Source organism: Pseudoalteromonas sp. S2721 (assembly GCF_005887425.1).
In the GTDB taxonomy this organism is placed as follows: domain Bacteria; phylum Pseudomonadota; class Gammaproteobacteria; order Enterobacterales; family Alteromonadaceae; genus Pseudoalteromonas; species Pseudoalteromonas simplex.
Genome location: NZ_PNCZ01000042.1, coordinates 1 through 57,671 on the forward strand (window position 1 = coordinate 1; position 57,671 = coordinate 57,671).

Consider the following 57,671-nt stretch of genomic DNA (forward strand, 5'->3'; position numbering starts at 1 on the left):
CACTGCTTTTGCTGCTTTTTTGTCTGCGCCGCATTTACCTTCGCCGCACTTGCCTTCTTTTTCTGCTTTTTTATCTCCGCCACATTTACCTTCACCGCATTTACCTTCTGCGGCATCTAGTTGATAGCCTGCTTGCATTTGCTGAAATTCAAATGGGTTTGCACTCGCATCAGTTGCTACAAAACTTGACGCACCTACTACAACCGCACCTAATGTTAATGCAATTGAATTTTTCTTAACTGTGTTCATTCGATGACTCTCTTTTTTATAAAGGGTTATTAAACAAGACCCGAGAACTAAAAATTACTTTCAAAATTTTTATAATTATTTTCTGAAAGTGCCAAGATTGCAAATTACGATTTATAAAACAATCCAGAAAAGCTAGAATACGCGTCCTAATTTTTGATGAGTTAACAGGTATCATGCGACTAGTTTTAGCACCGATGGAAGGCGTTGTGGATTTTAAAATGCGACAACTCTTAACTGATTTAGGTGGATTTGATTTATGCGTAACAGAGTTTGTTCGTGTCGTTGAAGACACACTGCCCGAACGCGTGTTTCATCGCTATTGTCCTGAGCTAAAAACAGGTGGCTATACCCGTGCAGGTACGCCAGTGCGTATTCAGTTGCTAGGTCAAGTTGCTCATGCTTTGGCAGCAAATGCCGTCAAAGCAATACGCTTAGGCTCCCATGGCATTGACTTAAATTTTGGTTGCCCAGCTAAAACAGTGAACAAAAGTAAAGGTGGTGCGGTACTGTTAAAAGACCCTGATCACATGTACGAAATTATTAAAGCCGTACGTGATGCTGTTGATCCTTGCCATGAAGTTAGTGCCAAAATTAGGCTTGGTTTTGATGATGATAGTAATAGCCAAGAAATTGTTGATGCTGTTGTTAGCGCGGGTGCTTCAAGTCTTGCTATTCATGCCAGAACTAAAAGAGATGGTTACAACCCTCCGGCATACTGGGAAAAAATCCCCCCGTTAATCAAAGATAAAAATATTTCGGTCGTTGCTAATGGCGAAATTTGGCAAGTTGAAGATGCCATGCTTTGTCAAAAGCGCAGTCATTGCCAAGATTTAATGCTTGGTCGTGGTGCATTAGCGATGCCTGATTTAGCAAAACAAATAAAATCTCATGCAGAAAACGAGCATTACACTCCGATGTTATGGGAGCATGTGATATACCACATTATTCATTCATCTATGCACCAAGACGAGAGCAAATGTGAAAAGTATTTTGCTTCTCGTACTAAGCAATGGCTCGGCTATTTAAAACGCCAATATCCTCAAGCTAACGCACTTTTTGATGAGATCCGCCGCCTAAAAGCCAAAGACGAAGTTGCAGATGTACTAAGAAAGTACGCGAAAGCGCCGAGTATTGATACAAATCATAATTAGCAAATCGATTTTGTTTGATAATACCAGTATTGCCCACTTGGAAGAAAAGCGATGAACAATACTGAAATTCAAACAAAGTTATCTGCGGAACTTGCGCAGGTTCGACAACGTTTACTGGATATGCTGGCTAATTCTGATCAAGCCTATCATCAGCAACTGCTATCGCAACTCAAGGATCATCCCCCTTCAGACTGGTTAGAGCTGACAGCAAATAATCTCGGTTCTGAGTATCAAATATTGATTGCTCGAATAGAAAAGTTAGAAGCAGCACTATGCCAAATCGATATTGGGCAGTATGGCTATTGCTGTGATTGTGAAGAAAAAATTGATGACGAACGTTTACTTGCAGATCCTGCAAGCCAACGCTGTCGGCGATGCGCTCCATAGAGCGCAGCGCTGTACTAATTTATAAAAATAAAGCTCATCGCAGGATAAAGCACGATATCCTCAATTAACCAATCAGCTTGTTGCTGATTTACCCCTAGACGCTTCATCAAACTAACACGTGCTTGCTGTTCACTCCATGTGTGATAATGAATTCCTAAGTCGGTTTCCATCATAACTTGCCAGAAGTATTGCTCATCTTGTGTTAATTTACGCTTACTTTTGAGCGGGTCGAGATAATCAAGCTGCCAATCAAGACCTGTGTGCTGATGACTTTCTACAAAATAGTTCATTACTAATGGTTTAGCGTGAGAGTCTGATACAAGTAATACAAAATCTGCATTCTGCGATTGCTTTAACGAAGCCTGGATTTCACTTAACCAAGTTAAAGGCGGCTTAGTCTCACCACTAAAGTAATTAAGTTTACTTTGATACCAATCTTTACCATTTGCCAAACCGACTAAACCAAGTTTTGTACGCGGTTTATATTGAGTTAAATATTGATTAAGTTTGTTTAGTGCTGCTTGTACACTGTCATCGCTATTATCAAGGTGCGATTTGACCATATTATGTAAAAGCGTTAATTCGATTTTATTTAATTTCAGATTGCTTTGCTCAGCTGCAATTAACTGCGTTTCAACTAACTCTAGCCAGTTAGCTAATTCATTTACTGAATAGTCATCTACTAAACGAGCTTGGCTAATAACATCACGTTGTACAGGCCACACAAAGTAACGTTCGGGATAACGCTCAGCAATGATTAAATAGTTCAATTGCGCCTGTTGTGACACATCTAACGTCGTCGTTTTTAGTCCTTGATAAGCCTGGTGACGTGCTTGCAAATAACTTTCTGAGAAAGGCCAGCTAGCAGCTTCACTTTGCTGTTCTTGAGTCGATAATAAATTATTAATAGTTTGCAGCGCTTGCTGCCCTTCACTAAATGTTTTGAAACCTGATGTTTGCTCAGAGCAAGCTATCAGCATCACACTTGCGACAACTAATAATACGATCTGTCTTAGCATTTTAAAATTCCATAAAAAAAGCCCCAGAGGGGCTTTTTAATTTAAAACAACATCAATTAGATTTTTACACCGTTACGAGCGGCTTTATCTTTGATGAAGGTCGACCAGCTCTTCGCAAACTTGCGAGTGCGCGGATCGTCCATTGCTTTAGTGATAGCGTTATAAGCTTGCTTATACTTCTCTTGGTAGTAATAAGCTTCAGCTAAATCAGAGTAAATAGTTCCTTTTTTGTCAGAACCTAACTCTATTGCCTTGTTCAAACGAACAACGGCTGCACTATAATTTTGCGATTGTAAAAGTAATGAACCCGCTTTGCGGTAAAGCTCAGCATCATCATCAAATTTAGCCGCTTCTTCATAGTATTTAGCTGCTTTTTCAATATCTTTAGAACGGTGGTAGTTAGATGCCACTGCACTGATATTTTGCTTGTTACGCTTAACTTTTTCTTCGTTGATTGCCTTTTCAAGCACAACTGCTGCTTTGTAAGGGATATCATTTAACGAATAAAAGTTAGAAAGTACTTTGTATTCAACTTCGTTTTCAAAATAGCCATTTTTATAGGCAACTTCCATGGTCGCTAGACCTTTCTTGAAGTCTTCGGTTTGAAGGTAGTATTTACCTAAACCAACCCAGGCTTTTTTGTCTTCAGGCCAAACACGAACAATTTCTTCAGCAACACCTACCATATTTTTGTACTGTTTAAGTTCAAAATAGGCAGCTAGCTTTAATTGGTAAGCAGCCTTTGCAGGTTCTTTTGCCAATTCAATTGCTTTGTTTGCAGCAGGAAGTACGTCTTTGAAAAGTTTTAACTCGTAGTTTGCTTGCGCAATACGTGTATAAACCTTGTCGTCTTCCTCACCTGTGAAGTCCATCCAAGCTGCATAAGCTTCTTTCGCTTTTGCATATTGCTCAGTACCCGCGTACATATCACCTAGAAGTTTTAAGCCTTGCTCTTGGTCAGCAAAATTTAAAACGTCAGGCTGAACTGCCGCTGCGATATGCTTGATAGCCAATTGATACTGCTCTTTTTGAGCGTACATTTGACCTAAGTAACGATCGACTGTTGCCTTATCAAATTCATCCGAAGGATCGATTTCTTTAAGTAACGCAATCGCTTCATCAAGCTTCTCTTCATTGTACAAATCAAACGCTTTAATAACTTTTTTACCAACGCGCTCGCCCATTACTTTAGTTTTTGCTTTTTTACGCGCTTCAATCTTCGCGTAATCTGGCGCTGCTAAAGCAGGTGCAGTGAAAGCTACACCTGATAGAGACATAAGAAGCGCAAGTGCAGTTACTTTAGATAAATTTCTCATTACTCGCCTCCTTAGTTACCTTGGTTAAGTTTAAAGTCTAGTTGTACTTGAAGACCAAATTGCTTCTGTGGTTTGCCGTCAATGATTTTCGGACGGTACTTCCACTTACGTAGCGCACGTTTAGCTTCGCGGTCGAAGATACGTTTAGGATCGGCGTCGATCACTTCAACATCTTCTACACCACCCACTTCATTGATAGTGAATGAAAGTTGTACCCAACCTTCTTTACCATCACGCGCTGCTTGCGTAGGGTATTTTGGTTCAATACGAACGATAGGTGTCGCGTCACCATCACGTCCAAATGCACCTGGACCACTTAGGCCACCAGCTGTGCTACCCACATCGATGCTTGGCATATTAAATGACAAACCACCAGTGTTAGGGTTGCTGTTTTCCGGCTGAGGCGGCTGCGGTTTAGGCGGCTGCTTTGGCGGTGGCGGAGGCGGAGGCGGAACACGCTTCCTCTCCTGCACCTTAGATTCAGGCGGATTCGTCATAATTTCGACTACGATCTGTTCTTTTTGTTCAGTCGCACGGTCAGCTCCACCGGAGATGAGGTACGCCATGAAGTAGAACAAGCCGAAAGTAACTGCCCCACCTGCAATCAGTGAAAACAGAAAACGAATCATTACTGATCTCCAGCTATTGAAATTTTAAGGTTATCACCCGTCGCTTTGATCTGGTCCATAACTTTAACTACTACGCCGTGTTTTGCTTCTTTATCAGCTTGCAAAATTACAACTTCAGTAGGTTGTTCTGCTAATAAACTTTCAAGTTTAGCTGATACACGCTCAACGTCTACTTGTTGTTTATCAATCCAGATCGCACCGTCAGCGCGGATAGCAACAAAAATGTTTGCATTTTTTTGCTTCGTAGCTGCAGCTGCTTTAGGTTTATTGACTTCGATACCAGCCTCTTTAACGAACGATGTAGTTACGATAAAGAAAATAAGCATGATAAATACGATGTCAAGCATTGGCGTCATGTCAACCGCTGCTTCTTCTTCTTCACGAAAACGTTGTTTACGTGCCATATTTAATTCTCTCTCTAGTGATGAGGCATGCTATCTACAAGTTTAGCTTTCGCCATTCTCGCTCTCGCTTCAAGACGTGAGCTAAAGAATACTCCAGATAGTGCCGCAACCATTCCAGCCATTGTTGGGATTGTTGCCATTGAAATACCTGATGCCATTAAACGTGCGTTACCAGTACCTTGAGTAGCCATGGTTTCGAAAACCGCGATCATACCCGTTACAGTACCTAATAAGCCGATTAAAGGACAAACAGCTACTAATGTCTTAATCAACAACATACGCTGATCTAATTTTTCAGACGCTTCAGAAATCCATGCTTCACGGATTCTGTGTGCGTACCAAGACGTAGTGTCTTGGCGGGCATCCCACTGAGCTACAATGTTCTTCGTCATACGAGGAAACTCAGCTAGTAGGAACCAATAGCGCTCAATCATTAAAACCCACATAAGAAAGAGTGCTATCGCGACCACGTATAATACCTGGCCGCCTGTGCCAACAAAATCCCTGATAGATTCCCAGATCTCCATCAGGACTAGCATTAGGCTTTCTCCTTCTCCGCGTGAGCAGCGATGATACCAGCGCTTTGCTCATCAAGGACATGTAGAACCGACTTACTACGACCCGCAACAATTGAGTGAAGTAGGATAAGTGGTAGAGCTGCAATTAGACCTAACGCTGTAGTTACAAGTGCTAGAGAGATATTACCAGCCATGATCTTCGGATCACCTGTACCGAACAATGTGATTGTTTGGAACGTAAGGATCATACCGATTACCGTACCTAGTAGACCTAGTAATGGAGCGATTGCTGCCAAGATCTTGATGATGTTGATACCAGCTTCGATGCGAGGCGTTTCACGTAGGATTGCTTCGTCAAGTTTAAGCTCAAGGTTTTCAACGTCTTGATTCTTGTTGTCAGCGTAAACCTTAAGAATACGACCCAGTGGGTTGTTTGTATTCGGAGTAGAAAGGTTCTTAAGCTGGCTCTTAATCTTAGTGCTAGTAAGCGCAAGATCAATGAAACGAACGATGAAGATAAGTAGACCAACAACTAATAATAGTGTGATGATGTAACCTACTTCAGCACCTTGCTCGTAGTATTCCATTAGTGATTTCTTCTGCGTGTTGATACGTAAGATCGCGCCACGAGTCGGGTCGATGTATACGCCAGCGTAGTTATCTGCAGAAGTACCTTCTAAATCGCTGATACCCGCTAGGATGTAGCTATCAGGTTGCTTACCTAGAGGTTGAATCGCTTTAGTTTCTGGAGAGTAGATTAAATAACCGTCGTCAGTTACTAAGTTGAAGTTACCGATACGCGTTACTTTCTTCACAGAAGATGAACCGTCAAGACCTGCAACTTCAGTTTCGAAAGTTGAAACTTTAGCAGACTCAGTCATTTCAGTTTGAAGAGAAATCCAAAGCTCTTCTAGTTCACGAACAGTTGGAAGTTCTTTCGCAGCAGCTAGTGAGCGAAGTACTTCAGCACGTCCTGGTTTTTCAGCAGAAACAAGTGATGCTTCGATTGAACCGATTGCATCAGCAGCTGCACGACGTACAACACCGAACATCTCACCTAAAGTACCTTGAGCATTTAAAAGAGCTTGCTCTTTTTCTGCTAAAGTATTTTCGTTTTGAGCATATTCTTTAGCTAAACGGTCACCACGTGCTTTTTCAGCAGCTAGGTCGCTTTTAGCTTTGTTAAGTAACGCTTGCTTGTCAGCACGAGCTGAAAGGAACTCTTGTTCACGTTGCTTATTTAATTTGCCTTCAGAGATACGTTCTTGCTTAACTTGCTCAAGAATTTTGTCTAAAGCATCAGTGTTTGCGTGTGCATTAAGCGCGGTACCTGCAGAAACAGATAGTACTGCTGCAACAGCAAAACCTTTAAATAGTTTCTTCATTATTGATTACTCCGCGCCAAAAATTGGTAGTTTAACAAGTTCTAATGTCGCTTGTTTACGCGCCATACGGATAACTTCTTTAACAGGTTTTAGGTATTCTTCACCTAATTCTTTCCACTGTTTAGTGTTGTTATCCCACACCCACGCGTGCTTAAGGTCAAAAGACTGAGCTACGTAAGTGATACGACCTAAACGACCGAAGTCAACGTTGATGCTCTTACCATCGATCTCAAGAGTACCTTGAGAAGCAGTTACAGCTGAGCTGTATGCAGTTTCAACAGTGTAAGCTTCAAGAACTTGGCGGAATTTTTCAGATGTAGTAACTGAAGCTGACGCCATGATGTCACGAAGTCTTTCAACACGTGCTAGACGGTTTTCAAGATTGAACGGAACGTCCGCTTTGATGAATTGCTCAAGCGTATCGATCATGCGATACATCAAAGGCACAACGTTTTGTTTCGTGTTATCGATAGTTGCGATTTGACGGTCAAACGATTCGATTGAAGCGTTTTGGTCAGCGACCAAACGTGCTACGTGATCGTTGTAAACCTTCATTAGCTCAGTTTCGTCAACAACGCTACGGTACTCAGCGATTAGCTCTTGAGTTTGACCATATACATTGTCAATTTTAGTTTGAGACTTAACAGCAGCCTTTTGAATTTGTTGACCTGCATCTTGCACATCTTTCAAAGGATCTGCAATCACATTGCTGCTTGCAAATGCAAAAGCGCCAACCAACGCTGATGCTACAAGACTCTTTCTGATTTTAACAGACATAGTTCCCAACCAATTAAGTAATGTTACTTTTATAATTTAATTACCCTCCGAAGAGGACAACCCTGATATCTTTTAATAGATATCAACCCTCCAATAATGCTAAATGCATCTGAGTCTGTCAACTTGATGTTCGGCTTTCATCGGAAAAATTTGGTGACTCGTCGTTGATATGAAAATAACCAAAACAACGAATTAACAAAAATATAACAGCCACACATCTGTAAGGCTTCTATAGCCCTTTAGTAACAATCATCACATTCATATTCCGTTCAAACTTAAACATAAATGTAACATTTATTGAAATCAAAAAGCGGTAAAGAAAAATGAAAAAAAAATTCAGTTTTTTCATCTAAAAAATCTAATTAGAAGAATTTTTATGCATTTACAGGCAGGGAATGTTTAATAAGCAAGCAAACTGCTTACTAAACATTAAACGGGATTTAATCTTGACTTATAACTGCCGCCATTAGAACACGGCGCGGTCTTTTACTAGCTTAGCTAATGAGATAACTGAATCAACCTCAAGCTTTTCAAATATTTTTGTTTTGTAAGTACTGACGGTCTTGTTACTGATGAAAAGTTTTTCACCAATGTCTTTATTCGATAGCCCTTGCAATAGGTAATTCATTACGGCGAGTTCACGCTCAGTGAGTAACTCGTCAATGTCTTTTTCAGAAGCAATTAAATGCTCTTGCGGAAAAAAGGTGTAACCACGCAAGATCATTTCAACTGCAGAAGAAATATCTTCAAGGCTTTCAGCTTTGTTAACGAAGCCTTGCGCTCCCAACTTTGCTGCAGTGCGTATAATATGCTTATCTTGCTTAGCTGATAAGAATAACACTTTGCCAGTAAACCCTGCACTAACAGCCCGCTTGTATAAGCTAAAACCATCTGAGTCTTCTAACTCAATATCTAATATAGCTAACGCTACATTATTAGCTTTTAAAAATTGTAGTGCTTCTTTTTGACTTCCAACAGCTTGAACTTCGTTAACTAAGGTCGATTTGGATAAAACCATTTTAATTGCTGTTGCCACCATCGGGTGATCGTCTACCAAAAGTATATTATTTCCTATGCTCATCAATTAGCAAACCTTCATTATATCTATCAAACGAGTATTTTATTGCTCATTTAAATTACCGCTGTCTTATATATCACTAAGTTTAGCGGGAAATTCAGATGTTGGTAAAAAAATCTACAATCTCTGAAAATGAGTACTAAATTTTCTCGTTAGATCAAATTCTTCACTTACACAACGATCAATGTCATGTTTAATTAACTAAGTCTAAGAGCATATAGTACTTTAGATATCGAGAGTAGCTTTAAAGGAATAGTTGAGAAAGTTCTAGAAGAATTACCTATTAAAAAAGGCTAACACAATACTTTAGGTTTAAATAGGTTTAGGTACAACTGTATGATATTTTGGGAGTAAATGAATTTTGGTGAAACAGAAACTGTTTCACCAAAATGCTTAGGTTCACATAATAAATTATGCTACTTCTACGTTCTCAGCTTCAGGGCCTTTTTGACCTTGTTTGATGCCGAAAGATACTTGCTGGCCTTCGCTTAGAGTGCGGAAGCCTGTACCTGTGATAGCGCTGAAGTGTACGAATACATCAGGGCCATTTTCTTGTTCAATGAAACCGAAACCTTTAGCTTCGTTGAAGAACTTAACTTTACCAGTAACCGTGTTTGACATACCAAATTTTCCTGTAAGTCAATTATTAAAATTCAGCCATAATGGCTCTATCCTCCCTGAGTGAATGCCCAATAAACTTGGGGTAAAGTACAGGAAGAACCAATAACCAAACCGGTAACCGTACAGCCGCACATTATCCGTAAATTCAATACGCAAAAACTCAAAGCAATTTAAGACTAACACATTAAATAGCTTTTAGCTCTATTAATCGAAAATAATTTTAAGGTCAACCGCTCAAACAAAAATATATGACAGTACTATTTATAAACAATTAATTATAAATGAAAAAAGCCCATCAAATAGATGAGCTTTTTATTCTCGATTTAGACCTTGCTAAAACTTACTTAACTTGCCAGTCCATTTGTGCTTCTGCTTTGATTGGCACCACTTCTGAATCGCCTAGTTTATAGCTAGCTGGTACTGTCCAGCTCTCTTTTACTAGTGTAATGGTATCTTGGTTTCGAGGCATACCGTAAAAGTCAGGACCGAAGTGACTCGCGAAACCTTCAAGCTTGTCTAAAGCACCCGCTTCTTCAAACGCTTCAGCATAAAGCTCAATAGCTGCATGTGCAGTATATGCACCAGCACAACCACAGGCCGCTTCTTTTTTGTCTTTGTAATGTGGTGCAGAGTCAGTACCTAAGAAGAACTTTTTGCTGCCGCTTGTTGCAGCACCAATTAACGCTTGTTGGTGAATGTTACGCTTTAGAATAGGTAAGCAGTAATAATGCGGGCGAATACCACCTGCTAGCATATGATTACGGTTATAAAGAAGGTGATGAGCAGTAATGGTTGCAGCAACATTCTCTGGTGCATTATTAACAAACTCTACCGCATCTTTTGTCGTGATGTGCTCAAGCACAATTTTAAGACTCGGAAAGTCATTTACTACATCCGCTAAAATTGTATCTAAGAAGACCTTCTCACGGTCAAAAATATCAATTGATGAATCGGTTACTTCACCATGTACTAACAGTAACATCCCTACTTCTTGCATTGCCTCAAGTACAGGGTAAATATTCTTAACTGATGTCACACCAGAATCTGAGTTGGTCGTCGCGCCAGCTGGGTACAGTTTAGCAGCAACAATTTTACCTGTTGCCTTAGCTTTTTTAATTTCTTCTGGCGTAGTTTTATCTGTTAGGTAAAGCACCATTAATGGTTCGAAGTTACCTTGTGGGCCCGCAGCTTTAATTCGCTCATAGTAAGATAATGCAGTGTCTGTACAAGTTGCCGGTGGAACAAGGTTAGGCATGATGATTGCTCGCCCCATGTAACGGCTTGCATCACGAACGGTATCAACGAGTTGCTCACCATCACGTAAATGAATGTGCCAATCATCTGGGCGTGTAATTGTTAGAGTTTGCATCGAATTTAAATCTGACATTGCTTGTTTCCACGGCTAAAGTTAGGGGGATAGCATAAACATTGAGCAAATAACCTCGCTTATTTACCCAAGTTCATTTTCAGGTGCCTAGTTTACACCAGTATACGTTTTTTTTGAAAATAACTTTGTGGATAGTTTGATAGTAGGTTAACGTAATAAATTAATACAACATTTTGGTTACCTTTTATTCTATGCCTAAGAGTTTAGACACGGCTTTTGCACTTGAAGTCAAAACAGACCAATTACATATTATTAATCAGTTCTCATCTTCTCTAATGCAGTTAGATACAGTTGAAGAGTTACTCGAATATGTTACATCAGAGGTAGTGAGCCGCCTGGGCTTTATAGAGTGTGTCATTTACCTAGCAGACGATAAAACACGTACCCTAAAAGAAATGGCGTCTATTGGCACGGCAAGTAGCCATGATACTTACCATATCGACCGAACAGAAATTAGCTTTGATCAAGGTATTACGGGTTATGTCGCAAGAACTGGTAAACCGTTAATGATTGGCGATGTCAGTCAAGACCCGCGTTATATTGCCGATTCTCGCCCTGCTCTTTCTGAGCTTTGCGTACCATTAGTTTACAAAGAAAAAGTACTGGGTGTCATTGACTGTGAGCACCCGCAAAAACATTACTACAATGATACGCATTTAGAGATTTTATCAACTGTCGCCCACTTACTCAGTGCCAAGATAAATCAAGTTCGCACCGTAGAAGACTTACAGCAAACTGTGATGCAGTTAAACGATGCACAAAAGCTAGAACGCTCGATGCTGCAAATCGCTAACTTAACCTATCAATCAAGCGAGCTAGATAGCTTCTTTGAATCTTTACACGGCATTATTACCTCTTTACTGAGGGCTGATAACTTCTTTATTGGCCTGTATGACAAGCAACTCGATGTGCTTGATTTAGTTTATATTATCGAAGAAGGCGTGCGTTCTAACGCCCATAAGAAAATATCGAAAGAACAACTAAAAGACACCGCATCTTATTATTTATTAAACATCGACCAATCTTTACTTTTTACGAAAGAAGAATTTCAACAACACATTGATGCGGGTCATTTTAAAATGGTTGGTCGTCAGGCCGAGTCTTGGCTAGGGGTGCCATTTAAAGTAAATGAGCGTATTAGTGGTGTTATCGCCGTACAAAGTTACAGTAAAAGCTATCACTATGACGAACATGACCGTGCCTTACTCACGTATGTGAGCCGCCAAATTAGCATGGCGATAGACCGCCAATTATCAAGACAAGAGCTTGAGCACCGAGCTCTTCACGACGAATTAACCGGCCTTGCTAACCGCTCGTTATTAATAGAGCGTATTAAACATGCGATCCTTCGTTTGGCAAGAGCAGATAAGCGCCACCAACATGCCCTGCTCTATCTAGACTTTGACCGTTTTAAAAGTATCAATGATTCATTAGGTCATGAGGTTGGTGACCACTTTTTGGTAAAAATCTGTGAGTTAATCTTAGGTACCATCCGCAATACCGATACCTTTGCCCGCTTAGGGGGCGATGAGTTTGCCATTTTTATGGAGAACATCACCGATAAACAACAAATTAAAGATGCCCTTGAACGAATTCAACAGGTTCTCGCTGAGCCTCTTGATATTGATGGCCACTTACTTCAGGCATCCACAAGTATTGGTGTTGCGTTTTGTGAAAGTAGTCGCGATCAAGCTTATAAGCTACTACAGCATGCTGATGCTGCAATGTACGAGGCGAAGTCATCAGGCCGCGGTAAAGTTAAGTTTTTTAACAATACCATGCGTAAAAAGCTTAAAAACCATGCGGATATAGAAAATGATTTACAGCATGGTATTGAACATGACGACTTTGAACTTTACTACCAGCCAATTTTTGCTATTCAAGATGCACAGGTTGTCGGCTTTGAGGCGCTTGTGCGCTGGCATCACCCAAGTAAAGGCTTTGTTTCGCCAAATGATTTTATACCCGTTGCAGAAGACACAGGCCAAATTATTAACTTAGATTTACACTTGCTTGAACTCGCGGCAAAGCAAATCGCACTGTGGGCAAGTAAAGGTAAAGCGTTTGGCCGAATTACCGTGAATGTGTCATCACGTCATTTTGCAAGTCTCGACTTCGTCGCGCAAATCCATGCTTTGTACTCTAAATACAAACTCCCTTTAGGCTCGCTGTGCTTAGAAATCACTGAATCTGGGCTAATTGGTAATTTAGAGCTAGCAACAAAAATCATTAAGGGCCTTGAGCCTCTTGAAGTTAAACTGTGCTTAGATGATTTTGGTACTGGCTACTCAGCGCTTGGTTATTTACACCAATTACCTATCCATATTTTAAAAATCGATAAAAGCTTTATCGATCATTTAAATAAAGCACACAACCCCTTGGTGGATGCCATATTATCGTTAGCACAGTCGTTAAAACTCGATGTTGTTGCGGAAGGGATTGAAACAGAAAAACAATTGGCAATCTTAAAACAAACGCAATGTAAGTTTGGTCAAGGCTTCTTAAAAGCGAAACCAATGCCAGCCAGCGAAGCAGAAAAAGTCATCACTCACGGATTGGTATAAGCTAGTATAAAAAAGCCTTGCAAATGCAAGGCTTTATTTATTTCAACTTGGCAAGAAGTTACAGCTCTCCGGGGGCGAAATTATCAACGGCTATCGCTTGTTTACGTAGCTCATTGGCTTGATTCATACGCTCTGCAACGGTTTCGTTTATCAAGTTTTTCTCTGCCGCTGCGGCAATTGCACCCTCAAGTTCAAGGTTTTTGGCAATAGTGCCTTCTTTTTGCCATTTACGAAGCTGCTTAAAGTCTTCATGGGTGTCAATCATGGCTAAAAAGGCATTTTCCATGACACCCGTGCCTGCATTTTCATCAACATAACAAAGATGGGTTAATCTGTCTCTAAAGACCCCTGGTTTGCTCATGTGCTCACACATTGTTTGTGCTAACTCATCGCTTGGACGGTGGTAATGATTACCCAGAGGGAACACAATACGTTTTAGTAAAAAATTAACCACTGGGTTAGAGAAGTTTTTAAAGAAGCCATCGAATGCTTGACCAATGCAGAATAACGAATGCTCAACGGCATATTGCACAAATGGTAGGTCAGCTTGCTGGCGTCCTTCATCTTCGTAGCGTTTCAATACACATGAAGCAAGGTATAAATGGCTAAGCACATCACCTAGACGCGCCGAAATCATCTCTTTGCGCTTTAACTCACCACCTAATACTAGCATCGCAACGTCAGTACAAAATGCTAAACCACGACTCATGCGACTTAACTGTTTATAGTAACCAGTGGTTGCGCCACAGACAGGGGCTTTAGCGAAGTAACTTCGCGTTAAACCGTGAACAAATGCCATACCTGCATTACTGCCTGCAAATAAAATATGTTGCAGTAGTAATGAGTCAAACTCTTTTAAAGCAACATCTTGGTCTTCCATTGCTGCTGTTTCCATTTCTTTTAAAACAAACGGATGACAACGGGTAGCGCCTTGACCAAATATCATCAAGTTACGAGTCAGAATATTTGCACCTTCAACGGTAATCGATACCGGGATCCCCATATAGCCATGGGCTAAATAGTTATTCGGCCCGACTTGAATACCTTTACCTGAATGAATGTCCATCGCGTCGTTCATAACTGTACGGCCCATTTCAGTCATATGGTACTTAGCTATAGCGGTAACCACAGATGGACTTAGTTTTAAATCAATCGCCCCTGCGGTCATTAGCCTCGCTGATTCTAAGGTGTAAGTTAAACCACCAATGCGAGCGAGTGCTTCTTGAACACCTTCAAATTGGCCAATCGACACACCAAATTGTTGGCGAACGGTTGCATAGGCTGATGTCATTCTTGAAGCCAAGTGACCTGTTGCCGTACTAAGTGCCGGTAACGAAATACCGCGGCCCGCACTTAAACATTCAACTAACATGCGCCAACCTCTACCTGCGCCCTTTTCGCCACCGATGATCCAATCAAGCGGAATAAACACATCTTTACCGTACGTTGTGCCATTCATAAATGCCATGTTTAACGGGTAATGACGCTCACCTGTTTGCACACCTTCGTGATCTGTCGGAATAAGTGCACACGTGATACCAAGCTCTTTTTTATCACCCAATAAACCTTCAGGATCGTACATTTTAAATGCAAGACCCAGTACTGTGGCGATTGGCGCAAGGGTGATATAACGTTTTGACCAGTTAAGTTTTAAGCCAATCACTTCTTCACCGTTATGCATGCCCTTACAAACCACCCCAGTATCAGGAATACTGCCTGCATCAGACCCAGCCTCAGGGCCCGTTAATGCAAAACAAGGCACATCATCGCCCTTAGCTAGGCTTGGCAACCAACGCTCTTGTTGCTCTTTGGTACCGTAATGAAGAAGCAATTCGCCAGGACCTAAGCTATTGGGGACCATAACGGTGACCGCAGCGGTTAAGCTCTTAGTGGCAATTTTCGATACAATGGTTGAATTAGCAATGGCTGAAAACTCTCGGCCACCAAATTCTTCAGGAATGATTAGTGCAAAAAATCCTTCTTTTTTTAGGTAGTCCCACACTTCTTTTGGTAGGTCTTTATCTTTTTGCACGATTTGATAATCATCAAGCATGGCTAGCAAAGTTTCGACTTGCTCACCCATAAATGCGCGCTCTTTTTCGCTGAGTTCAGGTTTAGGAAAACGATGCAGCTTTTGCCAATCAGGGTTACCACTGAATAACTCACCGTCCCACCAAACATCACCCGCTTCCATAGCTTCACGTTCTGTTTGCGATAACGGCGGCAAAACTTTTTTAAATAGTCTAAACGTAGGTCGTGTGACAAGATTGATGCGAATGTCTTTCACAGCAAAAATTACAATCACAGCAACTAGTAACAGAATGATTACGGTCGTCATTGTGCAATCCTTTTATTTTATTTAACTGGTTCAAGTATGACTGATCGTGCCATAAATACAACGTAAGCAGCGCTTACTTAGCTTGTTTTCAACTAGGCAGTTTGTTGTTTACTAAGACACTGCTATTATGCATGGGCAATAAATAACAATAAACTTCTAGGGAACGTTATGAAAAAGACTCCATTTAAGCTCAGCATCAGCGCGCTTATGGTCGCCAGTGCACTAGCACTTACAGGCTGTAATGATGACACTGCGAGCACTAAAACAACGACTGCTGAAGTCAAAACAAGCCAAGTAACCGCACAAGATGCCGCTAAATTTATCGCCGATACTGAAAAAGAATTAAGCGCGCTTTATTTAGAAGCAAGCCGTGCTGAGTGGATTTATGCCAACTTCATCACCCATGATACTGCTGAACTATCTGCTGAAGTAAATCGCAAAATGACAGAAGCTGTGGTTCGTCTTGCTAATGAAGCCGCAAAGTTCGATAGTTTAGAGCTTGATTACGATGCACGTCGTAAACTCGATAAACTTAAACTCGCACTTACCTTACCTGCTCCACAAGATGCTGAAAAAACAGCTAAGCTCTCACAATTAGTGGCTGAGCTAGGGGGTATTTATGGTAAAGGTAAATACTGTAAAGAAGATGGTAGCTGTTTAAGCCTTGGCGAGATGACTGCTAAAATGGCAACGAGCCGTGATTACAATGAATTGCTTGATTTATGGCAAGGCTGGCGACAAGTTTCAAAACCTATGCGCCCACTTTATGAGCAACAAGTTGCACTCACCAATGAAGGTGCAAAAGAGCTAGGTTATGCAGATACAGGTGCTATGTGGCGTAGTAAATACGACATGCCAGCCGATGATTTTGCAAAAGAACTCGACCGTATTTGGGGCCAAGTTAAACCGCTTTATGATTCATTACATTGTCATGTTCGTGCCAAGCTAGGTGAAAAATATGGCGAAGATAAAGTACCACAAGACCAGCCTATCCCTGCACACCTACTAGGTAATATGTGGGCACAAACGTGGGGTAACATTTACGATGTTGTTGCACCAGAAAATGCCGATCCTGGTTATGACGTAACAGAACTATTAGCTGAGCACGATTACGACGAACTTAAAATGGTACGTGGCGCTGAGAAGTTCTTCACCTCAATGGGTTTTGCGCCATTGCCAGATACCTTCTATGAGCGCTCGCTGTTCACTAAACCGCAAGACCGTGACGTACAATGTCATGCATCTGCATGGAATATTGATAGCAAAGATGATCTACGTATTAAAATGTGTATTCAACGCACAGGTGAAGAATTCTCTGTTATTCACCATGAACTAGGGCATAACTTCTACCAACGCGCCTACAACACACAGCCTATTTATTATCAAGAAAGTGCGAACGATGGTTTCCACGAAGCGATTGGTGACACCATTGCACTTTCTGTAACGCCGGGTTATTTAAAAGAAATTGGTTTATTAGACGACGTGCCTGATGAATCTAAAGATATCGGCCTGTTAATGAAAATGGCATTAGACAAAGTAGCATTTATCCCATTTGGTTTATTAGTAGACCAATGGCGCTGGAAAGTTTTCTCAGGTGAAGTAACGCCAGAGAACTACAACAAAGCGTGGTGGGAATTACGTGAAAAATACCAAGGTGTACAAGCGCCTATCGCACGTAGCGAAGCAGACTTCGATCCAGGTGCTAAGTATCACGTACCAGGCAACACGCCTTACACACGTTATTTCTTAGCGCACATTTTACAATTCGACTTCCACAGAAGTTTATGTGAAATTGCCGGTAACGAAGAAGCGATTCACCGTTGTTCTGTATACAACTCTGCTGAGGCTGGTGAAAAACTAAATGCTATGTTAGAAATGGGCTCAAGCCGCCCATGGCAAGAAGCACTTGCGACAATCACTGGTAAAGAAGAAATGGATGCAACAGCAATCTTAGATTACTTTGCACCGTTACAAAAATACCTTGATGAGCAAAATGAAGGCCGCCAGTGCGGTTGGTAATGATAAAAACGAAAAAGCCCGCATAATGCGGGCTTTTTTATATCATCAAATTAATGATTAAAACTGTAAGCTTAGGTTTGCAAAGTATGCATCGTAGTCTGAGTCATCCCAGTTGTTTGCATAACCAGCTTTTAAGCCAACGTTTTTATTAAAGAAGTGCTGAGCACCAAAGCTGTAGTCATCTTCTTTATTAAACGTTACAAATACTGATGTTGCTTTAGAGAAGTAGTAGTTAGAACCTAGTTCCCAAGAGCTACCACTATCATCAGTATCAGCAATTGTACCTTCAATCGTTAGGTAATTACCTTGTTGAAGATCCATAAAGTATTTAGCGCTAACCGCACGATAATCAAACTCGTCGTCTGCAGTGAACGTGAAACCTAAGTAATCAGTGCTGTTAATTTGATGATTGTACTTAAGGTCGAACATTACATAGTTATCACCATCTTCAACGTCAGTGAAAGTCGCTTTTAGAAGAAGGTTAGGGTTAAAGAAGTAACCCGCAGACACATTGAATAAATCAGTGTCTGAACCGTAATCGTAATTGCTGTAACCCGCACCGATTACAAAATCTTGTACGAAGTACTCACCGCCGATGTTAGTCACATCACCAAAGTCATCATCTGCGTACGAACCAAACACGTTAGTTGTTCTGTTGATGTATTCAAACTGGTCGTATGGACCCATCGTTTTCTTTGGTGCGAAGTAATAAGTTGAATCAACACTTACAGTGTCGTTGCCATCGGTGTCCTTGTATCCTAAATGGCTAATTGATTGGTAACTATCCGCAGCAGTCGCGGCAGTTGACAGAAGCATACTCGAAATAATAACTGCTAACTTTTTCATAAACAGATTTCCCTATTAACATTGTTTCATTGCTGTTGAAAACTAGCCTGATGGCTAAGTTGGGCACATGCTAACGTCAGAAAACTGAATGGAAACTTAACTAAGCGTTTGTTTTTACTTGATTAATTGTAATAAAGTGTCGGTAAATGTAAAGAAAAAGTTGGCCAAAACTTTCATCTTTTAGCCAACTTTTAATAAAAAAACAAGATTTGTCAGTACTTTATAAAGCAAATTGACTTATAATTCTATAAACCTCATTAATGTTATCTCCTGCTTTAAAGTCTTTACTGATTGGCGTTGGATCTGAACCAACCCAAATTTTCAGTTCAGCATCTAGGTCAAAATGCCCGGCACTTTCTTTACTAAACTTAGTAATTTTTGAGTAAGCAATACTCAGCATTTCAACTTTAGAACCGGTAACACCTTGTTTATCTATGATAATTAATCTTTTATTAGTAAAGATGAACATATCACGAATAACTTTATAGGCTTTTTGAACTGTTTCACCATTAATCAATGTATTAGCAAGCAGCTCTTCTAAGTCGTCGTTATCGACTTCACTTGCATTACCCATTAATCCACTTAATAGACCCATAACTAGCTCTCCTTATGAAAAATTTGATTTTCGAGTGTGTGACCATTTACCAGTTGACGATACTGCCAACCTTGCTGATAACAAAATTGTAGAAGATTGATGTCAAAAGGCTCTGCGGTTTTCTCAAACTCGATCACATATTCTTTTGCTTGGCTCATATAAACATGATGTACATCGGCAAGGCCAGCAAGCTTTGCTTCTACATCATCATAGTGTTGATTTAACTGCAGCGTAATAAAGTGTTTATTATCTTGCGTGCTAGAACGGGCTTGATGCTCACTTAACACCCCTTTATCGAGGTGTAAAACTTGTGAGCATAAACGCTCAAGCTCAGTTAAGTCATGGGAGCTTAAAATAAATGTTGCTTCGTTACTTAAAGAACTTACCAGCTCCCTTACCTCACGAGCATGAATTGGATCAAGGCCTGCAGTTGCTTCATCAAGCATCACTATTTCAGGTGAGCCAATTAATGCCTGTGCAATCGTCACTCGCTTACGCATACCATGAGAAAGATCATCTGGTCGCTGCTTAGCCACTTCTGACAAACCAACGAGCTCTAAAACACGAGCCGTTTCTTTTTTACGAACCGCACCACTGAGCCCTTGTAATTGGCCATAAAAGTTAAGTTGATGCGCAATACTAAAACGAGGATCAAGCTGGGCATCTTGCGGTAACGCGGTTAGCTTACCAAATAACGCCGCACTACCTGGGGTATACCCCATTACCGATAGCTTTCCTGAGCTAGGTAAAATATAGCCACATAACAAACTGAATAACGTTGTTTTACCTGCACCATTAGGACCAACTAGCGCTACCGGCGCCCCTTTGTTTATCTCAAAGCTAACGTTATCGAGCGCTCGCTTAGCCCCGTAGTTTTTTGACAAGCCTTGTGCTTGAATTAAAACGGTCATAATGAGCTCCTTGCAAAAATTCGTTCACCAGCAACCAGTAGCACTGCCGTTTGTAAAAGTGGTAAACCAAGAGCCAGTGTCACACCTGCACGTTGACCTGCCATTAAATCAAGTTGATAGCCCGGAAATATGTAATTTAAAACCTCAAATGCAGGCCATTGCCATGTTAGTAAGCCAATCACAATATTACCGCCAGCAAAAAACAAAATAGCCAAAACAAACGCAAGACGCGATGAACGGGCAAATGTATTTAAAAAGCTCATCAAGGCAATAAATGGCATAACTGCAACAAGCAAATAATATAACAACATAAAGCTTCGCGATAAGCCAGAAAGCAGTATACTTGGCTCACGATAGCCAAGCATTGCAACCGTTGCCATCAAGGTAACAAACAACAATGCAGCTAAAATGAGTAGCTGCCCCAAAAAGCGGCCAATAATAATTTCTGAACGAGTCGCTCTTAGCGATAAAAAGCGTAACGTACCTCGCTGTCTGTCGCCCACTGTTTGGTCACTACATAAAAACAAACAAAAGCTTGGGAAACTAAATAAGGCAACCAGCCAATAAACGGCAAGTTCAGATTCAGGCCAATCAAGTAATTTACTGATGCCAATGGCGCCAAATGCTTGCCTTGCAAAGTCGGCAAAATCAGGTGAGCTAATCAAGGTCACAGATTGGGCAATGGGATAGCGTAAAATAAGTAGCCAACAAATGGCAAAAGCGGCAACCGCCAACAAACCACGTTTGGTCAGAAATAGTCGTACCAGCTCAAATTGGGCAATTTGTGCAAGGCGTTTAGGATGTAACTGCGTCACTCATAATCCTTAATGAATTTTATTATTAGAATTACACTAAGTTGAAACAGCTTGAATTACCAGAAAAAAAAGACCCGACAAGCGGGTCTTATGTAACAAAGTATAAACTTTTAACCTAGAGGTGGCTTTCGTACACTGCAAGCGCTTGGTCAAGATCGGCTAGTAAATCAGCCACATCTTCAAGACCAATGTGTAGCCTTATTACCGGGCCTTGTGACCAACCTGTTTCAGAGCGAAGCCCTTTCATGCTCAGGTTTGCCGTGACCAAGCTCTCATAGCCGCCCCAAGAAAAGCCCATTTTAAAATGGTGCAGGCTATCTAAGAACGCATCAATTGCTTGTTGATTACCCTGCTTCATTACAAATGAAAATAAGCCGTTACTGCCATCAAAATCTCGTTTAAAGAACTCATGACCCGGGCACGTTGCAAAAGCGGGATGGCGAATATGATCAACCAATGGGTGTGTTTCAAGCCATTTAGCCACTTCGATGGCGGCTTGTTCATGCTGTTTTAAACGCACAGCCATAGTACGCAGACCACGTAGCGCTAAATAAGCATCATCCGCAGAGGTGCATTGCCCTAGTAGGTATGAATTTTCTCGAAGGGTTGGCCAATACTTTTTATTAGCGACCGCCACACCCATCATCACATCAGAGTGACCAACAATGTATTTTGTCGCTGCTTGAATACTAATATCTACGCCATGCTCAAGCGGTCTAAAATGCAGACCATTACCCCAGGTGTTATCTAGCATAGTCATTACACCGCGCTCATTAGCCTTAGCAACCATGGCTGGCACATCTTGTACTTCCATAGTGATTGAGCCTGGTGATTCTAAAAACAATACGCGAGTGTTATCTTTGATAAGCTCATTAATTCCTGCGCCAATTCCCGGTGGGTAATAGGTTGTTTCAATACCTAATCCAGCCAGTATTTTGTCGCAAAAATCACGGGTTGGCTCGTAAGCGGTATCCACCATTAAAATATGATCGCCTGTTTTTACAAACGATAGCAGCGCATTGCTTATTGCAGCCGCACCTGATGGATAGAGCGCACAGCCTTCGCCGCCTTCAAGTTCAGCAATCGCTTCTTGCAGAGCAAAATGTGTCGTCGTACCGCGACGGCCATAAAATAACGTTTTGTCGCCTCGTTTCTTCGCCGCTGCTTTTAAATCAGCCACTGAATCGAATACCACTGTTGATGCACGTTGCACCACAGGGTTCACAACCCCTTGTGTATATGCTTTTTTACGCCCTGCAGAGACGATTTGGGTATGTTTATTTGTCTTTGTCATAATTTGTCCAAGCTGTGCTTTACAGGTTGCGCCAGTGCTCAACCAAAAATCGAGAAATAGAATCTTGTCTGGTTAGTTTAAGATGGCTACCCTGCTCATGCCATTGGCCAAATTCATTAAGTTCAGCACGGCTAAACCATCTTGCATCGTCTAACTCGTCTTTATCTACCTGAATATCTTCTGAAACCGCTGTGGCCATAAAGCCAAACATGATTGATGATGGAAATGGCCAAGGCTGTGAAGCGATATATTGAATATCTGTCACCGCAACACCGGCTTCTTCCATGACTTCGCGGGCAACGGCCTGCTCTAGTGTTTCACCTGGGTCAACAAAACCAGCAAGAGTTGAAAAAACACCGTCAGGCCAGCTTGCTTGACGGCCTAGTAAGCAGCGCTCAACTCCATCTGAAAAGGTTTTAGTCACGATCATAATCACCGCAGGATCAGTTCGCGGAAAAGTTTGATGCTGGCAAGTTTGGTTCTCACATAAACGTGAATGCCCTGCTTCAACCATGTTATTTTCATGACCACAACGACCACAAAAACGGTGCGTTGCGTGCCAAAAACACAAGCCCCTTGCCAGTGCGGCAATCGAGCCTTGTTTTAGCTCAACTTGTGGGCCTAACTTGCGAATATCAACAAATTCAGCGCCATTAAGCATAGGCTCAATGAGTGAGTCTGGAACATGGCTGACATCTAAAGCAAAATGCGCCACATCATCGTCGTCTAAACCCAATAAAATGCCTTTTGATAAATCGAGATGATCCACTTGAGATAAGCGTAAATAACACACTTCAGGACTGTCTTTAACAAATAAACTTTGATTGTTATTGACCAATAACCAGCGACTCTGAGAATTCATTTGAGCCTTTAACCACTTTGGATCTTTACGGCGATTTGATGCACGATCCAATGGCATTTGAGAGTAATTCAGCATGGCGTTCCTTGAAAATAGTTTACTCGCTAAAACTACCATAAGCGGATAATAAACCCAATTTATTACAGGCATAAAAAAAGCCCAAACTGGGCTTTTTTATTCTCTCTCACAATTTTACAAGGTCGCTAGATGCGCTTGTAGTTTTTGGTTCTCAGCTTCAATATGCTGATAGAACTCTAAATCTTCTAATTTACTCGCGGCAGCTTTATCAATGATGATCACCGCATCTTTATGAAGTTGCAGTGCTGAAGCTGGGCATTTAGCCATTAACGGGCCTTCTACCATGGCATGAACGGCATCCGCTTTACTTGCACCCGTTGCTAAAAGCACAACTTTTTTGGCTTCTAAAATAGTGCCAATGCCCATAGTGATTGATAAATGCGGTTGATATTCGCCTTCTGCAAAAAATCGTGCATTGTCTTCAATCGTCGCTTTCGTCAGTGTTTTTACACGGGTGCGTGATGTCAAACCTGATGAAGGTTCGTTAAAACCGATGTGACCATTACGGCCAATACCAAGTAGTTGTACGTCAACACCACCAGCCGCTGTGATTTTTTGCTCATATTCAGTACAAGCAATAAGCGGATTTACTGCATCACCCGGCGGTACATGGGTGTTTTGTTTGTCGATATCAACATGGTTAAACAGCTGCTCATTCATAAAGTAACGGTAACTTTGAGGATGCTCGCCAGTTAAACCTAAGTATTCGTCTAAGTTAAATGTTGTCGCTTGGCTAAACGAAATATCGCCAGCTTTATTTTTTTCGATCAGTTGTTGGTACAAAGCAACAGGTGTTGAACCTGTGGCAAGACCGAGTACCGAGGCTGGTTTTTTTAGTAATTGTTTAGCAAAGATGTTGGCACCATACGCTGCAACTTGGGCTGCATCATCAAGAATCACTATTTGCATATCGATTAGCTCTAATTATAAGTTGGAAAAAAATGGGACCTAAAACCCAACCCCACGTGCAATCGAGCTGGGTTTTAGATCAAACCACTGCCAGGATACGATGCAGTAGCTACAACCATTATGACAACGCTGTCATTATCACTTCTAGTTTTATCTTTGTAAAGTAAAAGTGAATAAAAAATTACTCTTTTTGTTAGTGTTTAATAATTATCAAACACTAACAAAGATCTTACGGCGATACATCCAATGCAACACCAGCATTTGTACTGCTAATAATGCAATTACCGCCATCAGGGGTTGCCATGCCGCTGGCACAGCTCGAACCACCCCACCAAATACGCTTTGGCTTACATAACCCCAATTCACTAGACTTGACGCTAAATAAATAATAATCGAGTTTGCACCTATGATCACAAATGGATACGCAGCGCGTTGCCCCGGTAAAATATCAACCAGTGCATAAAATGCGGCGAGCAATATGGCACTCCAGCCAACGGTCACAAGCACAAATGAGCTGGTCCAAAGTTCTTTATTTACTGGGAACTGTAAATCCCATAACCAGCCTAAGCATACACTTACCACACCTGCGGCGAACAATAAGGCGGTCATTTTCCACTCGCCAATTTGCTGAGCACGAGCCACTAATTGACCGGCAAACACGCCCATTAATGCATTAACTATCGCTGGGATATTCGACAACACACCTTCAGGGTCTACTACACGGTTTTGATAACTAATCCCCGGCAGTAAGTGTGCATCAAACCATGCATTCCAACTCCCTGCTGCTGAAAGGTCACCAGCACTGCCACCCGGCACTGGAACAAAACAAAGTAGTAACCAATAACCCACTAAAATAGCCGCAGCGGTAATAATTTGTGTTCGTAAACCAGTATGCCAAACCAACATTGCACAGAAGAACCACGCAATAGCGATGCGGCCAAGCACACTGGCATAGCGAATTTCATCTAACGCCATCGGCATCCCTGTGCCCCAGCCGTGGTTATACAAAATACCTAATAAACACAATAGTAAAAGACGTTTACCCGCCTTACGGTAATACACTTTGCGCTCATCAAACGGTAAATGGTCAATGCGTTTCGGGGCTAACCCCATCGCAACACCCGATAAGAATATAAACAATGGGAAAATCAGATCGTAAAATGTGAAGCCATGCCAAACGCTGTGCACGGTGTGTGCTTCAAAAACTTTCCAGCCAGTCCAGCCAGTTAAAACGAAGAGCGCTGCGAAGAGTGACTGTCCGCCTAATATCCAAAACATATCCATGCCGCGCAGTGCATCCAGCGATGCCAAACGTTTTCTTGTTGGTTGTGTTGTTGTCATTGTATTACCTTAAATAGAAAAAGCCCCGCGATACAACGGCGGGGTTTTTACCAGGGAAGCTTGTTATAGCGCTTTTCCAGCAATAAAGGTGGCTTGTACATTTTGCTGTGCGTCTAACACTACAAAGTCAGCGTCAAACCCGCTCAGTAAGCGACCTTTTTTATGTAAACCTAAATATTGTGCAGGATAAAGTGATGCCATACGTAAGCTCTCAGCAAGGCTAACATCCAATGTGTTCACTGTGTTGCGCACCGCACTTGCCATATCAAGTACGCTGCCTGCTAACTCACCGGTCGTTGAATTTAATCTATCGCCAGTACGAATAACTTTACGGCCATCAAAGAAATCAAACTCCATATCATCAGTCCCCACAGGTGGCATTGCATCTGTGACTAACATAATTTTTCCGCGCTGTTTGCTGCGAATTGCTAATTTAGCTGATGATGGGTGTACATGATGACCATCAACAATTAAGCCGCACCAGCTTTTATCATCCCAAAGTGCAGCACCCACAACACCAGGCTCTCGCGATGTAAATGCTGACATAGCATTAAATAAGTGGGTAAAACCATCTGCCCCTGCAGCAAGTGCTGCATTTGTGGTCGCAAAGTCTGCATTGGTGTGGCCAATTGATACTTTTACACCACACTCAACCAAGCGCGCGATATCATCAGCACTGACATTCTCAGGTGCTAAGGTAACCATTTTAATGCCTAAGTCTTGGCGGGCATAAATTGCAAATTCTTGCTCTGTAATAGGGCGAATAAATTGCTCGCTGTGGGTGCCTTTTTTCGGCAATGAAAGGTGCGGTCCTTCGAAGTGCACACCCATTACGCCCGGAACACCTTCAGCAATTGCTTGTGCAGTTGCATCGGCCGCTTTTGCCATGACTTCGACTTGGTCAGTGATCAGCGTTGGCATAATCGCTGTTGAACCAAACTGACCGTGTGCTTTGGCTATTCTATCTAAGCAATCTGGCGTTTGTTCAGCGTTAAAAAACGCCCCGCCACCGCCATTCACTTGCACATCAATAAAACCGGGGGCCACTAACCCCGTTAATGCAACGGCATTAGCATCTGCTTCAACATGCTTAAACACACCATTATCGACGCTAAAATATACATCAGATAAAAATTCGTCACCGGTAAACAATGAACTTGCATGATAAATCGTCATTACAAACTTACCTCTTGGTTTTGTTCAAGCACAGATTGCTGAGCAAAATACACAGCGCCCATTTCCGGTGGTTGAATAGGAGATTCAACGCGTTTCGCAATATCTTCTGCAAGCCATTTATTTAATGGCTCAGCTAAACCGCCAATCATAGATAAACGTGGCGGGTTATTCTCTAATAAACGCTGAGCTAATTTACTGACGTAATCAGCACCCTCTTTAACAATCGAAACCGCAACTTTGTCATTGTTATTGGCTGCTTCAAATACATAGCGGGCTAATTTAGCAAAACTACTCGAAGGCTGACCAGACATTTTTTCAACAATCGCCATCGCATTGTCAGCTGCAAAATGCTCGGTGATCACGTTAGTCAGATTTGTTGCTTCGCCTAGGCCATCAAGGTCTAGTAATGTCGCTTTTATTGCTTCAAGACCCATCCAGGCGCCACTGCCTTTATCTCCCAGAGCAAAACCATGACCGCCAAAGTTAGTTGTGCGACCATTTACACATGAGAAACCACATGAGCCAGTACCTGTGATGATCACCGCACCATCACTCCCTTCATGGGCGCCGATACAGGCTGTATGTAAGTCGGTGGTGAGGAACATTTGTTTGAATGGATGCTCCCATTCCATAATCTTGTCGTACAAACTTGGTAGGTTTACGCCTGCTAAACCTAAGCCGGCATAAAGCTGATGAACGGTTTCAAGCGGTAAACCCGCATCACGAAGTGCTAATTGTGTTGAGACCATAATTGATTCGAGAGTACGTTCCAAACCATGTAATGGATTTGCAGGACCACCTAGGCCAGTTCCTAATACACCTTGTTTAACAGAGTAGATAGTTGCTCGACATTTCGTTCCGCCACCATCGATACCAATAAACAATTGGTCCTCATTCACACTCTTCGCCATCATTTAACGACCCCTAGCCTTCGTTTAGTTTTTGTCTAAATCGCATTATTTTTCTTATCAGAATGCGAAATCATCTCAACCTTTGTTGATTTAATGTTACACAACAAATGACAGCGTTGTCATTATATTTTTTATAAAAATTCGTATAACTTTCATATTTATTTTTAATTTATTGAATTAAAACGCTTTATTTAACAGACAAGAAAATTAGAAACCACATCAACAATGTCCTATAACACCTTTATTTATGCTTTTTTGCATAATTTAGTGCGTTGTGCGTGACTATTCCTTTATTTATCATCAAGTGTAGCTAATGTTAGCTTAGCTGAAATAATACTTTAGTTAAACATTTTATTTTTATAGGAATATTTTTTCACCTTGATAGTAGCAGTGAATCGTCAATACAATGAAATTCAGCAGCAGATTGCTTTAAGATATCAGCGGTGAGGTACTCTGCCCCATAGACATCACACGGTAGCTGATACTTATTCGCTAAGTGACCTAGTAATAATGCAAAATCACCATCACCCGAAAGTAATACCATTTTATCGAGCTGCTTAGCATGCTCTAGCATATCAATGGTTATGCCAACATCCCAATCCCCTTTCGCACTACCATCTTTGCGTTGAATAAAAGGTTTCAGTTTTACCTCAAAACCAATTGCGCGCAGAATATTTTGAAACTGCGATTGCTTTTCATCGCCACGATATATTGCATACGCAATGGCGCAATCAATTTGATAGCGTTCGCTCATTTGTGCCCAAAAGGCATTGTAGTCAAAGTTTTTCTTGTAGCTTTCTCTACAGGTGTAATAAATGTTTTGTACATCTACAAAAATACCGGCTCTTGGCTTATCAGCTGCTGACATAGTTTTCTGTTCTTTAGTGATTTGTGTTCACTGTAGCATATCTAGGTTGATATTTACGAAAAAGTAACCTAAATTGGTTACATAAAACAAAGTAACCAAATTTGGTTACTTATCGCGATGTAACTAAATTAAGTTACTTAATCTAAGGGATCATAATGATTGCGGTGATCAGCGGTGATTTAATTAAATCACAAAAAATTCCACAGCAAGAATACGACGCCATGCTTTATCAGCTTGATCAAAGCTTGCGCTTTGTTGCCAAGCATTTTAATGCAAGCTTTACCATTTACCGTGGCGATGCATTACAAGTACAGCTAACAGAGCCAGAACTGGTGTGTCATGCAGCCATCTTGTTGTATTTGCAAATGAAAGCAGCCAATTACGAGCTGCGACAAAGCTTGGCCATTGGCTCACTCGATAACCCCCGCGCCGATATTAAAACAGCCACAGGCAGTGCTTATACCTTATCAGGCCGTGGTTTAGATAACATGAGCCAGCAACGCTTAGTGTTAAATATTGAAAATAACACCCTTGAAGAAGGCTTTGCGCTTAATATTGCGCTTATTGAAGTCCTGCTTGAAAAAATGAGTCAAAAGCAGGCTAATGCCCTGTTTTATTACTTAACCGCCGAGAACAACAGCCATGCAGAGCTTGCCAAAGAGCTTAATACGAGCCGAGAGAATGTCACTAAGTTACTCAACCTGGCGCATTATCAACTTATCGAGCGCTTTATAAATTACAGCCAAACCACACTCAAAGGATTGTTATGACCAGTTTTGCTCTATTACTCACCGCATTAGTATTGGGCCACTTACTTGCAGACTTTTATTGGCAGCCAATGAGCTGGGTACACGACAGAAACAACCGTCACTTTCGTGCCAGTAAACTCTATTTGCACGTATTAACACACGGCGTGACCTCTTTAGCTGTGCTCACACTATGGGAATACACTTACGGCTGGCAAGAGTTCTCTCGTGTATTGTTAGCAACGGTTGCAATTATGCTAAGCCACTATGTCATTGACTTGGCAAAGTCATATTCAAATAAAGGCGTAGTGCCGTTTTTACTCGACCAGTTGGCGCATCTTGTTGTGATTGTAATGCTAAGCGTTTGGCTTAGTGATAAGAATGAATTTTATAGCTTAGCGTGGCAAAAGCTGATTGCCCTCGATACTTTGTTTGTTATTGCAGCTTATTTATTGGTGCTTAACCCAAGCTCTGTGTTTATTCGCATGATGCTAGAGAAAATCAATATTCAGATAAACAATGAAGGCAGCATTCCTGCCGCGGGGCATTTTATTGGCTTGCTCGAGCGAGTGTTAATGTTGAGCTTTATCTTGTTAGGTGAATACGGCGGCGTGGGCTTTCTACTGGCGGCCAAATCTATCTTTCGATTCGGTGATTTAAAAGAAAGTAGCGAAAAACAACTTACTGAGTATGTCATGCTGGGCACTTTGTTAAGTGTCACCGTGACACTCTTTATTGGTGTCGCCACCTTATATTGCATTAAACTCATTTAAAACAAAAAACGCGCAATTGCGCGTTTTTTGTTTTTACTGCTATTAACTATCCGCAGCGGGCTTACGTCTTGGGCGAGATGGCCCCGATACACGCTGACGATTACCCGCAGGTTTATTACCTGTTGGTTTAGTGTTATTTGATTTATTCCCGTTGTTAGCGCCTTTTTGGTTTTGGCCTTGCTCTTTACCCTTACCCTGCCACTTACCTTGTGAAGGACGCTTTTGCGATTTAGGTTTTAGCTTTTGTGCAGGTTTTGCTGCACCTTGACCATCTTGAGCTGGTGCTTTTGGCTTTTTCGGTTTCTTTGGCTTTTTCGGCTTGATAGGACGCGTATCTAGCGGCTTTTCAGCAACCGGTTTGCTTGGCTCAAAACCTGCTTCGGTTGCACGCGGAATAAGCTCACCAATAAAGCGCTCAATACCATATAAATCGTCGGCATCATCTACTGTTACAAACGAAATAGCATGACCCGATGCACCCGCTCGGCCTGTACGGCCAATACGGTGTACGTAATCTTCATAAATATTCGGTAGATCGTAGTTAACAACGTGAGGTAGCTCAACAATATCAAGACCACGGGCAACGATATCGGTTGCAACTAGTACGCGCACTTCACCCGATTTAAAGCCTTCGAGTGCTTTAACACGAGCGCCTTGTGATTTATTCCCGTGAATGGCAGCGCCGACAATATCATCGCGTTCAAGCTGCTTAACTAAACGGTTCGCACCATGCTTAGTACGACAAAATACCAATACTTGCTGCCAATCGTTAGTACGGATCAGGTGGCTAAGCAATGCTGTTTTACGTGATTTATCTAGCGCATAAACAGATTGAGTAACCGTTTTAGCCGTGGTGTTTTTTGCCGCAACTGAAATCTCAACGGGGTCATTAATGAGCCCTTTTGCAAGTTCACGAATTTCATCAGAGAACGTCGCTGAGAACATCAGGTTTTGACGTTTAGCAGGCAATTTAGCAATGATACGTTTGATGTCATGAATAAAGCCCATATCAAGCATACGGTCTGCTTCATCAAGGATCAGCACTTCTAAATCATCAAACTTAACAGCATTTTGATTGTGTAGATCTAATAAACGACCAGGTGTGGCCACTAAAATATCAACACCTTTACGAAGGCGCATCATTTGTGGGTTAATTTTAACGCCACCATAAACAACAAATGAGCTAACATTTGAATGCTTAGCATATTGCTCAACATTTTCGCTTACTTGTAGAGCCAACTCGCGAGTTGGAGCCAATACTAATGCGCGTACTTTATTGCCACCCGCTTTAGGGCCCTTTGACAAACGCTCGATTAACGGCAGTGTAAAACCTGCTGTTTTACCTGTACCAGTTTGCGCTGCGGCCATAACATCACGGCCTTCAATGATCGCAGGGATAGCTTGTGATTGAATAGGCGTAGGTGCTTCATAGCCCTTTTCTAAAACTGCATTTACTAAAGCTGGTGATAAACCTAACCCATCAAAACTCATACTATCTCTCTTTAAAAAATTCAGCCGATTCGGCGAAGTGCGCGCATTATACCTAGGATAGTCAATAATGCATGGAATTATTTGCAAACTAACATTTAATGCTGAACTTAGCAGACAAATTTCAGGCATAAAAAAAGCGGCTCTAATGCCGCTTTGTTCTCATACTCAATCTTTACTTAACACCAAGTTCGCGTAAACGCTCTTGTAAGTAGCTGTCTGCTGTGTAGCGCTCAGAAAGCACAACATCAGGACGCGGGTGTAAGAATAATGGTAACGAAATACGTGATTTCGTTGACGCTTTGCCCGTTGGGTTGATCACACGGTGAATCGTTGATGGGAAGTAACCACCTGACGCTTCTTGTAGCATATCACCAATATTGATGATCAGGTTACCAAAATCACATGGTACGTCTAACCAACCGCCATCTGTTTTTTGTACTTGTAAACCTGGCTCATTTGCCGCAGGTAATACAGTTAGTAGATTGATGTCGCCATGCGCTGCTGCACGGATTGCACCTGGCTCTTCATCACCTGTCATTGGTGGGTAATGAAGAATACGCAGAAGTGTTTGCTCAGAGTTAGCAATCATATCTTTAAGGTCGATAGAGAACTTAGCGCGCACCTCTTCTGGTGCTTCAGCTTGAACCCAGCTTAATAATGTTGCTGCAAACTCATTCGCTAAACGGTAGTACTCACGGATTTCTTCTTCTAGCTGTGCTGGAACACGGCCTTTTGGATAAACGTGGTAGTACTCTTTAATATCTTTAACGGTAAAGCCTTTTGCAACTTCTGACACTGATGGTGGGAAGTAACCATCTTGTGTTTCTTTTGAAAATAAAAACTCGTGCTTTTGCTCAGAATTAAAGAATTCTTGCCAATTTTTGTAAATAGACTCAACTAATGACTGAGGGATTGGGTGATTTTTTAGTACACCGAAACCTGTGTTTCTTAGTGACTCAACAAATTGAGCGGCCGCATCGCTCGCTTTATAATCAACGGTAGGTAAATGTTGCATTTGTCTTTTCCAGTGAATAAGGTTCAAGAAGTCTGTGCTAAGCATAGCATTTCTTCATTATAGCGCTTCGCGAGGATAGAGAAACACAGGTAAAAACATAAGGACTTATGTCCGCTCCACCTTGCTTAGCTCCTTAACTTTGATACAGATCAAGCAACAAATCATTTGCTATTTATTAGCAAGTAAAAATGCGTTGAGCTCTTTACTCATTCGTTCTACAAGCGCTTTTGGGCCACCATCATACATATCGTTATGGTGCGAATCTTTAAGCTTAATTTGCGTCACTGGGTACATAGCAAGTTCTTGCTGCGTTAGCAATACGTTGTCATCTGCTGGAAAATCGCTACCGCGTAGTGTCAGTACAGCAATATTTTTGTTTCTTGGGGTCAGCATACGGCGATGATCAAGGGTGATCAGCTTAGCTACCTTAGCAGGATAAATAGAGGCATATAACGCTGCAATATCACCGCCATTTGAGTGTCCAAATAAAGTGAGCTGATTAAAGTCATACGCAGGGTATCGCTTTGCAAGTTCTACGGCTAAAAACTCAAGGGTTTGTACACCGCGGTGCCAGTTTTCCATGCGTGTGGTCATGTAGGGTGGCTCAGGGTTTAAACTCGGATCGCCTTTTAACTCATGAGCCACTTCAACCGTTAAATAACCATGCTGATGAAAGGCCTGCTGGGCAAATTGATACTCTGTATGCGCCATACCATAGCCTGCCCCAATAAACGCCACGGGGCATTTCTTTTTTATCGTGCATTTGCTATCGGCTGCTGTAATGGTCACCGGAATATGGCGTGCCCGCTCAGTATCAAACAGTGTCTCTGTTTGATTTGCAAAGGCTGTTTGCCCGCAAAGCGTTAAAGCGAGCAATAGCGCCGGCTTTTTAATATTTAACATGCTAATTTGAATTCTAAACTACGTTTAACCATAGGCCACTCACCATCAATAATTGAAAACACCACGGTGTCGCGTACGCATCCATCAGCCATTATTTGGTGATTACGAAGCACCCCATCTTGTTTCGCCCCTAAGCGAGCAATGGCATTGCGCGAAGCCTGATTATGCCAATGGGTACGAAACTCAACAGCAATCACATTAAGTATTTCAAATGCATAACTCAGTAGCAGTTTTTTACAATCAGTATTAACCCCAGTACGCTGAAAACGCTTGGCATACCAGGTATAGCCAATTTCTAAACGGCGGTTTTTACTGTCGATATTACAAAAGCGAGTTGAGCCTATCACCTCATCGGTGTGTTTATCGATGACAGCAAATGGTATTGCGCGACCAAGTGACTGTTGTTCAAACGCCATATTTAAATAATCGTCAACACGTTCTTCATTGGGCACTGAGGTAAACCAAAGCTCCCAAAGCTTTCCATCTGAAGCGGCGTTTACTAAAGCATCACGGTGCTCAAGCGTTAACGGCACTAATTTAACAAATTGACCTTCTAAGGTGATGGGGCTTAAATCCATAACTTTCCTTAACCTTAATTAGTAATAATATTTAATCCACCAGCTCTATATCGAGCCCTGCTAATAAATCCAAAGCGGCATAACGTTCAAATTTGGCCTTACTGATATTGTTAGCTGTTATATCAATGGCGAAATGACTGGCACCAATAAAATTAGCTTTACTGAGGTTGGTTTGTTGAAACAAACTGTCACGAAAGTCCGTATCAGTAAAATCAGCAGATGTTAAATCTGCATGTCTAAAATCAACATCTTTGGCAAAACAGCTACGCATTTTTAAAGCTTTTAAACTAAGTTCAAAAAAGCTGCTGTGGCTAAGTTCACAGCCAACAAAACTCACTGGAGCACGGCTGGCGAGTAGCGGCCAATCAACATCAGTAAAACGAACACTGGTTAATTTACACTGTTTAAAGCTTACTTCTTCAAGCGAGGTGTATCTAAGCCCAAGCGTAGCTAAATTACAATTTTTAAACTCACACTCTATAAACCGGCAGTTTTCAAACTGACTATTGCTAAAGTCACAGTCGATAAATTCACATTGCTCAAATTCGCAATGCGAAAATGTTTGCCCTGCAAGGTTTGCTTCAAAGGTATGCTCAAAATAAAGGGAATGGCTTGCAATCACGCGGTGGTCTCAATATCTTGTTTAAGCGCAAGTACAGCAATAAAAATAAGACCAAACAATGGAATTAGCCCTAGTAACCCACCAATAACGGCCACCACGATTGGTGTTGAGGTTTTACGCTTACCTAAGAAATAGCTGATAGCGGCAAACAGTGGGAACAGAACAAGTACAAAATAACCTAAAAAAGTTGCACTGATATTCATACTCTTTCCTTGAAGAACATACCAAATATTCATTTAAGCACAAAAAAACCCTAAGGCATACACCTTAGGGTTTTCGTTGATCAGCTTATAAATTATTCAGCGTCTTTCGCTACAACATCAATTGCAAGCTCAGTTAATGCATCGGCATTTGCTTTGCTTGGTGCATCTGTTAATAAACATGATGCTTGCGTTGTTTTAGGGAAAGCAATAACGTCACGAATATTATCAGTACCGCATAGCAGCATAACTAAGCGGTCAAGGCCAAACGCAAGACCCGCATGCGGTGGCGTACCATATTTAAGTGCGTCAAGTAAGAAGCCAAACTTGTCTTGCTGCTCTTGCGCTTCGATACCTAAAATTCTGAATGCTGTTTCTTGCATTTCTGCATTGTGAATACGTACCGAACCACCACCAACTTCGTAGCCGTTTAATACCATGTCGTATGCATCTGATAGTGCACCAGCTGGGTTTGCTTCAAGCTCTTCAGGAGAAATACCTTTTGGTGCAGTGAATGGGTGGTGAACCGCATGCAATGTACCTTCGTCGTCTTCTTCGAACATTGGGAAGTCAACAACCCATAATGGTTTCCAGCTATCTAGATCAGTAATACCTAAATCAACACCAATCTTAAGACGTAACGCACCCATTGCTTCGTTTACAACGTTGCGCTTGTCAGCACCAAATAAAATGATGTCGCCAGATTGTGCGTTAGTACGCTCAAGTAACTGGTTGATCACCTCTTCGTTTAAGAACTTAGCGATTGGTGACTGTACACCTTCAACGCCCGCTGCACGGTCGTTCACTTTCATCCATGCTAGACCTTTCGCGCCATAGATACCGATGAATTTAGTGTAATCGTCGATTTGTTTACGAGAAAGCTCAGCACCGCCTGGTACAGTTAATACAGCAACACGGCCTTTTTCGTCATTAGCAGGACCAGAGAATACTTTAAACTCAACGTCTTTTACTAAATCAGCAACGTCTACAAGTTGCATTGGGTTACGTAGGTCTGGTTTATCAGAACCATATAAACTCATTGCTTCGCTGTATGGCATTACTGGGAAGTCGCCTAAGTCAACGTCTAATAATGATTGCCACATTTCGCGGATCATTTTCTCAGTCATTGCACGCACTTCATCAGAGCTCAAGAATGACGTCTCTAAATCGATTTGTGTGAATTCTGGCTGACGGTCAGCACGTAAGTCTTCGTCACGGAAACATTTAACAATTTGATAGTAACGGTCAAAGCCCGACATCATTAATAATTGTTTAAATAACTGTGGTGACTGAGGTAAAGCGTAGAAGCTACCCTTGTGAACACGGCTAGGTACTAAGTAGTCACGGGCACCTTCTGGCGTTGCTTTTGTTAGTACCGGTGTTTCGATATCTAAGAAACCGTTGTCATCTAAGAAACGACGCACAAAGCTGCTCGCTTTTGCACGAAGTTTGATACGGTCGCTCATTTCAAGACGACGTAAATCTAGGTAACGGTATTTTAAGCGGCGCTCTTCAGAGTTTTGCTGATTAAAATCAAGTGGTAATGGCTCTGAACGGTTGATGATAGTTAAGCTTGTGCCTAAAATTTCAACTTCACCTGTTGCCATGTCTTTATTTACTTGGCTATCAGGGCGTGCGCGAACAACACCTTTTAACTGCACACAAAACTCTTGACGTAGTTTATTCGCAGTATCCATTAATCCTTCTACTTCAGGATCAAAAACAACTTGTACTAAACCTTCTCTGTCACGTAAATCGACGAAGATAAGACCACCAAGGTCACGGCGTTTGTTGATCCAACCACATAGTTCAACTTCTTGATCTACGTGAGATTTATTTAGCTGTCCGCAATATATAGAGCGCATAGTATTCCTGTCAGTTAAAGACTTATAGCCGCCTGCTCTTAAGAGTTCGCTATTTTGAGAGCAAAAGCCACTATACAAAGTAATCATTTAAGGCAGAGCATTATACCCAAACCATCGCAAAATGCGAGTGCCAGCAGTGCCTGTCGGGGGCTAAATATACACCCCGACTTCTGAGCAAACATTTCTTTTGATACACTAGCTAAAGTTTAAATTTATTGGTTGATTTAATGCTGTATTTAGGTTGTCCGCAGTGGTCTAGCACCGCATGGAAAGGAAATTTACTCTCTAGTCACTGTAAAAGCGCCGACATGCTCAGTGAGTATGCGCAATGCTTTAACTCAGTCGAGGGCAACACCAGTTTTTATGCTGACCCAAGTCACGAGTCATTATTACGCTGGCATGATGCGGTACCCGAAGACTTTAAATTTACGTTTAAGTTTCATCGGCGTTTTAGTCACGAATTACAACTGACGAATATAACTAGTGAGCTTAATGCGTGGCTAAACTTATTTGAGCCAATTTTTGCTAAAACGGGGCAAATCATGTTGCAGCTACCCCGCGCCTTTGGACCAGATGCTCTCCCCCTTCTTGCTAATTTTATTGCACAACTACCCAAGCAACTTAGTTACGGTGTAGAAGTCCGTCACCCCGGCTTTTTTAATAAAGATGATGCAGAAATTCGCTTAAATCAGCTGTTAATTGAAAATAATATAGATCGCATCAGCATGGATACCCGCGCTTTGTTTGCAGTACCCGCCGATACCGATGCACTCATTGATGCGCAAAAGAAAAAACCTTATCTACCTGTGCATGCCATTGCGACAGGAAATCAGCCTATGCTGCGCTTTGTGATTGCCAGTCTTGAACATGAATACAAGTCGTATTACCAGCCATGGCTGAAAAAAGTAAAACAATGGCTTGATGAAGGAAAATCACCCTATTTGTTTTTTCATACCGCAGATAATCGCCAGTCACCACTTTTAGCAAGACAGTTTTGCCAAGATTTAGGTTACAATCACCCCGTGCTTGCACCTTTTATAGGTGAACGCGAAGCAAGCCAAAGCAGTTTATTTTAGCGCCCGATTTATCAGAGAAAACATGAAAGATTACAGCCGTTATTTTCAAGGTTACCCGCCTCAAATCATTGAGCAAGTGTTACAGCTATTTAATGGCGACAGGGCCGCAAAATACCTTAAAGGCAAATACCCTGATGCACATAGCATTACCAGCGATAAAGCTTTATACAATTACGCCACTGAACTAAAAAAGCGCTACCTTAAAAATGCCCTGCCTTTTGGTCGTGCCGCATTCAAAAAACAAGGCGATATGGTCACAAATGCCTTAGGCACCCATACTTTTCGTATGCAAGGTAAAACCCGAAAACACGATCTTGCCATTAATAGCGACCTGCTTCGCGCACCTGAACCACTTCTCAAAGCACTCGTCGTACATGAGCTGGCTCACTTTAAAGAAAAAGACCACAACAAAGCCTTCTATCAACTTTGCTGCCACATGGAGCCGCAATATCATCAACTAGAACTAGATTTAAGAATATTCAGTGTGTTGGTAGGTGAAGGGAAAAATCCGTATTAAAACTATCAGCTAAAAACTGATGGCTGAAAGCTGACAGCTAGACTTCTGAAACCTCAAACCTTCTTTGCCCTATCAGCTGCCCAGACTCGGTAACCACTTTAACGACCCATTTCCCTGCAGCATTAGCAGGGAAATTCGTTTTATGGCTCCACGCTCGATAACCCTCTTTACGACCACCAGAAATATCCAAGGCTATGCGGTCAACTTCTTTTCGATTATGCACCCAAACGTGGAAGATTTTTTCATTTAGCCCTCGCGGTGCTTTTACCGCACTAAAACTATATAGACCGTTTTCATGTAAGCTCTGCTCAGTAAGTTCTGTTATTGGCGAAAGCGGTTTACGAACTTGTGCATCTAACTGATATGACATACTCATATCGGTTAAACGCAGTGCCGCAGGTGGCACAAAACTACGTAATTGCCAAAGCCCGGCACCTAATGAACAAAGCAATAACACCAACAACGGAAAACGCCACCATTTAGCATTGGGCATCAAATTGCCAAGACTGGGGACCGTTAAAATAACCGCTGTTATCAGTGCAATTTCAAAACTTTGGCTGGTCGTTAACTTTAATAAAATTGGTAAGGTAACCGACAGCACGACAAACAAAGAAAAGCTATGAAACACACTAAACCAGACACTGTGCCTTGCAAGCTTTTTGTAATAAAGGGGATCAACAACAGAAACGAACGCACAAAGTATAATTAAAGCGGTAAACGCGGCCTGACCATGGTCCCAAGTAGTCACCGCCAAGAAAAATGGTAAAGCAAAAAACAAACTTTCTTGCTGCACAACTTGCAGCGCAAAGCGCATTACGTTGGGCGACACTGCCACACCAAAACGCTCCTCTACTTTATCTCTTAGCCAGTTATCTATTAACAACCACAACCAAGTGACTAATAATAAAATAGAGATAAGCTGCGAAAACGATTCTTTTCGCTCAACAAAGACATAGCTTGCTACACCACTGCAAAAAGCCAACACCGCCATCAACCCCGGCCGCTTCTGCATCATGAAAACAAATTTAGTTATAAAGTTTTTTAAGTAATTCATGCAATCATCAAATCCATTTAAGGCTTTATGAGTAAAGCATAAATTGGATGAATGTAGGCTTTAAAACGAGCTTTAAGTTCAAAGCTTTAAACTGTAAGTTTTGAGCCAAGACTAGTTACTCAACTGCATCGATTATGCAGATTCGTAAATAACAATTTGACTCAACCACCAGTTAAGTTCATCGTCAATTTGCCATACATCACATGAATTCAGCTGTTTTAAAATTACCTGCTTATCAGAGTGACAACACATAGCTTTTAATACATGATTACCATTTTCCCAAAGTGTTGCTCTTGCTATAAGGCCATTGCCTTTAATTTCGATGTATTGAGCTTTAATTGGCTCACCCAATTGAGCAGAGAGAACCACCTTGAGCTTTTCAATTGTCAAAATTTTAGATTTTTAATTTCTCCAATTATCTAATTCTTGCAGCATTATTTTCCTCAACATAAGAATGTAAGCAATTGCTACCAAGCAATATTTTTATACCGAGGTAGCTTACAAGGCTCTTAACCTAATGAGTCAAAGCAAATTTCCGTATAACTCTCATGTGAAATACCTAGGGTAAATTTGCCATACTCAGCTTGATTAGATTCGCTATATTCGAGCCAAAGTTGTTTTGCTTCTAACAAATCAGAAATATTATCAATCTCTCGGACTCCATTAAGTACAACATGTAAAGTCTCCGATTGAGTTTGGAATGTAACAAACACTTGAAACTCACTCCCAGCGCGTTTTAACTTCAATTCAATTGCCTATTGAGTTATTTCAGTAGATTAATTTATGTATTACACACCAAGACATTAACTTAATGAAAGCTGAAAAACCATATTTCAAACTTAGGGTTTAGTACCCTCAATTGAATTTCAGCCTTGAAATAAACTCAACATAGAACACTAAGTCTTATAGCCTTTTTAAAACAAAAAAACGCAGTCTAACCTGCGCCTCTACTTTTTATTTGATGGCTGAAAGCTCATGTTAAATAAAAACACTTTTGACTATTCAATCAAACTTGGATAACTTCAGTCGAACACCTAAAATGCTTGAAATTATTTTTTCACAGTGGAGGGGTTGGAGAATAGAGGTAGATTATGCACGTTAAATTGAAATTCACTTTAATACTTTCTTTATCATTACTTTCTATTGGCTGCGCTAAAGCAGAGCAATGTGCAGCATCAATGCAATTAGGTGAAACTACTTTGTATTCAGAGTGTCGAGGTGCTGAAGCAATTTCATCTAGTACTATACTCTCATCAATGAGCCTAGATGAAGCATTCGAGATGATGTTGAATATTTTAGAGTCTAAGGGTGATATTCAAGCTTCAAAAAACGATTTATATGTTTCTATTTTTTCAATAATGCAGACAGAAAAATTTAATTTTAGAGTGACTTCTTTTCCTAACGGGATATTATTGGCTTCAGAGAATACTAGCGCAATTTATCTGAAAATAGATGAGAAAACATGGTTGCAGAAAGTACTATAAAATTCTGCCAGAAATGTTAAAAAGCGCGGTCTGACCCGCGCCTCTATTTTCTCTGACGGCTGAAAACTGATAGCTGACAGCTCAAGTCTTTGGTCACAAACCAAGTTCTGCCATAAAATCATCATCTGCATCGTCTGCTTGTGATGATGCTTTTTGCTTTTCAGCTTTTTGTTTAGCTTCGTTTTCGATGATGTCATCCGGGTCAACCGCTTCTGAAATATCAAAGTCATGTAGTTTGATAAATTCAGTTTTATCCATGGCTAATTCTAGATAGAAGATATTTTGCTTCGCTGTGGTGAAGGTCACACGGCGTGCTTGTGGTCTATCCATAGTGGTATCAACAGAGATTTGCACCTGCTTATTAATTGCCATCATCTTAGGTTGGTTTTGCGTGATAGAAGTATGCAGCTGGTCGCGTACTTTTGACGTAAAGTCACCAACGATTTGGTTCATCAGTTCGCCGAGTACGTTTGCCACATCATCTGATAAATGGCTTTGTGCAATTTCTTCTTCTGGCATTCCCATGTTACGCATGTAGTCATGGTAAATTTCCATGGCAGCTTGCGCGGTGAAGTTTGTTACCACAAGACCGGTAAAACCACCATCGAACAATACAAAACAGCCAATATCTGGGCGCATACAGGTGCGGGTGATTTTTTGAACCATGGCAGAATAACTAATACTGTTACCGCTTGCTGAAGACAGAACTCCAGTCACTGAATGACACAGAGTTGATAAGATATCTTCAGTACTGATCACTTTGCTTTTTGTCATTAAACTTCTCTTTTTTGTACTTGTTATTGATAATTCTAGCCAAGCTACTGAATTTATCACTGACTATCCAGTTAAAAATGCTAAAATAGCGGTATTATTTTTTAAAGAGACTGTTCACGTGACGCAAAAAGACAGTATTTATGCCACTGAGCAAGCGGTTAAAGACTTTAGCTTTGACCAACATGTAGTAGAAGTTTTCCCTGATATGATCCAGCGCTCGGTGCCGGGTTACGCAACCATTGTTAGCACCATAGGTAAACTGGCTGGCGAGTACGCGCAAAGTAATTCAAACCTATACGACTTAGGCTGTTCACTTGGCGCTGTAACGTTAAGTATGCGCCGGAATATTCGCACTGATAACTGTAATATCATTGCCGTCGATAACTCGGAAGCGATGGTTGAGCGCTGTAAATTACATTTACAAGGTTTTCGCTCTGACGTGCCGGTCACAGTTACACTAGGTGATATCAACGATTTAGCCATCGAGAATGCCTCTGTGGTTGCGATGAATTTTACACTACAGTTTATTCCACCTGAAAAGCGCCAAGCGGTGCTTGAAAAGATTTACGCAAATTTAAAACCTGGCGGCGTTTTGCTACTTAGCGAAAAAATTAGAGGTGAAAATGAGCAATGCGATAATTTGCTCATTGATTTACACCATGATTTTAAACGTCACAACGGCTATTCGGAGCTTGAGATCAGCCAAAAGCGCACCGCTATCGAAAATGTCATGCGCCCAGATCATTTATCTACCCACTTAAACCGATTAAGTGAAATTGGTTTTAGCCAAACGCAAGTGTGGTATCAATGTTTTAACTTCTGCTCGATGATTGCAATCAAGTAATCATCACAACGATATAAAGAGTATTTCATGTCTCAATGGTTTAACCAATTTTACGCTGCGATTGCACAAAGCCCGCTTAGCCACTGGCTCGAAACTTTGCCAGGTCAATTAAAGCACTGGGAACTCGAAGCCAGCCACGGCGATTTACCGAAATGGCAAAAAGTGCTGAAAAACTTACCTGAGGTAAGCACAAACCATGTAAATCTTCAGGATAAAGTACAAATTGGCACCGGTGATGAGCTATCTGAAGGTCAGCAAAAACAGTTAACGCATTTATTAAAGCGCATGATGCCATGGCGTAAAGGCCCCTTTAGCTTACACGGTATCGAGATTGATACTGAGTGGCGCAGTGATTGGAAATGGGATCGTTTACTGCCTCATATCGAACCGTTAAAAGGCCGCACAGTGCTTGATATTGGCTGTGGCTCGGGTTATCACTTGTGGCGCATGCGTGGCGAAGGCGCAAATTTTGTGGTGGGTATCGATCCATCCGATTTATTTTTATGCCAATTCCAAGCGATAAAGCATTATCACCAAGATGAAAACGTGCATTTATTGCCGTTAGGTGTTGAAGCTCTGCCAGAGCTAAAAGCATTCGATACAGTTTTTTCGATGGGTGTTTTATATCATCGTCGTTCGCCTATCGACTTTTTAGCGCAATTAAAAGCGCAGCTTCGCCCAGGGGGTGAGTTAGTCCTTGAAACACTGGTTGTAGAAGGTGATGAGCACACAGTTTTAGTGCCAACTGACCGCTATGCAAAAATGCGTAATGTATGGTTTATCCCAAGCACCGCGGCATTAAAACTATGGATGGAACGCGTTGGCTTTAAAGATGTACAAGTTAAAGACTGTGCAATCACAACCCTTGAAGAACAACGCAAAACCCAGTGGATGGAAAACGAATCATTAGTCGACTTTTTAGACCCTAATGACACCAGCAAAACCATTGAAGGTTACCCTGCCCCTCTGCGCGCTATTTTAACCGCGAAAGCTTAACAAATAGTGAGAAGTTTCGAGTTTCAAGGTTAAAAGTTCATTTGCTTGATACTTTTGCCTTGTAACTTGAAAACAAAAAACCGGACAACTGTCCTTGTCAAGTCGGTTAAAGTGATTTTTCAACTAGCCGCGCCAGTGCAATTGTTGTAAAATACGCGCGTTTCTAAGCAACCCACATGCAACTTTTTTGAGGAAAACCTGTGAGCGAACAAAAACAGTCTCTTAGCTATAAAGACGCGGGCGTAGATATCGATGCCGGTAATGCACTTGTTGAGCGTATTAAAGGCGTAGTTAAAAAAACCAGACGTCCTGAAGTAATGGGCGGTATCGGTGGTTTTGGCGCACTTTGCGAACTACCAACTGGCTATAAAGAGCCTGTACTGGTTGCTGGCACAGACGGTGTTGGTACAAAACTACGTTTAGCAATCGATCTTAAAAAGCACGACACAGTGGGTATCGACCTTGTTGCTATGTGTGTAAACGACCTTATTGTACAAGGTGCAGAGCCACTATTTTTCCTTGATTACTATGCAACGGGTAAATTAGACGTAGATACTGCGGCTGATGTTGTAACAGGTATTGGTAAAGGCTGTGAGCTTTCTGGCTGTGCATTAATCGGTGGTGAAACTGCTGAAATGCCAGGTATGTACGACGGCGAAGACTACGACATGGCTGGTTTCTGTACTGGTGTTGTAGAAAAATCAAAAATTATCGACGGTACTAAAGTTGCTGCAGGCGACCAATTAATCGCTCTTGCATCAAGTGGTCCTCACTCAAACGGCTTCTCATTAATTCGTAAAGTTCTTGAAGTATCTGGCGCAGACACGAGCGCTGAGCTTGAAGGCAAAACACTTGGCGATCACCTTTTAGAGCCAACTCGTATCTACGTTAAACAACTACTTGAGCTATTCAAGCAGGTTGACGTACATGCGTTATCTCACATCACGGGTGGTGGTTTCTGGGAAAACATCCCGCGCGTACTTCCTGAATCTGCAAAAGCAGTAATCAAAGGTGATAGCTGGGAATGGCCTGTTGTTTTCAACTGGTTACAAGAAAACGGCAACATCACAACACACGAAATGTACCGTACATTCAACTGTGGTGTAGGCATGGTTTTAGTTGTTCCAGCTGACAAACTTGAGCAAAGCTTAACAATCCTTAAAGATCTTGGCGAAAATGCATGGCATATCGGTGAGATCCAAGATGCGAAAGCAGGCGAAGAGCAAGTAGAAATTTTAGGTGGTCGTGACTAATGACCCCTTGTCGTCTTGTTGTATTAATTTCTGGTAGCGGTTCTAACCTTCAAGCCATCATTGACGCGTGTGCGCGTGGTGAGATAAAGGCCGAAATCGCCGCTGTAATTAGTAATAAAGCCGACGCCTATGGCCTTGAGCGAGCAAAAAATGCAGGTATACAAACACGTGTACTAAGCCATAAAGATTTTGACTCGCGCGAGGCCTATGATGCTGAGTTAATGGACATTATTGACAATTTTGAACCAAATCTAGTTGTATTAGCTGGTTTTATGCGTATTCTTACACCTAGCTTAGTGCAAAAGTTTAAGGGAAAAATGTTGAACATTCACCCTTCTTTGTTGCCTAAGTACCAAGGGCTGAATACCCACCAACGAGCGATAGATGCAAAAGATGACGTTCATGGTGTTAGTGTTCACTTTGTCACAGAAGAGCTAGACGGCGGTCCCGTTGTTCTTCAAGCCAAAGTGCCGGTACTCGAAAACGATACCGCAGAGACACTCGCACAACGTGTTCATCAGCAAGAACATATAATCTATCCGTTGGTGGTCAAGTGGTTCAGTGAACAACGACTCAAGATGGAAGCAGATTATGCAGTTTTTGACGAAAAGAAACTTCCTGCACACGGCGCGCACTACCCAGAATAAAAATCTAAGTGCCCTACTCGCTTGTGTGGGCACTTTATTACTTCCTACCAGTGTATTAGCTGGCGACCTCACTCAATACGAAGCCAAATACGATGTACTTCGTAAAGGCGAAACCCATGGTAAAGCAGTACGCGAGCTGAAAAAAGCCTCAGACGGTAACTACGTGATCACTTATCACAGTGAAATCGAATGGATGATTTTTTCAGACTCACGAAAAGAAACATCCATGTTTACTTATCATGATCAGAAAATTTCTCCGCTAAGTTACACTATGGAGCGTTCGGGCACCGGGCCTGATAAAGAGTACAGCTTAAAATTTGATGCTACGCAAAAGCAAGTTCAAAGCAGCCAAAGTAAATACCCTCTTAAAATTGATTGGTCAGATGATTTTCAAGATTCACTGTCTTATCAAGTGCAAGTACGCGAAGAGCTAAAACAAGGTAAAACGCAATTATCGTATCCACTGATTGATAAAAAAGGCAACCTTCGTAATTATGACTTTGAAGTTGTCGGCACAGAAATGATTTCGCTACCTATTGGTAATGTAGAAGCGATTAAAGTAAAACGATTATACGATAACGATAAGCGTCAAGCGCTTGCTTGGTTTGCCCCAGAAATGGACTACATGCTAGTTCGTATGTGGAAAGGTGAAAAAGGCGTAGAGCAATTTGAAGTGCAGCTCAATTCATTCACCGTGACCACACCTGTTAGTGTTCCAAATGAAGTGCAACAAGAAGTGAGTAATGAAGCGCCTGAGTAGCGCTTCATCTTTTATTTAAATCTTTTCGCCCATTTTAAACAGTGCAAACTCACCTGGCTCCATTTTCTGCCAGCGTTCATCATTGGTAAGTGGCCGTGTTGCAATCACAGTAACCACATCGTTCGGTGTGGTTTCTTTTTGAAAATCAACCACCATATCAGCATCAATTAATGTCGCTTTGCCAAACGGCGCACGGCGTGTGATCCAATGTAGGTTATTGGTGCAATAAGCTAAAACATAAACACCATCAGTAAGCAGCATATTAAATACGCCTTTTTCACGCAGTGTGTGGGCAAGCTTGGCAGCATAACGAAATACAGAAGCCATATTTGATGGGCGTTTAGGGTATTTTTCGCGAATTTTATCGAGCAGCCAACAAAACGCCAGTTCACTGTCTGTATTCCCCACAGGTCGATAGTAATCTGGTTTTAAATCATGATAATTCGATAGTTGCCCGTTGTGAGCATACGTAATTTCACGGCCCCATAACTCGCGAGTAAATGGGTGGGTATTTTCAAGACACACTCGGCCACGATTACCTTGGCGAATATGGCTTATCACCGAAATACTTTTTATTGGATAGGCTTTAACTAGTTTGGCAATTTCTGATTGGCAACTTGGCTCAGGATCTTTAAATGTACGACAGCCTTTGCCTTCGTAAAAAGTGATGCCCCAGCCATCTTTATGCGGGCCAGTATTACCACCGCGTTCTAATAATCCTGAAAAACTGAAACAAATATCCGTTGGTACATTGGCCGACATGCCAAGCAACTCACACATAGAACTCTTAACCTATAAAACTAATCGAAGGAAGGCATGATGGGCTGATCCCTGCCTGCGCTCATTGTTAAACATACCGCTAAGGATGGCAACTGCTATGCTGAGATTTTCAGAACTATCTGAGCAATTCACAACTAATCGTAAGTATAACGGCGCTGATTATAAGTAATTACTCAACAATTCCTCATCTGCTGTAAATGTTTTTGCACTGATAGCCATTTTTAAAATAATAAAACTCACCAAACAAGCCGTTTTAATCCTTGTTCCCCTCTTGATAATTCGCTTTTCTAGCGCTACTCTAAAAGAGGTGGTCTGACCTCTATTAAGGAATAATCAATGACTCTCATATTTTTACTTGGTTTACTCGTGCTGCTTAGTATTGCGAGTTACCACAGAGCAAGCTGGAATACCTGCTTAGGTATTGCCGTTGCGACTTTACTTGTTGGCACATTTGCTGGCGCGTTTGGCGCAATTAGTTGGCTACTATTCTTACTTATCGCTGTGCCACTTTCTGTGACTGGCGTTCGTCAACAATACATCATCAAACCTATCTTCGCTGCTTTCAAAAAAGTAACCCCGACGATGTCGGATACTGAAAAATCAGCAATCGATGCCGGTACGACGTGGTGGGAAGCGGATCTATTTTGCGGTCGTCCTGACTGGAACAAATTACACCAATACCCAGCACCTAAACTGACTATCGAAGAGCAAGCGTTTATTGATGGTCCAGTTGAAGAAGTGTGCAGCATGCTAGATGACTGGCACGCAACTCACGAACTAACTGATTTACCGCAAGATGTTTGGCAATATCTAAAAGATAATAAATTCTTTGCCATGATCATCAAAAAAGAATTCGGCGGTTTAGAGTTTTCTGCTTATGCACAATCATGTGTACTGCAAAAGCTAACTAGTAAATCAACGTTACTTTCTTCTATCGTAGGTGTACCTAACTCATTAGGTCCGGGCGAATTACTTCAGCACTATGGTACTAAAGAGCAAAAAGATCATTACTTACCACGCTTAGCAAGTGGTCAAGAAATTCCATGTTTTGCTTTAACATCACCAGAAGCCGGTTCTGACGCAAGTGCAATTCCAGATTACGGTGTTGTTTGTAAAGGTCAATGGAACGGCGAAGAAGTTGTTGGTATTAGCCTAACGTGGAACAAGCGTTACATTACTCTTGCTCCTGTTGCGACTGTACTTGGTCTTGCATTTAAACTACAAGATCCAGACGGTTTACTAGGTGATGACAAAGAACCTGGTATTACCTGTGCGCTGATCCCTACAGATACTCCAGGGGTCGAAATTGGCCGTCGTCACTTCCCGCTAAACGTACCATTCCAAAATGGTCCTACTCGCGGTAAAGACATCTTCGTACCACTTGATTACATCATTGGTGGCCCGAAAATGGCTGGTCAAGGCTGGCGTATGCTTGTTGAATGTTTATCTGTTGGTCGTGCAATTACATTGCCGTCTAACTCAACAGGTGGCATTAAAACAATTGCGCTTGCAACAGGCTCTTACAGCCGTATTCGCCGTCAATTCCGTTTACCAATTGGTCAAATGGAAGGTGTTGAAGAATCAATGGCAAAACTTGCAGGTTACGCATATAGCTCTGATGCTGCAGTGAGCATGTCTACAGGGGCTGTTGACCTTGGTGAAAAACCATCGGTTGTCTCTGCGATTATCAAATACCACTTAACTGAGCAAATGCGTGAAGCAACGATTCACGGCATGGATGTTCATGGTGGTAAAGGCATCATGCTTGGTCCAAACAACTACTTAGGTCGCGGTTACCAAGGTGCGCCAATTGCAATTACCGTTGAAGGTGCAAATATATTAACGCGTAACATGATCATTTATGGTCAAGGTGCAATTCGTTGTCATCCATTTGTGTTAACTGAGCTAGGTGCTTGTGCTATTGAAGACCGCGAAGAAGCGCTTGCAGTATTCGATAAAGCGTTAATGGGTCACGTTGGCTTTACTATTTCGAACCTTGTTCGTACTAAGTGGTTAGCATTAACAAATGCTCGCTTCACAAGTACACCATACAAAGACGAAACAGCTGAGTTTTATCGTGTTGCGTCACGTTTCAGTGCATCATTAGCATTAATGTCAGATATCAGCATGGCAGTATTTGGTGGTTCATTAAAACGTAAAGAGCGTATCTCTGCACGTTTAGGTGACTTACTAAGCTACTTATACCTTGTATCTGCAACACTTAAACGTTACAACGACGAAGGCCGTAAAAAAGAAGATTTTGCGCTTGTTCAATGGAGCTGCCAAGATCACCTTTACCACTGCCAACGTGCACTCGCTGACTTAATCAATAACATGCCATCTGCACCACTACGTGCGATGCTAAAAATCATGTTATTCCCATTCGGTCGTCCAGTACGTAAGCCTACTGATACGCTTGAGCACAAACTTGCTCACTTATTACAAGTACCAAGCGAAACTCGTAACCGTTTAGCTAACTACATTTATCTTAAAAACGAGCCACTTAACCTTGTTGGTCGTCAAGAGCAAACGCTTAAAGACATCCTTGAAGTTGAGCCTCTGTTTGACAAGGTATGCCGTGAAAAAGGCGTAAAACTGCCTTTCTTCCAGCTTGATAAAGTAGCGCAAATGGGCCTAGAAGCAGGCATTTTAAGCCAAGCTGAAGCTGACAAACTAGCTGCTGTTGAAAAAGCCCGTCTTGACGTTATTAACGTTGACGACTTTGACCCAGCAGACTTAGTTGCAGGTAATGTTGCCCGCGGCGAGAGCGATAAAAAAGCAGACGCCGCTTAAGCTAGCAAAACAATTCCAATTGTTATGAAAAACCAAACCAGCGCAAATTGCGCTGGTTTTTTTTGCGCTAAATATTGCTGCAATACACACCACACTGCCCCAATAGGGATGTAAATCAAGTTAGTGCCAAGCATGCTTATAACGACAATGAAAGCCACAGAAAAAAATATAAAGCTCGGTAAAAACTGGCTTATATAAAACGGCTTATCTTGGTTATTGCTTTGAAAGAACAGCCGATATTTTTTAAAAACAGCCAAGCAATCGAACTGCAGCGAGCTTGTTAGCAACACGCATACTGAAAAAGCCAAAGCCAGTACCAAGTCGCTAAAGTCATTACGCACTGCAATTAGCTGTAATAAAGCGAGCAAGCATGCTAGCAAGACTGAACCACGCCATATTAAGCTCCAGCTATGCTGTATAAAGTAACTAAGCCAAAACAAAGCAAGCGAGTGTACTTTTAACTTATGACTTATTCTTACAGGTGGGAGTAAAATCGAACAGCCGAAAATTGCAATAAAACTTAGATAGTATTGCAGTGAAGTTAAACTAGCAGGCAGTAATACCAAGATAGAACTGAGTAATAAACTATAAAAAAGTGCACGTGGCCTATAAAGAACAAATACTCCACATAGCCACTGCAACAGCATAAACAGTATAAAATGAGGCACTTGTAGCCATTGCTTTAACGATAGGTCGACTGCTATTAGTAAACTGGCAATAAGCCAAGCATTACTTAACAGTAGTAACTTGCAGTCAACACATACTCGCCAAGAGGATTTATATAGACTTCGCTGAAATGCCCTATTTTGCTCATTTTTAATGGCTGGTGCCATGGCCCATAACATTACTGATTCAAGTAAAAGATAAATTACTGCTAATTTTGCACCGTAACCAGGTGCTGCATGGCTATCGACTATTTTACCAAGTCCTAGAAACAACAATAAAACCATACCAAGAAAAGCTGGGCCCAGTACCAGTGCAAACAACAAGCTAAAACTCTTTAATTGAGACAGCATGCTCTTGAGGGTGGTCGTATATGCTAAGTATCGAAAAGAAAGGAATGAGAAGTAACTTGCAAAGGAATTTATCATAGTGATGTGCACTCAAAACCGTGCTGTATAAACACTTCTGGTTCGTGGCTTGTAATGATAATTTGCCCATTAGGTTTATCATCAAGGTAGTCATCAAGGTAGTCATCAAGTAAGGTCAGCAAAAATTTTATACTTGTTTGATCAAGTGCAGCACTCGGTTCATCTAATAGCAAAAATGGAGCTTGCTTTAAAAAGGCAGTGATAAGCTGACACTTCTTTTGATTGCCACTCGACAAAGCACTAAAGCGAGTATTTAGGTGCTCTTTAAAGTTAAATCCAGTAATGAGTTGCTCTGGCATGTCTTTCTTTAACGCCTTGCAACTAAGTTCAATAACTTGTCGCGCAGTTAAAAAATCTGGCAGAGCAATACGGTCGCTAGCAATTGAAACATTGTTTTGCGGCGATTTTAATGCTTGATTATTATATAAAACCTGCCCTGATTGAGGCTTTTCAAGGCCTGCTAGCATCATCAGTAATGTTGTTTTTCCTCTGCCATTGGCTGCCTGTAAACAAACTCGTTTACCTTGAAATTGCTTATTATAGTTTTCAAAAACGTGGGCTGAAGCAAAGCGCTTATTGAGGTTGTTAATTTCAATCATGTTTATCCCTTTAATAGTGAAAAAATAGTAACACACTCATATCTCTTATTAGTTACATGATTTGTAACAAATATCGAACGGGTAAAACTTGCGTTTAGATTATGAACAGGCAACACTTGATAACGAAAAATTAACAAGGAATAATTACAATGAAACCGAGTTTTCAACTAGCAGCCGTTGCATGCGCGCTTAGCCTGGCGCTTGCAGGATGTTCTCAATCAACCCCATCAACAAGTAGCACCGAAAGCGTGCAACAAAGCCAAACTGTTAAACAGTATGATGCTGAAACCTTTTTTGATACAACCTCAATTATGGGCAGCAGCTTTTCACCAAAAGGCGACAAAATACTCGTTAGCAGTGACGAAAGCGGCATTTATAGCCTTTATGAAGTAGATATAAAAACCGCCAAAAAAACCCGCTTAACAGACTTTGAAGACAGTACGTATGCTGTGGCTTATTTCCCTAAAGATGAGCGCGTACTATTTACTAAAGACTCTGGCGGTAACGAGCGTTATCACATCTATGTTCGCGAAACAGACGGCACAGTTAAAGATCTTACGCCAGGTGAAGAAACCAGAGCAGGATTTGCAGGTTTCACAGAAGACAGTAAACACTTTTTTATAACCAGCAATCAGCGTGATGCTAAGTTTATGGACCTATATCGTGTTGATGCTAATAGCTATGAAGTAACGCCTGTTTACCAAAATACCATGGGGCTAGATGTCGGTGCGATCAGCCCTGACGGTCGATTTATTGCTTTATCGAAAAACAATTCGAACAAAGACAGCGATGTATTTATTCTCGATACGCGTAAAAAAACACTGAAACCAGAGCTCATTACCCGTCATGACGACGACGCTAAGTATGGTCCAGAAACCTTCTCAAGAGACAGTAAATCATTATATTACTCAACCGACGCCAAAGGTGAGTTTGCAGAAGTGTGGCGCTATGACTTAACGACCGGCGAGCACAGCCCTGCCCTCAAAGATGAGTGGGATGTGAGTTTTATCTACTTCTCTAAATCTGGCCGTTATCAAGTAAGCGGTGTTAATGCTGACGCAAGCACTAAAGTGTCGATAATTGATACCACCACAGGTAAAGGTATTGCCATGCCATCGCTGCCAGCTGGTAATTTACGTGGTGTGAACTTTTCAGCTGATGAAAAGACCATGGCGTTTTATTTAAATTCAGATACCTCACCAAGTAACCTATTTGTGTGGCAACTCGGTGAATCAAAAGCTAAACAATTAACCAACACATTAAGTGATGCAATTAATCAAAATGACTTGGTTGAAAGCACAATTGTGCGCTTTAAAAGCTTTGATGGTTTAGAGATCCCCGGGGTTTTATATAAGCCTAAGCAAGCTAATAGCAACAACAAAGTACCAGCTTTAGTTTGGGTGCACGGCGGTCCTGGCGGCCAAAGTCGTACAGGATATAGTGCAATGCAGCAGCATCTAGTCAATCATGGTTATGCCATTTTTGCAGTTAATAACCGTGGCAGCTCAGGCTATGGTAAAACCTTCTTCCATTTAGATGATAAAAAACACGGCACTGACGATTTACAAGATATTGTTTACGGTAAAAAACACCTGCAAAGCCTAGATTGGGTTGATGCTGATAAAATTGGCATTATGGGGGGCAGCTATGGTGGCTTTATGACCGCCGCCGCACTTGCCTTTGAACCTGAAGAGTTCAAAGTAGGCATTAATATATTTGGTGTAACAAACTGGGTTAGAACCTTGAACTCGATTCCACCATGGTGGGAAAGCTTTAAAAAGGCACTGTATGATGAAATGGGCGACCCCGCGACAGACGGTGAACGTCACCGTGCCATTTCGCCACTATTTCATGCTAAAAACATCACCAAGCCATTAATGGTGATCCAAGGTGCTAACGACCCACGCGTTTTACAAGTTGAAAGCGATGAACTTGTTGCCGCTGTAAAGGCAAATGGTGTGCCTGTCGAATATGTATTATTTGATGATGAAGGCCATGGTTTTACTAAAAAAGAAAACCGCATAAAAGCCTCAAATGCATACCTTGAGTTTTTAAATACCTACTTAGATAAATAGCAAAATTGCAAAGCTAAAGAGCCGGTATTATGCCGGCTTTTTTATGCAAAACACCTGTATAGAATCAAAATTTAGCAGTTTATACAGTACTGTATAAAACACTGTATATATTTAATGGTAAATTTTTCATCTTTTTCCACCTTCAAACCAAAACAATAAACCATTGTTTAATAACAATTAAATTGTTTTTATTAAAATAAAACTGAATCATTGGTTAAAAAATAGCAAAAAAGTACTTGCGCAAAAATACTGTATAAACTACTGTATACACATACTGTATAAACAACCAGTGAGTGAAAGTTATGTTACAGCCAATTACCTTAAGAACAGTTAAAAGCTATCAACAAGATAACGACAAAGCGTCTGTTAATTTAATTCAAATTGAAGACGAAATTTCAGCAACCTTTGAGCTATTAAAAGTATTGCATCATTACAATAGCCAAAATGCATGGACACTGCTAATTGCTCCTGATCATGTTCCTAGTAAAGCATTATTAGATTCGTGTTCGATTGATACCAGCAAACTTCTTGTGATCAGACAAAAACATTTAGTTAATCTTGAGTACGTTCTTAGTTCAGCATTACATAACGGTAATTTTGCTGCTGTGATCACATGGACAGATATTGTAAACAATCATCAACTTGATTCGATGAACTTAAACCTTGAGCAGGCATCTGCTAAATTTTATTGTTTTACAAAAAGCGCTCAATTAAACAATTTAGTACCGCAGCCACAATAGGCTTGTTAAAATAACAATTTATAGTTTTAGGTAAGTTGTTATGACATCACTCACACACTCCCTTTGTCCTTGTGGCAGCGAATCGACTTACGAGCTTTGCTGCCAGCCTTTTCATACAGGTGCAAGCCAAGCTGATACGCCAGAGCAACTTATGCGTTCTCGTTTTAGTGCTTACGCACTAAAAGATGCAAAATATGTATTTAGTACCTATGCACAAAGCCAGCAAGCCGCTAACCCTGTTCGCGAAATTAAAGATTTTGCTAATAGCTGCCGTTTTACCAAGCTAAGTGTTTTAGATACTGAACATAACGATCAAGAAGGTTTTGTCGAATTTAAAGCTAATTACTTTTATCAAAACTTGTATTGTGAGTTACACGAGAAGTCGCGTTTTATTAAAGAAGATGGCCTATGGCGTTACCTAGACGGTGATATAACGCCAGTTGCAGATATTAAAATAGGCCGTAACGACGAGTGCCCTTGTGGGAGCGGCAAAAAATATAAAAAGTGTCACGCTCTTTAGTTACCATTAACCTGGTAAATCCAGTCTAAGGCTTGGGTAATCGTTGTTGGGAATGCGGTTGCATGGCGTGCCTGAGGAATAACAAATAAATTTGTTGTAACCAGCGCGCCGCTTTGTTTATTAATTTTAGCTGCTAATTGCCTTGCGCCCGACACCATTTTTTCACCTTCACTTTCTTCAAGTTCTCCGATACCAATGTACACTTTAGTTGCTTTACCTGCAGGTACGACAGGCAAAGCTAACAGGCTGTGCTGCTTAAACCACACTGAAGGACTGCCGATAATATAATTTGAAAAAAGCGAAGGCTCAGTGAATAAGGTATAAGCCGCAAATAAACCGCCAAGTGAGTTACCGACTAACGTACTTTTTTGGGTTGTTCTGTAGTGAGCCTCAATATGAGGCAATACAGTATGTTTTAGGTAATTTAGATACTGACTTGCTCCGCCTGTTTTACGCTGCCAATTTTTATCTTCAAATGGCGTATAGTCATAAATACGGCTATTGAGCCCAGATACACCTTTTTGATATCCAACTGCAACGATAATTACCTCCTCTATAGCCCCCGAATTCATCATAAAGCGACTAGCACCAGAGGCAATTGGCAAACTGTAGTTTGCATCTAATAGGTAAATAACTGGGTAGCGCTTCTGGTTCTGCTTTTGGTAGCTGCGTGGCAATTTAATCGTAATGGGGTATTCGTTTTTGGTATGTTTATCTTTAAGTAACACAGTATTAGTACGTGGCAAAGTAAACGGCTCAGCATTGCTTACAGAGCTCACACTCAAAACACTGATCACAATAACTAACAGTAAATAAGGCATAGTTAATCCTTTAGCCACTTCTTAATTGGTAACAGCCACTCATCTTTTGGTTTATAAAATGCGCCATGGGAGAGCCCTGTATTAATGCTTATTTCTTCGAACTTGGTTACGTCACTTCTATCAATTAAAAATTGGCAAGAGCCAACCTGATCTGAGCGCTCAAAGATAGAATACACTTTGCCATAAGCCTTAACTGAAGAGTGCTTTTTAACTAGGCCTGCACACCCTGCCAATATAATTAAGTTAATATGTGTACGTTTAAGTTCATTAGCCGCCAGGATCGACAATGCCCCGCCCCGTGAAAAACCAACCAAACTAATGTTCGACTCAGCAACACCGGCACTAATCAATGCTTCAATATCTGCAGCGAGTTTTTTCGCAAACGTAAATGGCTCAGTACCTTTTGGCCTGTGATAGGCAATTAAATGATAGCTTTCATCTGCCAGTGCTTCTTTTACAGCCACAAAATCATAAACCCCAAAGGTTTTGTGAACAGGCTTAGGGTTTGTCCCTTCAACGATAAAACCATGTGAATAAAAAATGTAGTGACCATGCGGGTCAATCTCTGTTGGAAACTGGCTGTAAATAGTGCCAGCGCAAACAGGCAAAACCCAGCATGCACAGAGTAAAATTACGGTACGTATCACAAGCATTCCTTTAAAAATCACGTTACACCTAATAGAAGATAATAACACCTAAAAAATAATATCTTAGCAAACAACTAAACCCTACTCTCAGTAATTTTAATTAAATATCAAATTACTAATCGCAAGCTGTATCACGATTTAAACTGCAAGTTTCAACTTGAGGTAAATTCATGGAATTTCATAGTTAAACTACAAAAAACCTCATGACAACGCTGTCAATTATTTATAAAAAGGCGTATTGTAAAAAAGCAGTTAAAATAACCACATATTTTAGACGTCTAGACGTTGAAAAAATAAATTCTAAGGCGTAGTATGTTCGTAATCTGAGTTAGACTCACATTTTCCATGAGATTTTTTAAAGATGATTGATATAAAGCACCTAAAAACCATAGCGACCCTTAAAGAAACAGGCTCTTTGGTCAATACCGCCCGTGAGTTGTTTTTAACTCAATCGGCTTTATCGCATCAAATTAAAGATCTCGAGAATAAGTTAGATTGCCAGCTATTCGAACGTAAAACACAGCCTGTGCGTTTTACTCCGCAAGGTATGCTACTTCTGGAGCTTGCTAATGAAGTATTACCTCGTGTTGAGGCAACAAAATGTCGGTTAAAAGAAAGCCTTAACCAGCCAATCTCAAATTTACGTTTAAGCGTTGAGTGTCATGCCTGCTTTCATTGGTTGCTCCCAACCATCAAAGAATTTAATAATTTTTGGCCTGATATTAAAATTGATTACGAGCGCGGCTTTAGTTACGACGCCATTCCAGATTTAATTAATGATGAATTAGATCTAGTGCTGACTTCTGATATTCGTGAACCCGATCAGCTTGAGTATGCTCACCTATTTGATTTTAAATTAAAGCTGATAGTCGCACCGGATCATGAGTTGGCAAAAAAAGCCTATGTCACCGCCCTTGATTTAAAAAACGAAACAATTATTTCGTACCCTATTCCCCGTGAGCGCCAAGACATCTTTAAACATTTTATTCAAAATGCACGCTTTGATGGCACGCTTAAAACGGTTGACCAAGGCTTATTGATATTTCAATTAGTGAGTGCAGGTATGGGGGTTGCAGCATTACCAGACTGGCTAGTCACTCCTTATGAAAGCCAAGGACTCATTAAGTCTATTCCGTTAGGTGCACTAGGCCTTACTCGCCCTATGTATTTAGCGATGAAAAAGAATATGAAAGATAACCCAGTTTATCGCCACTTTTTAAATACGTGTAAGCAAAATAACGGTCGCTAAAACAAGGCAAAATAACTAACATAGCAGCATCAATTACTAATAATAATGTTAATACATGTTTGAAATTAAAAAGATCATTGGCTCATTATTAATGCCTCTGCCGTTGCTTGGGCTGCTTACTTTAGTGATGGTATTTTTAGCCGTTACACATAAACGCAAAGCACTCTATTTTGGCTTTGTTAGCATTTTAACTTTAATGCTGATAAGCACGCCATTTATTGGTCAGTCACTGATAGCTGCAAGCAATAACCCTGCATGGCAATTTAACCAAGCAAAACATCCTAAACTCGATAATATTGTGGTACTTGGTTGC

59 protein-coding genes (1 of these 59 running past the window's edge) are annotated in these 57,671 nt (G+C 41.3%); 20 read left to right on the forward strand and 39 right to left on the reverse strand.

The window, feature by feature from the left end; genetic code table 11:
• The coding region (locus tag CWC02_RS15865) for an HvfA family oxazolone/thioamide-modified RiPP metallophore (protein WP_502705408.1) at positions 1-249 on the reverse strand (249 nt) is incomplete at its 3' end.
• A gap of 173 nt (positions 250-422) precedes the next feature.
• Between CWC02_RS15865 and CWC02_RS15870 the strand changes: the two genes are divergently transcribed.
• Positions 423-1,400, forward strand: a complete 978-nt coding sequence (locus CWC02_RS15870; RefSeq protein ID WP_138601652.1) for a tRNA-dihydrouridine synthase — start codon at positions 423-425, stop codon at positions 1,398-1,400.
• A gap of 51 nt (positions 1,401-1,451) precedes the next feature.
• Positions 1,452-1,787: a TraR/DksA family transcriptional regulator gene (locus CWC02_RS15875; RefSeq protein WP_054551553.1), complete on the forward strand. Its 336-nt coding sequence runs from the start codon at positions 1,452-1,454 to the stop codon at positions 1,785-1,787.
• Between the two features lie 14 nt (positions 1,788-1,801).
• Here CWC02_RS15875 and CWC02_RS15880 read toward each other — a convergent pair whose 3' ends face one another.
• From CWC02_RS15880 to pyrC, 10 genes are all read right to left on the reverse strand, one after another.
• On the reverse strand, positions 1,802-2,806 hold the full coding sequence (locus tag CWC02_RS15880) for a hypothetical protein (RefSeq protein ID WP_138619282.1): 1,005 nt from the start codon (positions 2,804-2,806) through the stop codon (positions 1,802-1,804).
• A gap of 56 nt (positions 2,807-2,862) precedes the next feature.
• Positions 2,863-4,122: a tetratricopeptide repeat protein gene (locus tag CWC02_RS15885; RefSeq protein ID WP_054551555.1), complete on the reverse strand. Its 1,260-nt coding sequence runs from the start codon at positions 4,120-4,122 to the stop codon at positions 2,863-2,865.
• Between the two features lie 11 nt (positions 4,123-4,133).
• A complete protein-coding gene (locus tag CWC02_RS15890; protein WP_054551556.1) occupies positions 4,134-4,751 on the reverse strand; it encodes an energy transducer TonB in 618 nt (205 codons plus the stop codon).
• The gene (locus tag CWC02_RS15895; RefSeq protein WP_054551557.1) at positions 4,751-5,155 is read right to left on the reverse strand and encodes an ExbD/TolR family protein; all 405 of its coding nucleotides are present in this window, start codon (positions 5,153-5,155) and stop codon (positions 4,751-4,753) included. Before CWC02_RS15895 ends, CWC02_RS15890 begins: the two co-directional genes overlap by 1 nt.
• Before the next feature lie 14 nt (positions 5,156-5,169).
• Complete coding sequence (locus tag CWC02_RS15900; protein WP_054551558.1) at positions 5,170-5,694, reverse strand: MotA/TolQ/ExbB proton channel family protein; 525 nt, start codon at positions 5,692-5,694, stop codon at positions 5,170-5,172.
• On the reverse strand, positions 5,694-7,058 hold the full coding sequence (locus CWC02_RS15905) for a MotA/TolQ/ExbB proton channel family protein (protein WP_054551559.1): 1,365 nt from the start codon (positions 7,056-7,058) through the stop codon (positions 5,694-5,696). Before CWC02_RS15905 ends, CWC02_RS15900 begins: the two co-directional genes overlap by 1 nt.
• Before the next feature lie 6 nt (positions 7,059-7,064).
• Positions 7,065-7,835: a DUF3450 domain-containing protein gene (locus CWC02_RS15910; protein ID WP_054551560.1), complete on the reverse strand. Its 771-nt coding sequence runs from the start codon at positions 7,833-7,835 to the stop codon at positions 7,065-7,067.
• Between the two features lie 466 nt (positions 7,836-8,301).
• Positions 8,302-8,916, reverse strand: a complete 615-nt coding sequence (locus CWC02_RS15915; protein WP_082389172.1) for a response regulator transcription factor — start codon at positions 8,914-8,916, stop codon at positions 8,302-8,304.
• Between the two features lie 408 nt (positions 8,917-9,324).
• Positions 9,325-9,534, reverse strand: a complete 210-nt coding sequence (locus CWC02_RS15920) for a cold-shock protein (protein ID WP_036967526.1) — start codon at positions 9,532-9,534, stop codon at positions 9,325-9,327.
• Positions 9,535-9,874: 340 nt separating this feature from the next.
• Complete coding sequence (pyrC, locus tag CWC02_RS15925) at positions 9,875-10,921, reverse strand: dihydroorotase (protein ID WP_054551562.1); 1,047 nt, start codon at positions 10,919-10,921, stop codon at positions 9,875-9,877.
• Positions 10,922-11,112: 191 nt separating this feature from the next.
• Here pyrC and CWC02_RS15930 point away from each other — a divergent pair, with 191 nt between their 5' ends.
• The gene (locus CWC02_RS15930; RefSeq protein ID WP_138619284.1) at positions 11,113-13,485 is read left to right on the forward strand and encodes an EAL domain-containing protein; all 2,373 of its coding nucleotides are present in this window, start codon (positions 11,113-11,115) and stop codon (positions 13,483-13,485) included.
• A gap of 58 nt (positions 13,486-13,543) precedes the next feature.
• Here the strand turns inward: CWC02_RS15930 and CWC02_RS15935 are convergent, their stop codons facing one another.
• A complete protein-coding gene (locus tag CWC02_RS15935; protein ID WP_138619287.1) occupies positions 13,544-15,823 on the reverse strand; it encodes an acyl-CoA dehydrogenase in 2,280 nt (759 codons plus the stop codon).
• 168 nt (positions 15,824-15,991) lie between these two features.
• Between CWC02_RS15935 and CWC02_RS15940 the strand changes: the two genes are divergently transcribed.
• Positions 15,992-17,842 carry a M2 family metallopeptidase gene (locus CWC02_RS15940; RefSeq protein WP_054551565.1) on the forward strand — a complete coding sequence of 617 codons (1,851 nt, stop codon included), beginning with the start codon at positions 15,992-15,994 and terminating at the stop codon, positions 17,840-17,842.
• A gap of 57 nt (positions 17,843-17,899) precedes the next feature.
• Here the strand turns inward: CWC02_RS15940 and CWC02_RS15945 are convergent, their stop codons facing one another.
• The 11 genes from CWC02_RS15945 to CWC02_RS15995 form a co-directional block, all read right to left on the reverse strand.
• Entirely contained in the window at positions 17,900-18,688 is a 789-nt protein-coding gene (locus CWC02_RS15945; protein WP_054551566.1) for a putative porin, read from the reverse strand.
• Between the two features lie 220 nt (positions 18,689-18,908).
• Complete coding sequence (locus CWC02_RS15950; RefSeq protein ID WP_138619289.1) at positions 18,909-19,283, reverse strand: PH domain-containing protein; 375 nt, start codon at positions 19,281-19,283, stop codon at positions 18,909-18,911.
• Positions 19,284-19,285: 2 nt separating this feature from the next.
• Positions 19,286-20,194: an ABC transporter ATP-binding protein gene (locus CWC02_RS15955; protein WP_138619291.1), complete on the reverse strand. Its 909-nt coding sequence runs from the start codon at positions 20,192-20,194 to the stop codon at positions 19,286-19,288.
• A complete protein-coding gene (locus CWC02_RS15960) occupies positions 20,191-21,009 on the reverse strand; it encodes an ABC transporter permease (RefSeq protein WP_138619293.1) in 819 nt (272 codons plus the stop codon). Before CWC02_RS15960 ends, CWC02_RS15955 begins: the two co-directional genes overlap by 4 nt.
• A gap of 115 nt (positions 21,010-21,124) precedes the next feature.
• The gene (locus CWC02_RS15965; protein WP_138619295.1) at positions 21,125-22,303 is read right to left on the reverse strand and encodes a cystathionine beta-lyase; all 1,179 of its coding nucleotides are present in this window, start codon (positions 22,301-22,303) and stop codon (positions 21,125-21,127) included.
• 19 nt (positions 22,304-22,322) lie between these two features.
• Positions 22,323-23,240, reverse strand: a complete 918-nt coding sequence (gene nudC / locus CWC02_RS15970) for an NAD(+) diphosphatase (protein WP_138601666.1) — start codon at positions 23,238-23,240, stop codon at positions 22,323-22,325.
• A 114-nt stretch (positions 23,241-23,354) separates the two neighbouring features.
• Entirely contained in the window at positions 23,355-24,149 is a 795-nt protein-coding gene (nagB, locus tag CWC02_RS15975; RefSeq protein WP_054551572.1) for a glucosamine-6-phosphate deaminase, read from the reverse strand.
• 210 nt (positions 24,150-24,359) lie between these two features.
• Positions 24,360-25,490 (reverse strand): transmembrane glucosamine N-acetyltransferase NagX, encoded by a 1,131-nt coding sequence (nagX, locus tag CWC02_RS15980; protein ID WP_138619297.1) that lies wholly within the window; start codon positions 25,488-25,490, stop codon positions 24,360-24,362.
• A gap of 63 nt (positions 25,491-25,553) precedes the next feature.
• Positions 25,554-26,666 (reverse strand): N-acetylglucosamine-6-phosphate deacetylase, encoded by a 1,113-nt coding sequence (gene nagA, locus CWC02_RS15985; RefSeq protein ID WP_138619299.1) that lies wholly within the window; start codon positions 26,664-26,666, stop codon positions 25,554-25,556.
• Positions 26,666-27,580: an N-acetylglucosamine kinase gene (nagK, locus tag CWC02_RS15990; protein WP_138619301.1), complete on the reverse strand. Its 915-nt coding sequence runs from the start codon at positions 27,578-27,580 to the stop codon at positions 26,666-26,668. The genes nagA and nagK overlap by 1 nt, the downstream gene beginning before the upstream one ends.
• A gap of 370 nt (positions 27,581-27,950) precedes the next feature.
• Positions 27,951-28,445 (reverse strand): LabA-like NYN domain-containing protein, encoded by a 495-nt coding sequence (locus CWC02_RS15995; RefSeq protein WP_138619303.1) that lies wholly within the window; start codon positions 28,443-28,445, stop codon positions 27,951-27,953.
• A gap of 155 nt (positions 28,446-28,600) precedes the next feature.
• On the opposite strand from CWC02_RS15995, the gene CWC02_RS16000 reads away from it, so the two are divergent.
• Positions 28,601-29,215 carry a hypothetical protein gene (locus CWC02_RS16000; protein ID WP_171043853.1) on the forward strand — a complete coding sequence of 205 codons (615 nt, stop codon included), beginning with the start codon at positions 28,601-28,603 and terminating at the stop codon, positions 29,213-29,215.
• Positions 29,212-29,964 (forward strand): DUF3307 domain-containing protein, encoded by a 753-nt coding sequence (locus tag CWC02_RS16005; protein ID WP_138619307.1) that lies wholly within the window; start codon positions 29,212-29,214, stop codon positions 29,962-29,964. The genes CWC02_RS16000 and CWC02_RS16005 overlap by 4 nt, the downstream gene beginning before the upstream one ends.
• 42 nt (positions 29,965-30,006) lie before the next feature.
• Here the strand turns inward: CWC02_RS16005 and CWC02_RS16010 are convergent, their stop codons facing one another.
• The 7 genes from CWC02_RS16010 to aspS all read right to left on the reverse strand — a co-directional run bounded on the left by CWC02_RS16010 (position 30,007) and on the right by aspS (position 36,638).
• Positions 30,007-31,455, reverse strand: coding sequence for a DEAD/DEAH box helicase (locus CWC02_RS16010; RefSeq protein ID WP_138619309.1), 1,449 nt, complete (start codon positions 31,453-31,455; stop codon positions 30,007-30,009).
• Positions 31,456-31,627: 172 nt separating this feature from the next.
• Positions 31,628-32,470, reverse strand: coding sequence for an isopenicillin N synthase family dioxygenase (locus CWC02_RS16015; RefSeq protein WP_054551580.1), 843 nt, complete (start codon positions 32,468-32,470; stop codon positions 31,628-31,630).
• Between the two features lie 168 nt (positions 32,471-32,638).
• The gene (locus CWC02_RS16020) at positions 32,639-33,373 is read right to left on the reverse strand and encodes an alpha/beta fold hydrolase (RefSeq protein WP_138619311.1); all 735 of its coding nucleotides are present in this window, start codon (positions 33,371-33,373) and stop codon (positions 32,639-32,641) included.
• Positions 33,367-33,951: a GNAT family N-acetyltransferase gene (locus CWC02_RS16025; protein WP_054551582.1), complete on the reverse strand. Its 585-nt coding sequence runs from the start codon at positions 33,949-33,951 to the stop codon at positions 33,367-33,369. The genes CWC02_RS16020 and CWC02_RS16025 overlap by 7 nt, the downstream gene beginning before the upstream one ends.
• A gap of 31 nt (positions 33,952-33,982) precedes the next feature.
• Positions 33,983-34,573, reverse strand: a complete 591-nt coding sequence (locus CWC02_RS16030; RefSeq protein WP_235373734.1) for a pentapeptide repeat-containing protein — start codon at positions 34,571-34,573, stop codon at positions 33,983-33,985.
• Positions 34,570-34,776, reverse strand: coding sequence for a hypothetical protein (locus CWC02_RS16035; protein ID WP_138619313.1), 207 nt, complete (start codon positions 34,774-34,776; stop codon positions 34,570-34,572). The genes CWC02_RS16030 and CWC02_RS16035 overlap by 4 nt, the downstream gene beginning before the upstream one ends.
• A gap of 92 nt (positions 34,777-34,868) precedes the next feature.
• Entirely contained in the window at positions 34,869-36,638 is a 1,770-nt protein-coding gene (aspS, locus tag CWC02_RS16040; RefSeq protein ID WP_138619315.1) for an aspartate--tRNA ligase, read from the reverse strand.
• 227 nt (positions 36,639-36,865) lie between these two features.
• Between aspS and CWC02_RS16045 the strand changes: the two genes are divergently transcribed.
• Positions 36,866-37,714 (forward strand): DUF72 domain-containing protein, encoded by an 849-nt coding sequence (locus CWC02_RS16045; RefSeq protein WP_138619317.1) that lies wholly within the window; start codon positions 36,866-36,868, stop codon positions 37,712-37,714.
• 22 nt (positions 37,715-37,736) lie between these two features.
• The gene (locus CWC02_RS16050) at positions 37,737-38,231 is read left to right on the forward strand and encodes a M48 metallopeptidase family protein (RefSeq protein WP_054551586.1); all 495 of its coding nucleotides are present in this window, start codon (positions 37,737-37,739) and stop codon (positions 38,229-38,231) included.
• A gap of 37 nt (positions 38,232-38,268) precedes the next feature.
• On the opposite strand, the gene CWC02_RS16055 is transcribed toward CWC02_RS16050, so the two are convergent.
• The 3 genes from CWC02_RS16055 to CWC02_RS16065 form a co-directional block, all read right to left on the reverse strand.
• A complete protein-coding gene (locus CWC02_RS16055) occupies positions 38,269-39,285 on the reverse strand; it encodes a DUF5924 family protein (protein WP_171043854.1) in 1,017 nt (338 codons plus the stop codon).
• 132 nt (positions 39,286-39,417) lie between these two features.
• A complete protein-coding gene (locus CWC02_RS16060; protein ID WP_138619319.1) occupies positions 39,418-39,675 on the reverse strand; it encodes an immunity protein TriTu family protein in 258 nt (85 codons plus the stop codon).
• 119 nt (positions 39,676-39,794) lie between these two features.
• Entirely contained in the window at positions 39,795-40,031 is a 237-nt protein-coding gene (locus CWC02_RS16065) for a hypothetical protein (protein WP_138619321.1), read from the reverse strand.
• A 345-nt stretch (positions 40,032-40,376) separates the two neighbouring features.
• On the opposite strand from CWC02_RS16065, the gene CWC02_RS16070 reads away from it, so the two are divergent.
• Positions 40,377-40,769 carry a hypothetical protein gene (locus CWC02_RS16070; RefSeq protein ID WP_138619323.1) on the forward strand — a complete coding sequence of 131 codons (393 nt, stop codon included), beginning with the start codon at positions 40,377-40,379 and terminating at the stop codon, positions 40,767-40,769.
• Between the two features lie 93 nt (positions 40,770-40,862).
• On the opposite strand, the gene CWC02_RS16075 is transcribed toward CWC02_RS16070, so the two are convergent.
• Positions 40,863-41,543, reverse strand: a complete 681-nt coding sequence (locus tag CWC02_RS16075) for a DUF3334 family protein (RefSeq protein WP_054551591.1) — start codon at positions 41,541-41,543, stop codon at positions 40,863-40,865.
• Positions 41,544-41,661: 118 nt separating this feature from the next.
• Here CWC02_RS16075 and cmoA point away from each other — a divergent pair, with 118 nt between their 5' ends.
• The 5 genes from cmoA to CWC02_RS16100 all read left to right on the forward strand — a co-directional run bounded on the left by cmoA (position 41,662) and on the right by CWC02_RS16100 (position 46,043).
• The gene (gene cmoA, locus CWC02_RS16080; protein WP_063706202.1) at positions 41,662-42,387 is read left to right on the forward strand and encodes a carboxy-S-adenosyl-L-methionine synthase CmoA; all 726 of its coding nucleotides are present in this window, start codon (positions 41,662-41,664) and stop codon (positions 42,385-42,387) included.
• A gap of 27 nt (positions 42,388-42,414) precedes the next feature.
• On the forward strand, positions 42,415-43,383 hold the full coding sequence (cmoB, locus tag CWC02_RS16085) for a tRNA 5-methoxyuridine(34)/uridine 5-oxyacetic acid(34) synthase CmoB (RefSeq protein ID WP_054551592.1): 969 nt from the start codon (positions 42,415-42,417) through the stop codon (positions 43,381-43,383).
• A gap of 200 nt (positions 43,384-43,583) precedes the next feature.
• On the forward strand, positions 43,584-44,636 hold the full coding sequence (purM, locus tag CWC02_RS16090) for a phosphoribosylformylglycinamidine cyclo-ligase (RefSeq protein ID WP_054551593.1): 1,053 nt from the start codon (positions 43,584-43,586) through the stop codon (positions 44,634-44,636).
• Entirely contained in the window at positions 44,636-45,283 is a 648-nt protein-coding gene (purN, locus tag CWC02_RS16095) for a phosphoribosylglycinamide formyltransferase (RefSeq protein WP_054551594.1), read from the forward strand. The genes purM and purN overlap by 1 nt, the downstream gene beginning before the upstream one ends.
• The gene (locus CWC02_RS16100) at positions 45,228-46,043 is read left to right on the forward strand and encodes a DUF3108 domain-containing protein (RefSeq protein WP_138619325.1); all 816 of its coding nucleotides are present in this window, start codon (positions 45,228-45,230) and stop codon (positions 46,041-46,043) included. The genes purN and CWC02_RS16100 overlap by 56 nt, the downstream gene beginning before the upstream one ends.
• A 15-nt stretch (positions 46,044-46,058) precedes the next feature.
• Here the strand turns inward: CWC02_RS16100 and CWC02_RS16105 are convergent, their stop codons facing one another.
• Positions 46,059-46,823 carry a class II glutamine amidotransferase gene (locus CWC02_RS16105; protein ID WP_138599717.1) on the reverse strand — a complete coding sequence of 255 codons (765 nt, stop codon included), beginning with the start codon at positions 46,821-46,823 and terminating at the stop codon, positions 46,059-46,061.
• A gap of 336 nt (positions 46,824-47,159) precedes the next feature.
• Between CWC02_RS16105 and fadE the strand changes: the two genes are divergently transcribed.
• Complete coding sequence (gene fadE / locus CWC02_RS16110) at positions 47,160-49,616, forward strand: acyl-CoA dehydrogenase FadE (RefSeq protein ID WP_138619327.1); 2,457 nt, start codon at positions 47,160-47,162, stop codon at positions 49,614-49,616.
• On the opposite strand, the gene CWC02_RS16115 is transcribed toward fadE, so the two are convergent.
• Both CWC02_RS16115 and CWC02_RS16120 read right to left on the reverse strand, forming a co-directional pair.
• Positions 49,613-50,707: a DUF6136 family protein gene (locus CWC02_RS16115; protein ID WP_138619329.1), complete on the reverse strand. Its 1,095-nt coding sequence runs from the start codon at positions 50,705-50,707 to the stop codon at positions 49,613-49,615. The two genes, fadE and CWC02_RS16115, sit on opposite strands and share 4 nt — an antisense overlap.
• Complete coding sequence (locus CWC02_RS16120) at positions 50,704-51,306, reverse strand: ATP-binding cassette domain-containing protein (protein WP_138619331.1); 603 nt, start codon at positions 51,304-51,306, stop codon at positions 50,704-50,706. The genes CWC02_RS16115 and CWC02_RS16120 overlap by 4 nt, the downstream gene beginning before the upstream one ends.
• 149 nt (positions 51,307-51,455) lie before the next feature.
• On the opposite strand from CWC02_RS16120, the gene CWC02_RS16125 reads away from it, so the two are divergent.
• From CWC02_RS16125 to CWC02_RS16135, 3 genes are all read left to right on the forward strand, one after another.
• Positions 51,456-53,381: a S9 family peptidase gene (locus CWC02_RS16125; RefSeq protein WP_138619333.1), complete on the forward strand. Its 1,926-nt coding sequence runs from the start codon at positions 51,456-51,458 to the stop codon at positions 53,379-53,381.
• Positions 53,382-53,683: 302 nt separating this feature from the next.
• Positions 53,684-54,121, forward strand: coding sequence for a SulA-like leucine-rich domain-containing protein (locus CWC02_RS16130; RefSeq protein WP_054551944.1), 438 nt, complete (start codon positions 53,684-53,686; stop codon positions 54,119-54,121).
• Positions 54,122-54,161: 40 nt separating this feature from the next.
• Positions 54,162-54,641, forward strand: a complete 480-nt coding sequence (locus tag CWC02_RS16135; RefSeq protein WP_055196855.1) for a YchJ family protein — start codon at positions 54,162-54,164, stop codon at positions 54,639-54,641.
• On the opposite strand, the gene CWC02_RS16140 is transcribed toward CWC02_RS16135, so the two are convergent.
• Positions 54,638-55,462 (reverse strand): alpha/beta hydrolase, encoded by an 825-nt coding sequence (locus CWC02_RS16140; RefSeq protein ID WP_138619335.1) that lies wholly within the window; start codon positions 55,460-55,462, stop codon positions 54,638-54,640. The genes CWC02_RS16135 and CWC02_RS16140 overlap by 4 nt on opposite strands.
• A gap of 2 nt (positions 55,463-55,464) precedes the next feature.
• Positions 55,465-56,109 (reverse strand): alpha/beta fold hydrolase, encoded by a 645-nt coding sequence (locus CWC02_RS16145; protein ID WP_249364122.1) that lies wholly within the window; start codon positions 56,107-56,109, stop codon positions 55,465-55,467.
• Positions 56,110-56,470: 361 nt separating this feature from the next.
• On the opposite strand from CWC02_RS16145, the gene CWC02_RS16150 reads away from it, so the two are divergent.
• Both CWC02_RS16150 and CWC02_RS16155 read left to right on the forward strand, forming a co-directional pair.
• Complete coding sequence (locus tag CWC02_RS16150) at positions 56,471-57,358, forward strand: LysR substrate-binding domain-containing protein (protein ID WP_054551603.1); 888 nt, start codon at positions 56,471-56,473, stop codon at positions 57,356-57,358.
• A gap of 55 nt (positions 57,359-57,413) precedes the next feature.
• A protein-coding gene (locus CWC02_RS16155) for a YdcF family protein (RefSeq protein ID WP_138619337.1) crosses the window boundary here: on the forward strand, positions 57,414-57,671 show its 5' end (the start). The gene runs 507 nt beyond the window's last position; only the first 258 of its 765 coding nucleotides appear in the window; the start codon lies at positions 57,414-57,416; its stop codon lies beyond the right edge, outside the window.

Coding starts and splice junctions, on each gene's coding strand:
- CWC02_RS15870 (WP_138601652.1), top strand. CDS start 423: ATGCGACTAGTTTTAGCACCGATGGAAGGCGTTGTGGATTTTAAAATG.
- CWC02_RS15875 (WP_054551553.1), top strand. CDS start 1,452: ATGAACAATACTGAAATTCAAACAAAGTTATCTGCGGAACTTGCGCAG.
- CWC02_RS15880 (WP_138619282.1), bottom strand. CDS start 2,806: ATGCTAAGACAGATCGTATTATTAGTTGTCGCAAGTGTGATGCTGATA.
- CWC02_RS15885 (WP_054551555.1), bottom strand. CDS start 4,122: ATGAGAAATTTATCTAAAGTAACTGCACTTGCGCTTCTTATGTCTCTA.
- CWC02_RS15890 (WP_054551556.1), bottom strand. CDS start 4,751: ATGATTCGTTTTCTGTTTTCACTGATTGCAGGTGGGGCAGTTACTTTC.
- CWC02_RS15895 (WP_054551557.1), bottom strand. CDS start 5,155: ATGGCACGTAAACAACGTTTTCGTGAAGAAGAAGAAGCAGCGGTTGAC.
- CWC02_RS15900 (WP_054551558.1), bottom strand. CDS start 5,694: ATGCTAGTCCTGATGGAGATCTGGGAATCTATCAGGGATTTTGTTGGC.
- CWC02_RS15905 (WP_054551559.1), bottom strand. CDS start 7,058: ATGAAGAAACTATTTAAAGGTTTTGCTGTTGCAGCAGTACTATCTGTT.
- CWC02_RS15910 (WP_054551560.1), bottom strand. CDS start 7,835: ATGTCTGTTAAAATCAGAAAGAGTCTTGTAGCATCAGCGTTGGTTGGC.
- CWC02_RS15915 (WP_082389172.1), bottom strand. CDS start 8,916: ATGAGCATAGGAAATAATATACTTTTGGTAGACGATCACCCGATGGTG.
- CWC02_RS15920 (WP_036967526.1), bottom strand. CDS start 9,534: ATGTCAAACACGGTTACTGGTAAAGTTAAGTTCTTCAACGAAGCTAAA.
- pyrC (WP_054551562.1), bottom strand. CDS start 10,921: ATGTCAGATTTAAATTCGATGCAAACTCTAACAATTACACGCCCAGAT.
- CWC02_RS15930 (WP_138619284.1), top strand. CDS start 11,113: ATGCCTAAGAGTTTAGACACGGCTTTTGCACTTGAAGTCAAAACAGAC.
- CWC02_RS15935 (WP_138619287.1), bottom strand. CDS start 15,823: ATGACGACCGTAATCATTCTGTTACTAGTTGCTGTGATTGTAATTTTT.
- CWC02_RS15940 (WP_054551565.1), top strand. CDS start 15,992: ATGAAAAAGACTCCATTTAAGCTCAGCATCAGCGCGCTTATGGTCGCC.
- CWC02_RS15945 (WP_054551566.1), bottom strand. CDS start 18,688: ATGAAAAAGTTAGCAGTTATTATTTCGAGTATGCTTCTGTCAACTGCC.
- CWC02_RS15950 (WP_138619289.1), bottom strand. CDS start 19,283: ATGGGTCTATTAAGTGGATTAATGGGTAATGCAAGTGAAGTCGATAAC.
- CWC02_RS15955 (WP_138619291.1), bottom strand. CDS start 20,194: ATGACCGTTTTAATTCAAGCACAAGGCTTGTCAAAAAACTACGGGGCT.
- CWC02_RS15965 (WP_138619295.1), bottom strand. CDS start 22,303: ATGACAAAGACAAATAAACATACCCAAATCGTCTCTGCAGGGCGTAAA.
- nudC (WP_138601666.1), bottom strand. CDS start 23,240: ATGCTGAATTACTCTCAAATGCCATTGGATCGTGCATCAAATCGCCGT.
- nagB (WP_054551572.1), bottom strand. CDS start 24,149: ATGCAAATAGTGATTCTTGATGATGCAGCCCAAGTTGCAGCGTATGGT.
- nagX (WP_138619297.1), bottom strand. CDS start 25,490: ATGACAACAACACAACCAACAAGAAAACGTTTGGCATCGCTGGATGCA.
- nagA (WP_138619299.1), bottom strand. CDS start 26,666: ATGACGATTTATCATGCAAGTTCATTGTTTACCGGTGACGAATTTTTA.
- nagK (WP_138619301.1), bottom strand. CDS start 27,580: ATGATGGCGAAGAGTGTGAATGAGGACCAATTGTTTATTGGTATCGAT.
- CWC02_RS15995 (WP_138619303.1), bottom strand. CDS start 28,445: ATGTCAGCAGCTGATAAGCCAAGAGCCGGTATTTTTGTAGATGTACAA.
- CWC02_RS16000 (WP_171043853.1), top strand. CDS start 28,601: ATGATTGCGGTGATCAGCGGTGATTTAATTAAATCACAAAAAATTCCA.
- CWC02_RS16005 (WP_138619307.1), top strand. CDS start 29,212: ATGACCAGTTTTGCTCTATTACTCACCGCATTAGTATTGGGCCACTTA.
- CWC02_RS16010 (WP_138619309.1), bottom strand. CDS start 31,455: ATGAGTTTTGATGGGTTAGGTTTATCACCAGCTTTAGTAAATGCAGTT.
- CWC02_RS16015 (WP_054551580.1), bottom strand. CDS start 32,470: ATGCAACATTTACCTACCGTTGATTATAAAGCGAGCGATGCGGCCGCT.
- CWC02_RS16020 (WP_138619311.1), bottom strand. CDS start 33,373: ATGTTAAATATTAAAAAGCCGGCGCTATTGCTCGCTTTAACGCTTTGC.
- CWC02_RS16025 (WP_054551582.1), bottom strand. CDS start 33,951: ATGGATTTAAGCCCCATCACCTTAGAAGGTCAATTTGTTAAATTAGTG.
- CWC02_RS16035 (WP_138619313.1), bottom strand. CDS start 34,776: ATGAATATCAGTGCAACTTTTTTAGGTTATTTTGTACTTGTTCTGTTC.
- aspS (WP_138619315.1), bottom strand. CDS start 36,638: ATGCGCTCTATATATTGCGGACAGCTAAATAAATCTCACGTAGATCAA.
- CWC02_RS16045 (WP_138619317.1), top strand. CDS start 36,866: ATGCTGTATTTAGGTTGTCCGCAGTGGTCTAGCACCGCATGGAAAGGA.
- CWC02_RS16050 (WP_054551586.1), top strand. CDS start 37,737: ATGAAAGATTACAGCCGTTATTTTCAAGGTTACCCGCCTCAAATCATT.
- CWC02_RS16055 (WP_171043854.1), bottom strand. CDS start 39,285: ATGAATTACTTAAAAAACTTTATAACTAAATTTGTTTTCATGATGCAG.
- CWC02_RS16070 (WP_138619323.1), top strand. CDS start 40,377: ATGCACGTTAAATTGAAATTCACTTTAATACTTTCTTTATCATTACTT.
- CWC02_RS16075 (WP_054551591.1), bottom strand. CDS start 41,543: ATGACAAAAAGCAAAGTGATCAGTACTGAAGATATCTTATCAACTCTG.
- cmoB (WP_054551592.1), top strand. CDS start 42,415: ATGTCTCAATGGTTTAACCAATTTTACGCTGCGATTGCACAAAGCCCG.
- purN (WP_054551594.1), top strand. CDS start 44,636: ATGACCCCTTGTCGTCTTGTTGTATTAATTTCTGGTAGCGGTTCTAAC.
- CWC02_RS16100 (WP_138619325.1), top strand. CDS start 45,228: ATGCAGTTTTTGACGAAAAGAAACTTCCTGCACACGGCGCGCACTACC.
- CWC02_RS16105 (WP_138599717.1), bottom strand. CDS start 46,823: ATGTGTGAGTTGCTTGGCATGTCGGCCAATGTACCAACGGATATTTGT.
- fadE (WP_138619327.1), top strand. CDS start 47,160: ATGACTCTCATATTTTTACTTGGTTTACTCGTGCTGCTTAGTATTGCG.
- CWC02_RS16115 (WP_138619329.1), bottom strand. CDS start 50,707: ATGATAAATTCCTTTGCAAGTTACTTCTCATTCCTTTCTTTTCGATAC.
- CWC02_RS16120 (WP_138619331.1), bottom strand. CDS start 51,306: ATGATTGAAATTAACAACCTCAATAAGCGCTTTGCTTCAGCCCACGTT.
- CWC02_RS16125 (WP_138619333.1), top strand. CDS start 51,456: ATGAAACCGAGTTTTCAACTAGCAGCCGTTGCATGCGCGCTTAGCCTG.
- CWC02_RS16130 (WP_054551944.1), top strand. CDS start 53,684: ATGTTACAGCCAATTACCTTAAGAACAGTTAAAAGCTATCAACAAGAT.
- CWC02_RS16135 (WP_055196855.1), top strand. CDS start 54,162: ATGACATCACTCACACACTCCCTTTGTCCTTGTGGCAGCGAATCGACT.
- CWC02_RS16140 (WP_138619335.1), bottom strand. CDS start 55,462: ATGCCTTATTTACTGTTAGTTATTGTGATCAGTGTTTTGAGTGTGAGC.
- CWC02_RS16150 (WP_054551603.1), top strand. CDS start 56,471: ATGATTGATATAAAGCACCTAAAAACCATAGCGACCCTTAAAGAAACA.